Below are 56,036 nucleotides of genomic sequence, written 5' to 3'. Positions count from 1 at the left end.
GCGCCCGCGAGGCCCGTCTGACCGAGGTAGCGGTCAGCGCCATCGGGTTGCACGTCGAACAGTTCGAGCAGCCCCTCGACCGTCCACTCGGCCTGATCTGAATCAATCGACATGTCGTGCCTCTCGGGTTGAATTGCTATGCGTGTCTTGCGATGACGTTTTCGGCGAACTCGGCAAGGGTGGCCGGGGGTGCGAAGTCGGCGAACCAGACGTAGAAGCGCTCGACGCCTTGAGCCGACAGGGCGGCGAAGTGCTCGACGAGTTCGGCGGCGTTGCCGCAGACCAGCCCACTGCCCAGGTGGCCGAACCGACGGGTGCTGACGGCGGTGACCTCGTCACGGTTTGCGTCCGCGGCTATGAAGCCGACCATCTGCTGGACGGACACGCGGACCTCGCCCACCGTCGGTAGCAGGTCGGGCAGTCGATCGAGTTGATGCGATGGCACGTTCCACCAGTCGGCGTACCTGCGCACCAGGTCCATCGTCTTCTTCCCGGTTCCCCCCAGTACCAAGGGAATTCGCTGCTGCGGCCGTGGCTCCTGGATCACCCCTTCGGGGTCTGCCTCACCCCAGTACTGGCGGATCAGCCCGAGCGTGCGGTCCAACCGCGCGACCCGGGCCGGTGGGTCGTCTCCGTCGGCCAGGCCGAATCGATCGAACTCCTGCGGCCAGGAGCCCCAGCCGAGACCGAGCTCGAAGCGGTTCCCCGAGGCCGCCGCCAGCGTGGTGGCTTCCTTGGCGAGCACGGCAGGTTGCCTGAACGCGTCACACAGCACCAGGTGCCCGATTCGCAGCCGGTCGGTGTGTGCGGCGACCCAGGTGGCAACGGTCATCGCCTCCCAGATGCCTTGGTGCGCTGCGCCGGGCGGCTCGAGGTGATCGATGAGTGCGATGCCGTCGAAGCCAGCGCTTTCGGCCGCGCGCGCACGCTCGACGATGTCGGGAATCTCCAGCCGCACCTGGGGCAGGAACAGGAACCATTCGGTCATCGGTGCGTCACCTTAGCGGCAAGCGCACCGCTGCTTCTACTGAACCGGTAACGTCATTCTCGTGGCGAAGGCGAGTGACCGGCCGTCAGCAGACTCCGTGGACACGGGCCCGGTCGACGAGGAAACGCGGGCGAATCGGTTCATGCGCTCAGCGCTGTCCATCCTCGGCGAGACCGGTCGGACGGATTTCACGGTGCTCGAGGTGGTCGAGCGCTCCAAGACCTCGCTCCGGTCGTTCTACCAGCACTTTTCCACCAAGGATGAACTACTCCTGGCACTGGTCGACAGGATCATGGCCGAGTCAACGCTCCGCTGGCGGACCGAGACCGACGCGCTGCCTGCCGCGGAGGCGTTGCGCCTGCTGATCGCCAAGATCAGCGCGCCGGCGGCGTCCACCACGCAGGACAGCATCAACCGCGGCCTCACGTTCTACAACGACCACCTCGCCGAGGCGATGCCGCGCGAGTACGCCAGGGTACTTTCACCGGTGAACGTGCTGATCAAGGACATCGTCGTGCGAGGGATCGCCGAAGGCGCGTTCGATGCCCGCGTCGACGTCGACCCGACCTCCACGCTGATCATGCAGACGGCGCTCGGCGCGATGCGGCTGCGCGTGCTCGGCGCCGAACTCAACGACGCTCCACTCGAGGGTCACCACATCTACGAGTTCTGCATGCGGACGCTCACGCGCTGACCTGGCGCTTTGAACTGCCCACTGCTCCCGACGAGGCAGGGTGTGGGCCGTCTCGCCGACGTGGTTCACTCCCCGTCACCAAAGTGGTAACGTCATTACCACTTCTGACATATGAGACTTCTAGGAGACGGATATGCCCTCGCGCAACCTGTCCTATCCCGTGTTCGACGCGGACAACCACTTCTACGAGCCCAAGGAAGCGCTGACGCAGTTCCTGCCGGATCACCGCAAGGGCGTCATCGACTACATCGACGTCCGCGGCCGCACCAAGATCATGGTTCGCAACCAGGTCAGCGACTACATCCCCAACCCGACGTTCGAAGTGGTGGCCCGCCCCGGCGCGCAGGAGGACTACTTCCGCAACGGCAGCGGCGGCAAGACCTACCGCGAGGTGATGGGCAAGCCGATGAAGGCCATCCCCGCCTTTCGCAACCCCGCGGCGCGCCTCGAGGTCCTCGACGGACTGGGGCTTGACTACACGCTGATGTTCCCAACGCTCGCCTCACTGGTCGAGGAGCGCTTGAAGGACGATCCGGATCTCATCCTCGACATCGTCCACGGCCTGAACCAGTGGATGTACGAGACGTGGCAGTTCAACTACGAGGACCGCATCTTCTCCACTCCAGTCATCAATCTGGGCAATGTCGACCGCGCCCTGGAAGAACTCGAATGGTGCCTGGAGCGCGGCGCGAAGACCGTGCTGGTGCGGCCTGCTCCAGTGCCGGGGTACCGCGGCAGTCGCTCGCTGGGCCTGCCCGAGTTCGACCCGTTCTGGGACGCTTGCGTCAAGGCGGGCATCCCGGTTTCGATGCATGCGTCGGACAGCGGATACTCCTCGTACCTCAACGACTGGGAGCCGGGCGACGAGTTCAAGCCGTTCGCCCCAACGTCGTTCCGAATGGTCGCGATGGGCAAGCGACCCATCGAGGACACCATGGCCGCACTGGTGTGTCACGGCGCGCTGACCCGCAACCCGGATCTGCGCATCCTGTCGGTGGAGAACGGCGCATCCTGGGTGCCCTACCTCTTCTACCAGTTCAAGGACGTATTCAAGAAGATGCCGGACGCGTTTCCCGAGGACCCGATCCAGGCGTTCAAGCGTTGCGTCTACGTCGCACCGTTCTGGGAGGACGACTTCAAGCAGATGGGCGACCTGGTCGGCATCGACCACGTCATCTTCGGGTCGGACTGGCCGCACCCGGAGGGCCTGGCCGATCCGATCAACCTGGTCGGGGACCTCGAGGCCCACGGACTTGACGAAGACGGCGTCCGAAAGGTCATGGGCGGAAACATGATCGACCTCTTCAAGGTGCCCAACAAGATCGTTCACAAGCCCGACGTGCCCGCCCTCGTCCTGGCCTGATCGCCATCCCTAGCAGCGGAGCCCATCGCGCATGACGGAAGTTGCATCCCCCGAGAGGTTGCTCTTCGCCTCGACCGCTCGTGCCTTCCTTGACAAGGAAGCCTCGCTCAGTCGGGTGCGCGAGTTGCACGCTGGCGGAACGTCCTTCGAGGTGGACTGGTGGCAGCGCGCCGCCGAGCTCGGCTGGGCCAGCATGCTGGTGCCGGAGGATCTCGGCGGCGGCAGCATCTCCGGAGACGGCGTCGGTGACCTCGCCCTGGTGGCCGAGCAGATCGGCCGGACCGTGGCGCCGGGGCCATTGCACCCGGTGAACACGGTGCTCGCCGGACTGGTGGACGCCGACAATGCCGAAACCCATTGCGCCATCATCGAATCGCTGGTCTCAGGTGAAGTCGTCGCATCGTGGGCTGTCTACGAACCCGGTCGAGCCTGGGTGCCAGGGGCGCCCACGGTAACCGCGACGCCGACCGACTCGGGATTCCGCATCAACGGTGTCAAGGACCGCGTCGAGGCGGGGTCCGAGAGTGCCCTGTTCCTCGTCGTCGCCGAGTCCGACGGGGCGGTGCGGCAATTCCTGGTGCCCGCGAATGCGGCCGGGGTATCGGTCGAGCCGCAGAAGTCGCTCGACCTCGTGAAGCGTTACGCCCGAGTCACCTTCGACGACGTCGAGGTCGGCCAGGACGCCGCGGTCGGGTCCGCCGGCCAGACGCCCGCGCTGATCGCACGGCAGAGTCAAATCGCTCAGGTGCTGCAGTGCGCCGAGGTCGTCGGCATCCTCGATGCAGTATTCGAGTTCACCGTCCAGTGGGCGCTGGACCGGTATTCCTTCGGCCGCCCGCTGGCGTCCTACCAGGCGCTCAAGCACAAGTACGCGGACATGAAGATCTGGCTGGAGGCCTCCCGCGCCACCGCCCGTGCCGCGATCGCTGCGGTCGGTGCGCGCGCCGACGACGCCGACATGGCGGTCAGCGTCGCCAAGAGTTACATCGGTGAGCACGCTCCCGGCATGTTGCAAGTGTGCGTACAGATGCACGGCGGCATCGGCGTGACGTGGGAGCACGACCTGCATCTGTATCTACGCCGAGTCACGTTGTACCGCTCGATGTTCGGCACCCCCGAGGACCACAACCTGCGCGTCTTCGCCATCACCGAAGCACTCGCCGAGCAGCTGGGGACCGCATCGTGACCGAGACCATTGCAGCGACGACGGCGACGTCCGAGTCCGTCGCTGAGTTCGCGGAGCGGGCCCGGATCTGGCTCGCCGACAACATGCCTCGCGTCGACCCGACCAACCTGCCCGGCTGTGACCGGGGCGAGGACGCTCCGTGGGCGCGCGCACGGGAGCTCCAGAAGAAGCTCTACGAGGGCGGATTCGCCGGCATCTGCTTCCCAAGGGAGTACGGCGGGTTGGGGCTGCCGATCGCCTACCAGCGGGCATTCGACACCGTGTCGCGCGACTACGAGCTGCCGCTCATCCTCAACACGCCGACGTTCACGATCTGCGCCGCGACGATCCTCGACACGGGCACCGAGGCGCAGAAGCGCGACCGGATCTCCGCTGCGATCCGCGGTGACGAGATCCTGGTTCAGCTGCTGTCCGAGCCGAGTGGCGGATCCGACCTTGCCGGCGTCATCACCCGCGCCGACCGCCGTGGCGACAAGTGGATCGTCAACGGCGCCAAGACCTGGAGCACCAGCGCCTTCGCCGCCGACTACGGTCTGCTGCTCGCCCGCACCAATTGGGACGTGCCGAAGCACGAGGGGCTGACCATGTTCCTGGTGCCGATCAAGAGCCCTGGCATCACGATGCGCCGGATCATGCAGGTGGACGGCGGCAACGAATTCTGCGAAGAGTTCGTCGACGACCTCGAGTTGTCCGACGACGCGGTCGTCGGCGCCGTCAACGACGGCTGGGCAGTCGCGTCGCGGCAGATGTTCCACGAACGTCGAGCCGTTGGTGGCGGTTCCGAATTCTCCAGCGGGATCGGCGCGGAGGGCGCAACGGACCAGCCCGTCGACTATGTCGCGTTGCTCGAGGCGACTGGCCAGACCGACAACGAACGCGTCCGCGAGCAGGCAGGCCGCGCGCTGGTGCGCCGCGCGATCCAAGAGCAACTTATCGATCACGTCTACCACGGTGTTCTCGACGGATCACTGCCTCCCGCGGCAGGGTCGATCATCCGCATCACGCACGCCGAGACCGTCCAGTTCGAAATCGACACGGCACTAGCCATCGCAGGGCCTGCCGGCGTCGTCGACGATGGCAGCGGACTGTTCTGGTTCGGCGATCGCTACCCGTCGCGGCAAGCCGCGTCCCTCGGTGGAGGCACCACCGAGATCGCTCGCAACATCATCGGCGAACGAATCCTGGGCTTCCCCCGCGAGCACGCGCCCGACCGTGGCGTGCCGTTCAACCAAGTGAAGCGTAAGCGCGACTAGCGGTTTGGGCTCAGCCGTCGGCCCTCACCGGCTGCTGGACGATCTCGCCACGGGCCCGGCCGCGCAGCCGGGACTCGATGCGCGTCAGGACGTCGTAGTAGTGCGTTGGCGCCAATCGCGCGAGAGCGTCGAACAGGTGAGCGTCGGGCCCGATCAGGATGCGCGCCTTGCCGCGTTCCACTCCGCGGTGAATGACTTCGGCAGCCTTGGCGGGCTCGGTCATCGTGATCGCGGCGAACTCCTCGACCATCTGTTCGTGGCTGCGGCCCTGCCCCGCCGGATCGTGACGGAACCGGGCGTTGCGCACGATGTTGGTGTTGATGCCACCGGGGTGCACGTTGATGGCCCTGACGCCGGTGCCGCGCAACTCCTGGCGCAGTGAGTCGGTGAACCCGCGGACCGCGAACTTGGCCGCGCAGTACGCGCTCTGAGTCGGCATGCCCACCAGACCGAACACGCTCGAGGTGTTCACGATGGCGCCGAAATCCTGTTCGACCAGGATGGGTAGGAATGCTCTGGTTCCGTTGACGACGCCATGGAAGTTGATGTCCCACAGCCATTCGTCGTCCTCGACGACGGTGTCGAGGACCGTCGACGACACGGCGACACCGGCATTGTTGAACACGGCGCCAAGCGGTGCCGGCGCCCAATCCCTCACCTCCTCGGCGAAGGCCAGCTGATCCTGTGCGTCGCGGACGTCGAGCACCCTGGTCAGGGTCGGACCGCCCAGGGTCGCTTCGGTCTCCTTCAGCGCTCGCTCGTCGACGTCGGCGATGGCGACCGGGCAGCTGTGAGACGAAAGCCGTTGCGCCAGAGCACGGCCGATGCCGGACGCGGCACCAGTGATGACCACGGTGTTGCCACTGATGACGTGCGCGGCGGACTTGCTCATCGAAGTTCCTTCTTTCCCACGGTGGAGTTGTCGAGATGGTCGTTGATCAGGTGGTGCAGGCGACCCCACGCGCCGGCTGCCAAGTCGTGGCCCATGCCTGCGATCGTTTCACGTCGCGCGCCGGGGATCGCCCTGGCGGTAGCGGCGCCCCCGGTCGGATGCACCATCCGGTCACGGTCGCCGTGGATGACGAGCGTCGGAACGTCGATCTGCCGGAGTTCGGCGGTGCGGTCGCCCGATGCGAAGATGGCTGCCAACTGGCGCGTCACACCGGCAGACGTGGGGTCACGGTCCCAGGCGATGCCCGCCTTGTCGCGCACCCACTCCTCGTCGAAGGGGAACCCGTGTGATCCGATGTGTCGGAACATCTTCGCCGCTGCGTCGCATGCCTCGGCTCGGTTGCGGGCCGGCCGCGCGATGGCCATGCGCCACCACGTCGAAGGGGCGGGACGGCCGATGCGTGACGCGCCTGTGTTCGACATGATCGAGGTCAGGGTTCGTACCCGTCCGGGGTGGTGGGCCGCGACGGTCTGGGCGATCATGCCACCCATCGAGACGCCGATGAAGTGCGCGTCACGGTAGCCGAGGGCATCCAGCAGTCCGACGGTGTCGCGCGCCATGTCGCCGAGGTGGTACTGCCGTGCGTCACTGCCGCCGTGCAGGATGGCCCACGGCTTCGGTGCCGGGAAGTCGGCGTGCGTCGACCGGCCCACGTCACGATTGTCGAATCGGATGACCCGGTAGCCGTGTTCCGCGATGCCCGCGGCGAATTCCGAAGGCCAGGTGTGCTTCTGCTGACCTAGGCCGGCGATCAGCACGACCGGCGGGTCGCCCGGATCGCCGAATCCGTCGTGACACAACTCGATCCCACGACCAACGTCGACGATGGCTTCGCCCGTCACGCCGAGACCTGCGCGGCCTCGGCGCTGACCGCATCGGCGATCCGCGGCGCACGGCGGTAGACGACCGCCAACCCGCCACGGCCAGGCGCGGTCGCTACACCGCGGGAGTGCGCAGCTTCTCCTGCGGCATAGGTGGAGCGGAACTCGAACTCGCGCAACAGGGTTCGCAATGTCACCGCCATCTCCATGTTGGCGAAGGCGGCCCCGATGCAGCGCCGGATGCCGCCACCGTAGGGAATCCAGGCATGGTTGTCGGGCGGGTTGCCCACGAACCGGTCCGGATCGAACACCGCGGGATCGGCGAAGTTCCGCTCCGCGGCATGGGCCAGGCCGATGCTCACCATGACGACGTGACGTTCCGGAATGACCCACTCCCCCAGCCTGATTCGAGTCTTGGTCAGCCGCGCGGTCGCATTGATGACGGGCCGGGTGCGCTGCACCTCGAAGATGGTGGCCTGCAGGAGCTCCGAACCGCCTGCGTCGACCTCGTCGGCGAGTCGGCTGAGCAGCCGAGGGTGGCGCCGCAATCGTTCGACCGCCCAGGCCAGGGTGGTCGCGGTGGTCTCGTGACCCGCCGCAAGCAGCGTGAGCAGTTCGTCGGCGACGTGGTCGTCGGAGATCGGCGACCCGTCGTCGTACCGCGCGCGCAGCAGCAGAGCCAGAACGTCGCTGCGCTCTTCGAACCCTGGATCCGTGCGGGCGTCGGCGATGAGTCCCGAGATGATCGCGTCATAGCGTCGGCGCAGCTTCGCCGCCCGGCCTGCCGGACTCCACGGGCCGAGGTCACGCCGCACGGTCGGTGGCAGCACCGCGAGTCGCGACGACTTCAGCACCATTGCGGGCAGCAGTTCGCGCAACTCCTCGAGTGCCGCACCGTCGGCCCCGAAGACCGCCCGCAGAATGGCGTTGAGCGTGATCCGCATCATCGACGGCATGGTGGCGAACTCCTCACCCTCCTGCCACGTCGCGATCTCCCGCAGTACCTCTTCTTCGACGATTTGCTCGTAGCCCTGCATCCGCTTGCCATGGAACGGCGGCACCAACAGCTTTCGGCGCTGCCGATGCGCCGTGCCGTCGAGGCTGAAGGTCGAACCGGGGCCGAGCACGTCGCCGAGAGTGCCCGCGCGGGCGATGAGGTCGGTGTTCATCGTGAAGAGCTCCTTGACCAGCGCGGGATCGCTGATCACCACGGCTTCGCCGAAGATCGGCAGGTTGAGCGTGAACTCGGAGCCGTAGCGCCGTCCCACGGTGGCAACGGCCTTCTCGCGGTTGATCAGGAACGCCAGCCCCTGTAGTGCCTTGGGGATCGGCGGCGCCGGAGGCAGTCGCACCGGATCTGTCGTGGCCACGCCCATGTCCCACCTCCAGTTCGGTACGGAAATGTACCGGCTCGACGGTACGCCTTGGTACCGGACGGCACAAGCCCCTTTCCACACGTGTTGAATAGAGCCTGGCGGGTCCGAGCCGGCCGAGCGGCCAAGCCGCGGTCAGAACAGCGTCGGCTGCGGTTCCACCGCGACGGGCGGCGGCGCCGATGCCACCCGAAACGAGCGGTGATCACCCGTCAACCCGTACTTGGCGATCATCGGCGTCGCCCGCTCGCGCAACTCGTCGCGATAGCTCGCCGGTAGATACGCCCCCCGCCCGTATAGCTGCTGGTACTGGCCAACCAACTCCGGACGCGACCGCGCCAGCCACGCCATGAACCAGCCGCGCGTCGCACCGCGCAGGTGTAGTGCGAACACCGTCGCGCTGGTGGCGCCCGAGGCCGCGATCTGTCCAAGCAACGCGTCGAGGTGCTCGGTCGAATCGGTCAGCATCGGCAGCACCGGGGCAACCATCACGTGACAATCGAGTCCGGCGGCGCGGATCGCCCGGATCAAGTCCAGCCGCGCACGGGGCGTCGGCGTGCCGGGCTCCACGTCCGCGTGCAGGCCGGGATCACCCACCGCCAGGGACACCGCAACGCTGACGTCGACGGTCCGAGCGGCATCGACGATTAGTGCCAGGTCACGCCGCAGCAGCGTGCCCTTGGTGAGGATCGAGAACGGCGTGCCCGAATCAGCAAGTGCGGCAATGATTCCCGGCATCAGGGCGTAGCGCCCCTCGGCCCGCTGGTAGGGATCGGTGTTCGTGCCGAGCGCAACCGTCTCGCGCGTCCACGACCTCCGCGACAGCTCCCTGCGCAACACCTCGGCGACGTTGGTCTTCACCACGACCTGGGTGTCGAAGTCCTCGCCGCTGTCGAAGTCCAGATATTCATGCGTTGGCCTGGCGAAGCAGTACCGACAGGCGTGACTGCAACCGCGATAGGCATTGACGGTGAACCGGAACGGCAGGTTGGTGGCGTTGGGCACCTTGTTGAGGGCTGATTTGCACAACAGTTCATGGAACGTCATGCCCTCGAACTGCGGCGTCCGGACCGATCGCACAAATCCGAGGCGCTGCAGACCGGGCAGAGACCCGTCGTCGACACCGATGCCCTGGCCGTCCCATCGCATGATTTATGCGAACATATGTTCGAATGAAAGTCAATCCACGAGTTTTGACGATTTTTGGTGGGATGAGCAGCGGTTTGTGCAGTAGACTTTGCGGCGGGTGTAAGACACATCCGTTCCTGATGAAAGAAGTAAAACGGTATGGCACAGGGAACTGTGAAATGGTTCAACAGCGAAAAGGGCTTCGGCTTCATCGCCCCCGACGACGGCTCCCCGGATGTCTTCGTCCACTACTCTGAGATCCAAGGCGGCGGCTACCGCTCGCTGGAAGAGGCTCAGCGAGTTCAGTTCGACGTCGGACAAGGTGCGAAGGGCCCACAGGCCACCGGAGTTACCGCGATCTAAGAACTTCACGTTCTAAGGGCTGGCAAGGGAAACCTTGCCAGCCCTTAGTTCGTTGTAGGAGCGGTTTAGCGGCTCGTCACCACTGCCCGAGCTGACACTGCAGGTTGTACGGGGCGTCCTGCTGCACGGCCACCTGACCATCAACGGTGATGTCGCAGTGCGGATTCGGCGCGGCACGGCCACCGTGCGTGGTGCTGCTGACCGTCAGGATCGCCCACTGCGGATCCGCGAGCGTGGTTTCGAACACCCAGGGCTGACCCGCCCCCAGAGTGATCTGTTCCTTCTTCAGGTAGGCGTAGGAGTCGGCGTTGTACGCCTCCTTGCTCGCGGGCTGCGTCACCAGGTAGTAGAGATCGAAGTCCGCATCGCCCGCCGAGGTAAGCGTGTATCGGACCTGGTGCCCGGCTGGCTCGGCGTTCGCCATGGCCGGGCTCACCAGCCCTGCGCCTGCCACCAACGCCGCCACTCCGAGGGCTGCCCCAATCTTGTTCGTTCCTGTTCGCATGACCGTCACATCGCCCGACGGTACCGGATCGTTACGGCGTGCCCCATCGGTCTCCAACGCCGTCGGTCAGAGCTCCAGGAGTACCGTCACCGGACCGTCGTTCACGAGTTCGACGGCCATGTCAGCGCCGAAGACCCCCGTCTCGACATGTGCTCCGAGGTGCCGCAGCGCATCTCCGAAGGCCGTCAGAACCGGTTCGGCGACGGCTCGGGGCGCCGCCGCATTCCACGACGGCCTTCGGCCCTTCACGGTGTTGGCGTAGAGCGTGAACTGACTGACCACCAGGATCGGAGCGTGGGCGTCGGCGGCGGAACGCTCGTGGTCGAGAATCCGCAGTCGCCACATCTTCTCGGCCATCCGGCGGGCGACATCCGCGTCGTCGTCGTGAGTGACGCCGACCAGGGCCAGGAGCCCCTGCCCGGCGGGCGCAATCTCGCCGACCACCGCACCATCCACCAGGACGCGGGCCGAGGTCACCCGTTGCACCAGAACCCGCACGCCCGCCGATGTTGCCATGTGCGTCGGCCGTAGTGGCACACTCCTGGCATGACGGCGCCCGTGGAACCGCGCATCGTCGCAGAGATCGGTGGCCTGGTGATTGCCGAACGTGGGCCGCTCGTCGTCATCGTCGATCGCGGCACAGGGCCGCTGGCGACCGGCGCGTTCGTCCTTGGGGTGCTGGCGTTGGTCTTCGGCGGTTTCGGCGCGGTGAGCCTGATGATCCCGGCGAGCGTGCCCTGGTGCCTCGGCGCCATCTTCCTGGTCGTCGGCATCGCCTTCGCCGGCTTCGCAGTGGCCGCTCTCAGCCGGATCCGCCGGGCGAGGACGCGGCCGCTGAGCGGCTACCGGCCCGTTGCGGTGTTCGACCGTGCCCGTCGGGTGTACGCCGATGCCGATGGCGTCGTGGTGGCGCCGCTCGATCACGTCCGATTCCAGAATCGCATGCAGCTCGCCTCGAGCTCCCCCTCGCTGGTAGCGGTGACTCCAGGCGGTAGCCGGATCATCAAGCGCGGCAACCCGTTCAACGGCGGGATCGGCAATCTGGACGACATCCTGACCGCCGTGGTGTTCAGCCAGCCACGCTGAGCGCTCGCTCGAGCTGTAGGCGTCAGGCCAAGCGGGAGACGATCTCGGCCACGACGGCGTCGGCACCAACGTCGACTTGCTCCCCCGTGCCGAGTTCCTTGACGCCGACGGTTCCCGCCTCGATGTCGCGGTCACCCGCCACCAGCGCGAGCCGCGCGCCCGAACGATCGGCGGCGCGCATCGCGCCCTTGAGTCCACGGTCGCCGTAGGCCAAGTCCACGCGGACACCACAGGCCCGCAGCTCCTTCGCGAGCGTGGCCAGCACCCGCTTGGCCGCGCTCCCGAGTGGCACGCAGTACACGTCGACGCGCGAGGTCTCCCCGACCGACTTGCCCTCGGCCGCAAGTGCCAGCACCGTGCGGTCGACGCCGAGACCGAAGCCGATGCCCGAGAGGTCCTGCCCACCGAGTTGCTTCATCAGACCGTCGTAGCGGCCACCGCCGCCGATGCCCGACTGCGCGCCGAGCCCGTCGTGCACGAACTCGAACGTCGTCTTGGTGTAGTAGTCCAACCCGCGCACCATTCTCGGGTTGATGACGTACGGGACGCCCAACGCGTCCAAATGGGCCCTTACGGTGTCGAAGTGCTGCTGGGCGACGTCGGAGAGGTGATCCAGCATCAGCGGCGCCGCAGCCGTCATCTCGCGCACGTGGGGGCGCTTGTCGTCGAGCACCCGTAGCGGGTTGATTTCGGCGCGACGACGGGTGTCCTCATCAAGGTCGAGGCCAAACAGGAACTCCTGCAACAACTCCCGGTATTGCGGGCGACACGTCTCGTCACCAAGGGAGGTCAGCTCGAGCCGAAACCCTTCGAGCCCGAGCGATCGGAATCCGGCGTCGGCGATGGCGATGACCTCGGCGTCCAGCGCGGGATCGTCCACCCCGATCGCCTCGACGCCGACCTGTTGCAGCTGGCGATACCGTCCCGCCTGCGGCCGCTCGTAGCGGAAGAACGGGCCGGAGTAGCGCAGCTTCACCGGCAACTGTCCGCGGTCGAGGCCGTGTTCGATGACGGCGCGCATCACGCCCGCCGTGCCCTCGGGCCGCAGTGTCACCGACCGCTCGCCGCGGTCGGCGAAGGTGTACATCTCCTTGCTGACCACGTCCGTCGACTCGCCCACACCGCGCGCGAACAACGCGGTGTCCTCGAAGATCGGCAGTTCGACATGGCCGTAGCCGGCGCGGCGAGCAGCGTCGAGCAGTCCGTCACGGACCGCGACGAACTGCGCGGAGTCCGGAGGCAGGTAATCCGGAATGCCCTTGGGCGCCTGAAACTCACTCAACTGTCGAGTCCTTCGAGGAAAGGGTTGGTGCGGCGTTCGGCGCCGATCGTGGACTTCGGGCCATGGCCAGGTAGTACCACGGTGTCGTCATCGAGCACCAACAGTTTTGACACGATCGAGGTGAGCAGGTCGCGGCCGCTGCCGCCATACAGGTCGGTTCGGCCGATCGACTGCTTGAACAGGGTATCCCCGGTGAAGGCCAACTCGGACGGGCCAGAGGCCACCCGGAAGACGACCGACCCGGTGGTATGCCCCGGAGTGTGATCGACGGTGACGGTGAAGCCACCCAGTTCGATCTTGTCGCCGTCGCGGTCGAGTTCGACGACCTGGCGGGGTTCACGGAACATCGTCGACATGGCCAACTGGGCCAGCCGGGGTCCGAACCCCTTGATGGGATCGGTCAGCATGACCCGGTCCTCGGGATGAATGAACGCCGGGCAACCGTAGGTGTCGGCTACCTTCTGGGCCGACCAGATGTGATCGATGTGCCCGTGGGTCAGTAGGACGGCCGCCGGGGTCAGTCGGTTCTCGTCGAGGATCCGACGCAATGGTCCCATCGCCCGTTGGCCAGGGTCGACGATGATGGCGTCGGCGCCCTGCTTGGCCGCCAGCACATAGCAGTTGCATTGCAACATCCCTGCCGGAAACCCCGTGATGAACACGTCGACCAGTTTCCCATCCATCGCATCTCCACCCTATTCAAGGGTCGCGGCACCTCTTCTCAGACATTGCTGGCACACTCGTTGCCGATCACGAATACGAGGAGGACCACGCGGTGCCGACCAACGAACAGCGGCGAGCGACAGCCAAGCGCAAACTGGAGCGGCAGCTGGAACGCCGCGCCGTCCAGGAACGCAGGCGTCGTCTCTTCACCATCATCGGTTCCGCCGCGGGCGTGCTGCTGGTCATCGGCGCCGTCGTCGCGACCGTCATTCTGACCTCGAAGAGTCCCGACACCAACGCGTCGGCCGATACCACCACCTCGACGACCGGCGCGGCACCGACGCAGCCGCCGCCGGGCGGTGCCGCCCTTCCCCCGTTCGTCGCCCCAGCCAACTTGGGCGCCGACTGCGAATACCCGGCGACACCGGGCGAACCCGCCAGCAAGAAGAACAACCCGCCCCATACGGGCAAGGTGCCGACCGAGCCTGCCGAAATCAGCGCCAGCCTGACCACCTCGCAGGGAAACATCGGGCTGCAGCTCGACAACGCCAAGGCGCCGTGCACGGTGAACAGCTTCGCCAGCCTGGCGCAGCAGGGTTACTTCAATGACACTCCCTGCCACCGGCTGACGACGTCACCTGGCCTTTCGGTCCTGCAGTGCGGCGACCCGACCGGCAAGGGCACCGGCGGACCCGGCTACGGCTTCGTCAACGAGTACCCGACCAACCAGTACCAGCCCGACGACCCAGCCCTGCAGTCCCCGGTGGTGTACCCGCGGGGAACGTTGGCCATGGCCAACACGGGAGCGGCCGGATCCAACGGCAGCCAGTTCTTCCTCGTCTTCAAGGATTCGCAGCTGCCGCCGAACTACACCGCGTTCGGCACGATCGACGCGACGGGTCTGGCCACCCTCGACAAGATCGCCGCGGGCGGCGTCGTGCCGGGTGATCGCGGATCAGACGACGGCGCACCGAAGACGTCCGTGCAAATCAAGTCACTCCAGCTGGACTGACGCCGGACCGGGCTGCCGCCGTGACCATCCCGCCTCCCCCGCCGTACGGGGAGTACCCGCCGACACCGCCCGGCCCGGCACCCGGCCCTGGGGGCTACTCGCCGTACTACCCGCCCTACCCGCAGCCGCCGAATACCAACGGCCTGGCGATCGCATCGCTGATTTGCGCATTTCTGTTCTTCCCGCTGGGCATCGTGTTCGGCCACATGTCGCTGTCGCAGATCAGGAAGAACAACGAGGGCGGTCACGGCCTCGCCATCGCCGGGCTGGTGATCAGCTACGTGGTCGCGGTGCTGACCGTGGTGGCCGTCGTCGCCACCGTCGTCTTCGCCAGTTTCCTGGTCCGCATCGCCGAGGACTTCAGCCGGGACCACCCTGGCTCGACCGCCACGGGCCAGCCGCTGCCGAATCAGCCGCTGCCGCCCTTCAAGCCGTCGGCCACCCTCGGCGCAAACTGTCAGTACCCAGCCACGACGGAACCGACCAGCAAGCCGGTCAAGCCGCCGCGGACGGGTCGCGTTCCCACCACGCCCGAGACGGTTGAGGCCACGATCGTCACCAACGACGGCGCGGTCGGCGTCAGCCTCGACAACGGTAAGTCGCCATGCACGGTCAACAACTTCGTCAGCCTGGCTCAGCAGGGTTTCTTCGACAAGACTCCGTGCCACCGGCTCACCACGTCGAGCGCTCTCGGTGTGCTGCAGTGTGGTGACCCGAGTGGTGACGGCACTGGCGGGCCCGGGTATCGATTCCCGAACGAGTACCCGACGAATCAATACCGCCTCGCCGATCCGGCGGTGATGACGCCGGTGGTGTACCCGCGGGGCACCCTCGCGATGGCGAACGCCGGACAGGGCACCAACGGCAGCCAATTCTTCTTGGTCTACAAGGACTCTCAGTTGCCGCCGACGTACACGGTGTTCGGCACGATCGACGCAACGGGCCTGGCCGTCGTCGACAAGATTGCCGCAGGCGGCGTCCAGGACGGCAGCGAGGACGGCAAGCCGGCGACTACCGTCACGATCGAGTCGGTCCGCCTCGACTAGGAATGGATGCGCGGTTGGCCGCGCCGACGATCGCACCCATGAGGCCAGGCACGGCCGCGTCGACCTCGTCGACCCGTAGGCGCTGGTGGGTGTGTCCGTCGATGACCAGCCGCTCCGTGAGGCCCACTTCGCGCAGGACCTTGAAGTGGTGGGCCGCCGTCGACTTGTTGATGCCGTCGTAGAGCAGGGCGCACGGCATCGGCGCTCGGGTGTTCATCAGGCGGCGGATCATCTCGAGGCGGACCGGGTCGGCCAGCGCAACCAGCAACTGCTGCACGCCTGCGACGGGGTTGGTCGGAAAGGCTGGGTCGGGTCCCTGCTCGCCAACCGGCGACGGCGTCACGGTCGTGTCCTCCGTCACCGGCGGTTTGATGTTCATCGAACCGAGCGTACCCTCGAACGGGTTCGATGTCGGTCTAACTCAGTCGGCTAGGGGGGTTCGTGGCAGTGGTCGCAGCAGAACCGCGCGCCGACGAGGCGCAGCGCGGTGCCTACTCCCTGCTGCTGGTCCTGAGCGGCGTGGCCTTGGGCGTATCCGGTCTCCCCGCACCGCTTTACGGCATGTACGAGGAGCAGTGGCACCTCTCACCGCTGGCCACCACGCTGGTCTTCGCCGTCTACGCCGTCGCCGCGCTCGGCGCGGTCCTGGTCTCGGGCAAGGTCTCCGACGTCGTCGGACGCAAACCAGTGCTGCTCGGTGCCCTGGTCGCGATGATCGTCGGGCTCGGCGTGTTCCTGATCGCCGACAACATGGCGATGTTGATGCTCGCGAGGATCATCCACGGTGCCGCCGTCGGCTCGATCGTGGTGGCGGGCGCGGCGGCGCTGCTGGATCTACGCCCCAACCACGGAGTCCGCTCCGGTCAGCTCAGCGGGGTGAGCTTCAACATCGGGATGACGGTCGCGATCGTCGGCTCTGCGCTGCTGGCGCAGTACGCGCCGCATCCGATGCGCACGCCCTACGCGATCGTCGCGGTGATCTGCGCCATCCTCGGCGTCGGCGTCCTCGCCCTTCGGGAACCGCACCAGTCGCGGACCTCCGGGCCCATCCGGATCGCCAGGCCAGCCGTACCCGCCGAGATCCGTGGCGACTTCTGGTTCGCGGCACTCGGCGTGACGGCGTCGTGGTCGGTGCTTGGCGTGCTGCTCTCGCTCTACCCGTCGCTGGCGGCCCAACAGACGCACGTCCACAACCTGGTATTCGGCGGCGCCGTCGTTGGGACGACGGCGTTCTCGGCGGCAATCGCCCAGCTGCTCTCGACCAGGGTTCCCGCCCGCCGGTCCGCGATCGTCGGCGACGTCGGGATGGCGATCGCGCTCGTCCTCACCGTGCCGGTATTGGCAACGCACAGTTGGCCTTTGGTACTCTCTGCGGCGGCAGTGCTCGGCGCGGCGTTCGGTCTCGGCTTCGGCGGCTCGCTGCGACACCTTTCGCACGTCGTTCCGTCCAACCGACGGGGCGAGACGATGTCGGCCTTCTACTTGATCGCCTACACGGCCATGGCGGTGCCGACCATCGTGGCGGGCTGGGCGGCCACCCGCTGGCCGCTGGATGAGGTGTTCCCCTGGTTCGCCTATGCGGTGGCGCTCGCGTGCCTGATCGCGGCGGCCGTCGGGGCGATCACCACACGGAATCGCGGAGAGGGAAGTCAGGCTGCGGACGTCACCCGATAGACGTCGTAGACGCCCTCGACGTTGCGCACCACATTGAGCACGTGGCCGAGGTGCTTGGGGTCGCCCATCTCGAAGGTGAAGCGGCTGATCGCCACCCGGTCGTTCGAGGTCGCGACCGACGCCGAGAGGATGTTGACCTTCTCGTCGGCGAGCACCCGTGTCACGTCGGACAGCAGTCGGTGGCGGTCGAGTGCCTCCACCTGAATCGCGACCAGGAACACCGACGACGGGGACGGTGCCCACTTGACGTCGATGATGCGTTCCGATTGTTGTTGCAACGACGTCGCATTGGTGCAGTCGGTGCGATGCACGCTGACGCCGCCGCCGCGCGTGACGAAACCCATGATGTTGTCGCCTGGCACCGGAGTACAGCACTTCGCCAGCTTGGACAGCACGCCGGGCGCGCCGGGGACGGCCACGCCGACGTCGTCGCTGGTGCGCTGGCGCACCGGCATGGTCGCGGGTGTCGACCGCTCGGCGATCTCGTCCTCGGCCTCGTCGTCGCCACCGAGTTGGGCGAGCAGCCGCTGCACGACGTGACGTGCCGAGACGTGGCCCTCGCCGACGGCGGTGTAGAGCGACGACACGTCGACGTAGCGCAGCTCGCGGGCCAGCGCGGCCATCGACTCGCCGTTCATCAAGCGCTGCAACGGAAGACCACCGCGACGAACCTCGCGGGCGATCGAGTCCTTGCCCGATTCGAGCGCTTCTTCACGCCGTTCCTTGGCGAACCACTGCCGAATCTTGGCCTTGGCCCGCGGCGACACGACGAACGTCTGCCAATCCCGAGACGGGCCCGCGTTCATCGCCTTGGACGTGAAGACCTCGACCACTTCGCCGTTCTCGAGCTTGCGTTCCAGCGCCACCAGACGTCCGTTGACGCGGGCACCGATGCAGCGATGGCCGACCTCGGTGTGCACCGCGTACGCGAAGTCCACCGGGGTCGAACCGGTCGGCAGCGTGACGACGTCGCCCTTGGGTGTGAAGACGAAGATCTCCTGCACCGCAAGGTCGTACCGCAACGATTCGAGGAATTCGCCGGGGTCCGCAGCTTCCCGCTGCCAGTCGAGGAGCTGACGCATCCACGCCATGTCGTCGATCTCGGCGGCGGCATTGTTGGCCGGAATTCCGTTGCGTCCCTTGGCTTCCTTGTAACGCCAGTGCGCCGCGATGCCGTACTCGGCGGTCCGGTGCATGTCGCGAGTGCGGATCTGCACTTCCAGCGGCTTACCCTCTGGGCCGACGACGGTCGTGTGCAGCGACTGGTACACACCGTATCTCGGCTGGGCGATGTAGTCCTTGAACCGGCCCGCCATCGGCTGCCACAGCGAGTGCACCGCACCGACGGCCGCGTAACAGTCCCGGATCTCGTCGCACAGGATCCGGACGCCGACGAGGTCGTGGATCTCGTCGAAGTCACGGCCCTTGACGATCATCTTCTGATAGATCGACCAGTAGTGCTTCGGCCTACCCTCGACGGTCGCATTGATCTTCGAGGTGGTGACGGTGTTGGCAATCTCGGCGCGCACCTTGGCCAGGTAGGTATCCCGCGACGGTGCGCGGTCGGCCACCAGCCGCACGATCTCCTCGTACTTCTTCGGATGCAGGATCGCAAACGACAGGTCCTCGAGCTCCCACTTGACGGTCGCCATGCCCAGCCGGTGGGCAAGTGGAGCAATGACTTCCAGCGTTTCGCGGGCCTTGCGCGCCTGCTTCTCGGGGGGCAGGAAGCGCATGGTGCGCATGTTGTGCAGCCGGTCGGCCACCTTGATGACCAGCACCCGGGGATCGCGCGCCATCGCGATGATCATCTTGCGGATGGTCTCGCCCTCGGCGGCGCTGCCGAGGACCACCTTGTCGAGCTTGGTGACCCCGTCCACCAGGTGGCCGACCTCGACGCCGAAATCGGAGGTCAGCGCTTCCAAGGTGTAGCCGGTGTCCTCCACCGTGTCGTGCAACAGCGCGGCGACGAGCGTCGTGGTGTCCATGCCGAGTTCGGCGAGGATGTTGGCCACCGCCAGCGGATGGGTGATGTAGGGATCGCCCGACCGACGCAACTGGTCGGCGTGCCGCAGCTCGGCCACCTCGTAGGCGCGCTGCAGGAGCGCCAGGTCGGCCTTCGGGTAGACCTCCCTGTGCACTGCCACCAGCGGTTCGAGGACCGGGTTCACCGCACTGCGCTGCGACGTCATCCGCCGGGCAAGTCGGGCTCGCACCCGTCGCGACGCGCTCGACGACGTCTTGTTGTTCTCGGGTGCGACCGCGTCGGGCGCGATGATGGGCATCGGCTGCGTTTGGGTCAACGCATGATCGTCCGCCACGGTGCTCACCTCCTGCCCCACGCCGGTACTCGTCGAGGATATCCCTGCTAGGTCACGTACAGGCTGGTGACCGCAAGGTCTGGCAGCTTTGCCCGGCCGCCGAGAGCGGCCAGTTCCAGCACGACCGCGGTGCCCGTGATCGTCGCGCCGGCCGTCCGCAGCAGCTTGGCGGCCGCGGCCAACGTGCCTCCGGTGGCCAGAACGTCGTCGATCAGCAGAACGCGCAAGCCCGCCAGTTCCATCCCGTCGGCCGGAATCTCCAGCGTCGCAGCGCCGTATTCCAGGTCGTAGGTCTCGCTGTGCACCGGGGGCGGCAGTTTGCCTCCCTTGCGCACCGCGAGCACACCCGTGCCGAGCCGGGTCGCGACGGCCGCTCCCAGCAGAAAGCCGCGGGCATCGATACCGGCCACCAGGTCCACGTCATCGGCGACCGCGGCGAGCGCGTCGGTCACGACCGCGAGACCCCGCGCGTCGGCGAGCACCGGAGTGAGGTCCTTGAACTGGATGCCGGGTTCCGGGAAGTCCGGCACCTCGCGCATCAACGATTCGATCACCGCAGCCACGTCGGTGATCTGACCCGGGTCGCTCATCGGGCCAGCGTCCAACGGTCCATGTTCCACCCTGCACCCCATCGCGTCGGATTGCCGTTGACGGCCGTCATCTTCGTCGATACGAGCAGAGTTCGCTGCTGACGGTAGAGCGGAAGGGTGGGCATGTCGCCCCACAGTACGGGTGCACCCTGACCCAACAGACGGGCGAGCTCCTTCGGATCCGACGTGACGGCCAGCGCGCCGATGACACCGTCGACCTGCTCGTTGGCATAGCCGGACAGGTTGTTGCCGTTGCCGCTGTACAGATCGTAGGCGTCCATCGCCGACGATCCCGTCGACCCACTGCCTGCCGCACCGCCCGTGCTTGCGAGGAGTACGTCGATCTGATTGTCGCGCAAGGCTTGTGGGCCGACCGTATCCGCCGCCGCGTCCTGAACGGTGATGCCCGCAGGCGCACACGCCCTGGCGATGGCGCCGACGGTGGCGGCCAGCCGCGCGTTGGGGCTCTGATAACCGATGCGGACGACCAAGGGCGCACCACCGATGGCGTCCCGCGCGGCCGCCGGGTTGGATGTGCCGTACTGGCCACGTTCTGCCGCACTCTCGGCGGCGGTGATCGAATCCTCCGCGGTCGGGTTCAGCCGACTGTTCGCGATCGGCACCTCCGCGTTCTGCGCGATCTGATCCCGCGGCGTGCACAGCGCCACCGCACGTCGCGCCGCCGGATCCAGCAGCGGCCCGCTCGGCGCGAAGATGAGTTGCTCGATGCCTGCCGACGGGCTGTCGGACCGCACGTAGTCGTCGGAGTGGGTCAGCGATCCCGACGAGCCTGCGGCGATGTCGACGACGTCGTAGTCACCCGCATTCAGGCGCTCCTGCACGTCGGCGCCACGCGGCCACACGGTGATCCTTTCGGTGACGGGCTTGGTTCCCCACCACTTGTCATTGGCCACCAGCACGACGGCGCCGTCGTTACTCACCGAGCTCAGCTTGTACGGCCCCGACGACGGGAAGCGCTTCAGATCCAGATCGGGGGTGAGGTTCCAGGTGGTGTTCCACAGTTGCGCGATGCGCCCGATCGTGGGCAGATCACCGGCCTGAAGGGCCGCGGTGACCGCGCCATCCCCCGCGCCGAGTTCGTCGGCAATGACGTGCGACGGCATCATCGTCGTCGCGGCGAACAACTGGCCGAAGTCGACGAACCCACGATCCTGGGCGAACGACACCCTGGCCTTCTTCTGCCCCGGTGCACAGTCGACGCCTGCCACGTCACCGTAGCCAGCCCGGCTCGCGGCATCGAACCCCGGGAATCGACCGGACTGCGCCGCCCACGCCAGCACCATGTCGTCACAGGTGACCGGTTTCCCATCCGAATACACGGCGTCGTCGCTGATGACGTAGTCCAACACCAGCGGCGCGCGACCGACCACGGAGATGGTGCCGAAGTCGCGGTCTCCGACGATCTGCCCTTCCGGGCCGTGGTAGTTGAAGCCCGTCAACACGCGTGCGAACGCCTGCGGACCTGCCGACGAGGCGCCGACCACGGTCGTGGTGTTGTAGGTGACCAACGTCCCGTCGACGGCGTAGTTGATCTCGCCGGCGGGTCCGTCCGCGCACGCGGACACACCGAGAATGCCGACCAGGGAAGCCACTGCCGCCAGGATTGCGGCCCCGCGGGGGCGGGCAATCATCGAGGCTTACCGCCTGGTGTTCCGCTTACCCGACGGCCTACCGGTGGGACGGCTCGGCTTCGCACCCACTATCGGCTTGTCCGGAGCCGGAGTGGCCGCGACCGATACCTTCTCTGGTTCGGCAGCGGTCGCCGAGTCCGTCGTAGAGCTCGAGGCCTTCGCCGACGAACCCTTGCGCCGGTTGTTGACGCGACGGGTGTGGGTCCGCACCAGCTCGGTGCGCTCCCGCATGGCCACCAGCAGTGGCGTGGCGAAGAAGATCGACGAGTACGTACCGACGATGACGCCGACGAGTTGCACGATGGCGAGATCCTGCAGTGTGCCGACACCGAGCAGCCAGACGGCGACCACGATCAACGCGAGGATCGGCAGCACCGAGATCAGGCTGGTGTTGATGGATCGCATGAAGGTCTGGTTGATCGCCAGGTTGGCCTGTTCGGCGAACGTCCTTCGGGTGGTGTGCTCGAACCCGTGGACGTTCTCCTCGACCTTGTCGAACACGATGACCGTGTCGTACAGCGAGAAGCCCAGAATCGTCAACAGACCGATCACCGTGGCAGGCGTGACCTCGAACCCGACGAGTGAGTACACCCCAGCGGTGGTGACGAGGTCGAACACCAGCGCAGCCAGGGCGGCGACCGCCATGTACCGCTCATACCGCACCGCGATGTACGCGGCGACGAGCACCAGGAACACCGCCAGCGCGATGAGCGCCTTCTGGGTGATCTGGCCGCCCCACGTCTCCGACACCTTCGAGTCGCTGATCGCGGCCTTGGCCGGCTGACCGTCGGACCCCTTGGGCTGGAAGGCGTCGAACAAACCCGTCCGGAGCTTCTCGATGTCGGGTTCGCTCAGCGTCTCGGCACGGATCTGGATCGTCGCCGAACCGCCGTTGCCGACCTGCACGACGGATTCCGGCGCCTTCCCGAGGGTCTTGCTGAAGACGTCCTCCGCCTGCTGCGTCGTTACCTGACCCTGGGCTCCGGCGGCCGGCAGCGACACCTTGGTGCCACCCTCGAAGTCGATGCCGAAGGTGAAGCCGCGCAGGATGATGCTGATGAGCGCGATCGCGAAGATCGCGGCGCTGATGCCGAACCACAGCTTGCGCTTGCCGACGACGTCGAACGCGCCGGTGCCCGTGTAAAGGCGGACGAAGAAGCCGTGCCGGGGCGCCGCGGAGACGGCGGTACCCAGTTCCTCGGCAGCCGACGCATCGTCGAGCTCGAGTGCCTGAGCCTCGTCCGACACGTCATCGACGTCGTCATTGGACTGGTGCTTGGCCATGTCGCTAACTCCCTCCCGCTGATGTGGCGGCGGCCCGGCGTTCGCGCGCAATCTGCTGCACCGCACCGAGACCGTTGAATGCCGGCTTGGACAACATCGTCGACTTGGACGACAGGTACACCAGCGGCCACGTCACCAGGAACACCACGACCACGTCGAGGATGGTGGTCAAGCCCAAGGTGAACGCGAAGCCCTTCACCTGCCCGATGGCCAGGACGTACAGCACCGCGGCGGATAGGAAGCTCACCGCGTTGCCTGACAGGATCGTCTTGCGCGCCCGTGCCCAACCTCGCGGCACCGCGGACCGGAAGGACCGTCCCTCCCGGATCTCGTCCTTGATGCGCTCGAAGAACACCACGAACGAGTCTGCGGTGGTGCCGATGCCGATGATCAGACCGGCGATGCCCGCCAGGTCGAGGGTGTAACCGATGTATCTGCCGAGCAGCACCAGGATCGCGAAGACCATCGCACCCGAGGCCACCAGCGACAGCGCCGTCAGGAGGCCGAGCACGCGATAGTAGAGCAGCGAGTACACCAGAACCAGCGCCAAACCGATCCCGCCCGCGATCAGGCCTGCCCTAAGCGACGTCAAACCCAGTGTGGCAGAAACCGTTTCAGCTTCCGAGGATTCGAACGACAAAGGCAGCGAGCCGTACTTCAGCACGTTGGCGAGTTCACGGGCCGAGTCCTGGGTGAACTGACCGGTGACCTGCGTGCGGCCGCCGGGAATCGCCTCGTTGATCTGGGGGGCACTCACCACCTGCGAGTCGAGGGTGAAGGCCGTCTGCGTGCCCACGTTGGCGGCGGTGAAGTTCGCCCAGATGTCGGCGCCCTCGCTCTTGAACTGCAGGTCGACGACGTACTCGCCGCGCTGCTGATCGAGACCCGAAGACGCACTTTCGATCTGCTCACCGCTGATGATCGACTTGTCGAGCAGATACACCTGCTTGTGGTCCTGCGAACAGGTGACCAGTGGCAGGTTCGGATCGTCGTTGCCCGCCAGCACGTCCTCGTCGTTGCAGCGGGTGGCCTGGAACTGCAAGGCCAAGATCTGGATCTGCTGATCGGCACTCTGGCGGAGCGCCTTCTCGTCGGAGATGCGCTGCGCCAGATCGGCCCGCGGGTTGGGCGGACCGGGGGCGGGGGCCGGTGCGGGACCAGGCGCGGGCGCTGGGGTCGGCGCGGGCGTCGGGGTCGGTGCCGGCTCCTCGGGATAGGGCCGCGGCTGCGGAGCAGGCGCTTCGGGAGCTGGACTCCCGGCAGCGGGCGGCGCAGGAGGCAGCGGCATCCCGGGGGGCGCACCAGGTGATCCGGGCACTCCGGGTACGCCTGGCATTCCGCCAGGGGCGCCGGGAACTCCGGGTGGCGCGCCGGCGGGCCCCTGCCCCGGAGGAGGCTGCGGGGCACCTGCCGGGATGGAGTGAATCACGGGCCGGATGTAGAGCCGTGCCGTCTGTCCGAGGTTGCGCGCCTCGTTGCCGTCATTGCCGGGCACCGTGATGACGAGGTTGTCGCCGTCGACCACGACCTCCGAGCCCGAGACGCCGAGCCCGTCGACTCGGGAGCTGATGATCTCCTGCGCCTGAGCCAGGGATTCACGGGTGGGAGGTGAGCCGTCCGGGGTGCGGGCGGTGAGGGTGACCCGGGTGCCACCCTGCAAGTCGATGCCCAGCTTGGGCTTGGCTTGCTTGTCTCCGGTCAAGAACACCAGCAGGTAGGCGCCGATGAGTAGAACCAGAAAAAGCGTCAGGTAGCGGTAGGGATGCACCGGCGCCGAAGGCGATGCCACGTTCTTGGTTCTCCTCAGATCGGTACGTCAACCCGCAAAGAGTACGGGGTTGCGCTGTGTGCCCCGCCGTCAGTCTTTGGTGAGCCGGTCCGGGTCGGCCTTGACCTCGGTCCCGGTGCTCGGAGAGTCGAGTTCCTGCGCCGTCGAAGCCTCGTCGGCGTCGTCCTCGTATTCGTCGTCGTCGAGGTCCTCATCGTCGGACACGACTTCCTTGACGGCCACCTTGAGCATGGTGACGACGACGCCAGGTGCCAGCTCGACGTCGACCTTCGAGTCAGCGACGTCGGTGATGGTGCCGAAGAGGCCCGCGGTCGTCATGATCTCGTCGCCGACGGCCAGTGAGTCGTGCAGATTGATCGTCGCCTGCATGGCCTTCTTCTGACGCCGAGACGCGAAGAACATGAACGCGCCCATGATCACGAGCAGGGGTACGAAGATGGCGAGATCCATGGCAACTCTGACTTTCGTATCGTTATTTCGGTGATGACGCCCCGGGCCGGATGCGGTCGCTCGGGGGTCTCGTCTCCGGACCAGTGTGCCATCACTGCGGCTGATCGCCGACCGGCCCCACCTCGAAGTCAAGGCCGTTAGCATCACTAATCGCTTGGTAGGCCACGGGCCCGTGGGCGTCGCCCCGGCCCGCAACGACGACCGCGACCGAAAGCGTAGGGGATCTGGCTGCGCAGGTTCGTAATCCGCCGTCTTGCCGCCTCAAGCCGACGTTTCCGTTCGCCTCGCCTGCCGCGGCGACTAGGCTCTGACGGGACGTTCCGGCGCCCTCTTCCCCGCTTCCTCTCCTCTTCCACGGCCAACCCTTCGCAGGAGTCACGACGTGAGCACCATCGAACAAAGCCGCCATCTCGCCACCGCGATCCCCGGCCCCAAGTCCTCGGCGCTGATCGCCCGCAAGACAGGCGCAGTCGCACGCGGCGTCGGCAACACCATGCAGGTCTACGCGGCGCGCGCAGGCGGCGGCATCGTCGAGGACGTCGACGGCAACCGACTCATCGACCTAGGCTCCGGCATCGCGGTCACCACGATCGGCAACGCCTCGCCCCGTGTCGTCGAGGCGGTCTCGGCGCAGGTGGCCGAGTTCACCCATACCTGCTTCATGGTGACCCCGTATGAGGGCTACGTCGCGGTCTGCGAGCACCTGAACCGCCTCACTCCGATCAAGGGTGAGACCCGGTCGGCCCTGTTCAACTCGGGGTCCGAGGCCGTCGAGAACGCCATCAAGATTGCCCGCACCTTCACCCGCAAGCAGGCGGTCGTCGCGTTCGACCACGCGTACCACGGTCGCACCAACCTCACGATGGCCCTGACCGCCAAGTCGATGCCCTACAAGCACGGTTTCGGACCGTTCGCGCCCGAGGTCTACCGCGCACCGATGTCCTATCCGTTCCGCGACGCGGAATTCGGAAAGGAACTCGCCACCGACGGTGAGCTGGCCGCCAAGCGGGCGCTGAGCGTGATCGACAAGCAGGTGGGCGCCGACAACCTGGCCGCCGTGATCATCGAACCGGTCCAGGGTGAGGGCGGGTTCATCGTTCCCGCCGAGGGCTTCCTTCCGACTCTGCTCGATTGGTGCCGCAAGAACGGCGTGGTCTTCATCGCCGACGAAGTGCAGTCCGGGTTCGCCCGCACGGGTGCGATGTTCGCGTGTGAGCACGACGGCATCGATCCCGACCTCATCGTCACCGCCAAGGGCATCGCCGACGGGTTGCCATTGGCCGGAGTGACGGGCCGCGCCGAGATCATGGACGCGCCCCACGTCGGCGGGCTGGGCGGAACCTACGGCGGAAACCCGATCGCGTGCGCGGCGGCTCTGGCGACCATCGAAACCATCGAGGCCGACGGCATGGTGGCCCGCGCTCGCGAGATCGAGTCGTTCATGAAGGAGCGGCTTGGCCGACTTCAGGCCGACGACGACCGCATTGGCGACGTCCGCGGCCGCGGTGCCATGATCGCGGTCGAGTTGGTCAAGTCCGGCACCACCGAACCCGATGCCGACCTGACGAAGGCGCTGTGCGCGGGCGCACACGCCGCGGGCGTAATCGTGTTGTCCTGCGGCACCTTTGGCAACGTGCTCCGGTTCCTCCCCCCGCTGACCATCAGCGACGAACTCCTCGAAGAGGGCCTCGACGTTCTCGCCCTGGTCCTCAAGGATCTCTAGCGGTGGTGAACCGCTAGCGACTCACGGGGGTGCGGGTGTCGCGACGGCTGCGCAGTGGGTTGCGCCACGTCCGCCGCGGGCGCTCCTCCTCCAACGTCTGCTGATCCGCCGGTTGCTCGTGGGCCGGCCCGGTGCCGGGTTCGGCCACCACACCGGTCCGACCCTCGACCACGTCGCCGTCGCGTTGGGTCGTCACCGTGCGCTGGGCATAGTCGACGTCGCGCACGCTACGCACCGACAGGCGGCCGAGTGCCATCGCGCCGAAGAAGAGGATCACCGCACCAAGGCCATAGAAGTAGGTGAGCTCTAGCCACGCCGCCTTCGTATCGGTGCCCGCAACGGGGCGACCGATCTCGCCGATGGTCAGCGTCGTGGCCATCACGCGACCCACGACGAACCATGCACCCGCGATGACGCTGAGCCATCCGCCGAGCATCCCCGTCGCCCGATTGCGAGAGCGCACTAGAAGAAGTCCCCCGATGATCGCGACGACCCCCGGCAGGACCTCCAGCCAACCCCTCGTTGCACTCCAGTTCGAGCCCTGATCCGGGTTGTACGCGAAGTCGAACATCGGCCCGAGGAACGGGACCAATGCACCCCACGCGCCCAGCAGAATCACCAGGAACCCACTCGCCGCGCCGCGACTGCGCGAAATGCGCATCCGGCCGCCGCCACCGCGTTCATCCGAAACGACTCGAGTCATCGAAAGCCTCCTCATTCGCTCGACGCATACCCAGGATCGGGATGGCCCTAACGCCGCACCGCTGGAAATCCCGCGCGAATCCCGTCGGCAGCTACTCGACGTTGGCGATGCTCAAGGACGTAGCTCCGGCCAAGGAGCCACTGCAAATATTCGATGTAGGCGATCCGCTTGGCAATGTCAGATCATCGCCAGCTGCTCGGACAGCAACGCTTACGGTTCGATCTCCTCGCCCGAACCGACGACCGCGATCGAAGGCTTGACAGGGAGTGCACCGCCGAACCCGACCCTGCCAGCAATACGTCGAAGGAACTCGTGCCGACCCCGAGCAAACTGTTTGAGGTTCTTGTACGATCCGACCCAAGGGGAGTTTCGTCACGCGCCAGATCACGCTCTGGCGGCATTGGCACACGAACGGCAAGGGCAAACGCGCAAAGTGGAGTGGATTCGCCGTTGGTGGCGACAGCCCGATCACTATCAATGGCTGTCTGCGTACCTTGCCGTCCGCAACCTTCAGCGTTTCACCAGATACATGATGGCGGCCATCGTCGTCGCTCTGGGTTTGGTGCCGGTGCTGATGCTGTTCACTCCCGCCGGCCCGCACGGGCCGGCGGGACGCGCATTGTCGGTGGTGATCGCGGCTCTTTGCGCGGTCATGGCGCTGCTGTGGCTGATCAAATGGCCAACGCGCGATCAGTCGGCCACCTTCGTCGTCGTCGCCAATCTCTCGATCACCACCTCCTGCCTCGTCGACGCGTCGCCAAGCATGGGCATTCAGGGCTGTACCGCCTTCGCAGCCCTCGCCGGCTACGTGGCGTTGTTCCACACCAGCCGGTACTTGGCGGTCACGCTGGCAACTGCCATGGGCACCGCGCTGGTGTGTGCCGTGGCGATCGCCGCCGGTGACCTCGCGCTGGCGGTGAGCAATTTGCTGATCCTCGTCGTCGGCATTCTCGCGGTGCCGTTCTGCGTGCAGGTGCTGGTTCACACCCTGGGAATCGATGCGTTGAAGTCGGACATCGATCCCCTGACGGATCTGCCCAACCGGCGGGCGTTCCAACGATCCGTGCGCATCCTGGCCGCCGAGTCGAGTCGGGACAGCACCGCCCACCTGTCGGTCGTGATGGTCGATCTCGACGACTTCAAGCGGATCAACGACACCGCTGGACACGCGGCTGGCGATCAGACGCTGGTCGCGGTCGGCTCGATCCTTCGCCACATCCGCCGAGGCGACTCCGTCGTCGCGCGAGTCGGCGGCGAAGAGTTCGTGGTCGCACTCTCCGGTGACCGCAGGGACGCCATCGGATTGGCCGAGCGAATCCGACGCGACATCGCCCAGGCTCCGTCGCGGGTGACCGCCAGCATCGGCGTGGCGAGCGCATCGCTCTTTCGAGTGGTCGGTCGCGAAATCCCCAACCACGTCGACTCGTTGGTCGAGTCTGCGGACCGGGCGATGTATCGGGCGAAGCGTTCGGGCGGCGATCGCGTGTACGTGGTCGGGCGCCCCAGTGAGAGCTACGTCGAGAAGCCGATCGCAAGCAACACCACGGCCACCAACGGGAAGACGCCCTGGACCACGGCGGATCGCGCCTTGTCCGGGGCCGAGGCCAAGAGCACCGCGGCAGCAGCCAGCATGGATCCGACTCCGGCGAAGAGCAAGGCGGCGCCGACGCGGGTGCCGCCCGAGATCGTGAACGCGATACCGACCGCCGTCACCACCGCCAAGAACAGGTTGTAGAAGCCCTGGTTGAACGCCATGAGCTTGGTGGTCTCGGCTTCCTCGGGTGTGGTGCCGAACGTCGCGCGGGTCCGCGCAGACGTCCACTGGAACGACTCGAGTATCCAGATGTAGACGTGCAGAACGGCAGCCAGCGCCGCGAAGATCACACCGGCAGTAGTCATTTCGCGTTTCCCATTCCGTCAGCTACTCGAACAGATCCTGTTGCCCCAGGCCCGTCACACCGGGGGGCGGCGTCATGCCCAGATGTGTCCATGCCTGGCCAGTGGCCACCCGGCCACGCGGGGTGCGGGCGATCATGCCAGCCCGCACCAGGAAAGGTTCGCACACCTCTTCGACGGTCGTTGCCTCTTCGCCAACGGCCACCGCGAGCGTCGACACCCCGACGGGACCACCGCCGAAACTGCGGGTCAGTGCCAAGAGCACGGCGCGGTCGAGGCGGTCCAGCCCAAGCTCGTCGACGTCGTAGACCGCCAATGCGGCCTTTGCGATGTCGCGCGTGATGACGCCGTCCGCGCGCACCTCGGCGTAGTCGCGGACCCGACGCAGCAGCCGGTTGGCGATGCGTGGCGTTCCACGCGAGCGCCGCGCGATCTCGGTGGCGGCATCCGCTCCGACCTCGATGCCAAGAATTCCCGCCGAGCGGGCCAGGACCCGTTCCAGTTCGGCGGGTTCGTAGAAGTCCATGTGGGCGGTGAACCCGAAGCGGTCGCGGAGCGGGCCCGTCAGGGCACCCGACCTGGTGGTTGCGCCGACCAGGGTGAACGGCGCGACCTCCAGCGGAATCGACGTCGCCCCAGGGCCCTTTCCCACCACGACGTCCACGCGGAAGTCCTCCATGGCGAGGTACAGCATCTCCTCGGCAGGTCTGGCGATCCGGTGGATCTCGTCGATGAACAAAACGTCGTGCTCGACCAAGTTGGACAGCATGGCGGCAAGGTCGCCGGCACGTTCGAGGGCCGGCCCCGAGGTGAGGCGTAGCGAGGTTCCGAGTTCGGCGGCGATGATCATGGCCAGCGAGGTCTTGCCGAGGCCAGGGGGGCCGGACAGCAGAATGTGATCCGGGGTACCTCCGCGATTCTTGGCGCCCTCGAGGACCAGCTGAAGCTGTTCGCGCACCCGCGGTTGGCCGATGAACTCCTTGAGCGTGCGGGGTCGCAGGCTGGCGTCGACATCGCCCTCACCCACCGTCAGTGCGGCCGACACCTCGCGATCGGTGGTGTCTTCGTGTTCGTCCTCGTCGAAGCGGCCCACGTCCTACTTCTTCCCGAGCATCGACAGGGCCGCCCGCAACGCACTCGACGTCGTCGCCACCGTGTCCCCCGTGTCCTCCGCGAGTACCTTGTCGGTGGCCTCCTCGGCCTGCTTGACCGCAAAACCAAGTCCCACTAGGGCTTCCACGACCAGACCGCGAACGGCGTGCCCACCGGCTTCGATCTTGCCGCCGGCCGACACGACGGTCCCGATCTTGTCCCTCAGTTCCAGCACCATGCGCTCGGCCCCACGCTTGCCGATGCCGGGCACGCGGGTGAGCGCGGTGAGATCGCCGTCCGCCAGCGCCTGCCGAAGGGTCTGGGCGTCGTACACGGCGAGGGTGGCCAGCCCGATCTTCGGGCCGACGCCGGAGACGGAGAGCAGGGTCATGAAGAGGTCGCGCGATTCGGCATCGGCGAACCCGTACAGCGTCATCGAGTCTTCGCGGACGATCATCGCGGTGATGAGCCTGGCCTCGGTGCCGCGTCGCAGCGTGGCCAACGTCGTCGGCGTGGTCAAGACCTTGTAGCCGACGCCCGCCGCCTCGATGACGGCGTGATCGAGGGCTATGTCGAGGACCTCACCGCGGACCGACGCGATCATGTGGCCGCCTTCAGCTTGGCCTTGTACTTGCGGCGCTGCTCGGCGGCCATCGCCTCGGCTTCGGCCATCCGGGCGATCATCGGGGCCCGCCAGCAGTGACAGATCGCCAGCGCCAACGCGTCCGCTGCGTCGGCGGGTGTCGGTTTGGTCTGTAGCCCAAGGATTCTGGTGACCATCTCGGTGACCTGGGCCTTGTCGGCGCGTCCGTTGCCCGTGACGGCCGCCTTCACCTCGCTGGGCGTGTGGAAGTGCACGTCGATGTCGCGTCTGGCGGCGGCGAGGGCGATGACACCACCTGCCTGCGCGGTACCCATCGCCGTGTTCGCGTTCTGATTGGCGAACACCCGCTCGATCGCAAGAACGTCCGGGCAGTGGGTGTCCAACCAGTGCTCGACCGTGTCGCTGATGGTCAACAGCCGCTTGTGCAGCGGCTGATCCGACGGAGTGCGGACGACGTCGACGTCCAGCGCGATCACCTGACGACCGTGGCCGCTCTCGATGACGGACAATCCGCATCGCGTCAGCCCAGGGTCGACGCCCATCACCCGCACTGCGACTTCCTCACCACGAAAGCTCCCGACTCCCGAACAACTGTTCGATACCTTAGTCGGCCACGGCGACGCCGTCGGGTAGGGACACGCCTTGGGTCAGCCACGCGTCGCGATAACTTGGAAGGGTGACCGTTCTCGACTCTCCCATTCCGCGCTTCCATCTCGCGATTCCCGTCGACGATCTCGATGCCGCACGCCACTTCTACGGCACCGTCCTGAATCTTCCCAAGGGCCGCAGCGCGGATTCGTGGGTCGACTGGGATCTGCAAGGGCATCAGCTCGTCACCCACCTCGCCCCCGGCGGCTCGGCACGCTCCCACAACCCCGTCGACGGCCACGACGTGCCGGTGCCGCATTTCGGCCTGCTGCTGTCGGTCGCCGAGTTCCACCGACTCGCCGAGCGACTGCGCGCCAACCGCACCGAGTTCGTCATCGACCCGTACCTGCGCTTCGAAGGGCAGGCTGGTGAACAGTGGACGATGTTCCTGCGGGATCCCGCGGGAAATGCCTTGGAGTTCAAGGCCTTCGCCGACGACTCGCAGGTCTTCGCGGCGGAAGGGAACCAATGATGCGCGTCGTCGTCGCAGGCGGACACGGGAAGATCGCCCTCATCCTGGAGAGGCTGCTCGCCGATCGCGGCGATTCGGTGGCAGGCCTGATCCGCAACCCGGGGCAGAGTGACGATCTTCGGCGCGCCGGTGCCGAGCCCGTCGTCCTCGATCTGGAGAACGCAGGAGTCGACGAGCTCACCGATCTCCTGCGCGGTGCGGACGCGGTGGTCTTTGCGGCGGGCGCGGGCCCTGGCAGCGGGATCGACAGGAAGTCGACGGTCGACCGGGATGCCGCCATTCTCTTGGCCGATGCCGCCGAGGCTGCGGGAGTGCGCCGTTACCTGATGGTCTCCGCCATTGGTGCCGACGACCGGCCGCTCGACGAGGCGGGCGACCCCGTCTTCGCCGCATATCTGGCAGCCAAGGCGGCGGCCGACGACGCGGTGCGGTCCAGGGGTGGTCTGGATTCGACGATCGTGCGGCCGGGCTTGCTGACCGACGAAGTGGGCACGGGTCTGGTGCGCGTCGCCGAGTCGACTGGGCGCGGGAGCATTCCGCGCACCGACGTGGCGGCGATGCTGGCCGCACTGCTCGATGCACCGGCGACCGCCGGTGTCACGTTCGAGCTGATCTCCGGCGAGACGCCCATCACGGATGCGGTGTCCGCGCTGGGGAGTTGAGCCGCTCAGTCCTCGTCGAGTTGAGCCGCGACCTCGTCGGAGATTTCGACGTTGGTCCAGACGTCCTGCACGTCATCGCTGTCTTCGAGCGCGTCGACGAGCTTGAGCAGCTTGCGCGCACCCTCGACGTCCACGGGCACCGACACCGACGGTTGGAAGGCGGCCTCGGCCGACTCGTAGTCGATGCCCGCGTCCTGCAGCGCCGTGCGGACGGCCACCAGGTCGGTGGGTTCGGACACGACCTCGAAGCTGTCACCAAGGTCGTTGACGTCCTCCGCCCCGGCCTCGAGCACCGCGGTGAGCACGTCGTCCTCGGAAAGACCGTTCTTCTCCAGCGTGACCACACCCTTGCGGGTGAACAGGTAGGACACCGAGCCAGGATCGGCCATGTTGCCGCCGTTGCGCGTCATCGCGATGCGCACCTCGCTGGCCGCGCGGTTGCGATTGTCGGTGAGGCACTCGATCAGCACTGCGATGCCGTTGGGCCCGTAGCCCTCATAGGTGATGGGCTGCCAGTCGGCGCCGCCCGCCTCTTCGCCGCCTCCGCGCTTGCGGGCGCGTTCGATGTTGTCGTTGGGTACCGAGGTCTTCTTGGCCTTCTGGATGGCGTCGTACAACGTCGGATTTCCCGACGGGTCACCGCCGCCGGTCCTGGCCGCCACTTCGATGTTCTTGATCAGCCGCGCGAATTCCTTGCCGCGGCGCGCGTCTTTGACGGCCTTCTGATGCTTGGTGGTGGCCCACTTGGAATGGCCGCTCATTGAATAGAACCTCTTTCTTGCCTGAACTGCGCTTGACGAGTCTACGTGGCGGTTGGTCCAACCCGAGGTCACCCTCGACCAACCCCCCGCGATCTCGGCGCGTTGGGCCGCGGTGAGCGCGGCTGAACGCGCCCAAACCGCTAGAGGGAGTCGACGAACAGGTGGTGCACGCGACGGTCGCCGGTCATCTCGGGGTGGAACGCCGTCGCCAACGTCCGGCCCTGCCGCACCGCGACCGGATGTCCGGCGGCACGCGCCAACACCTCGACCGACGGGCCAACGCGCTCGACCCACGGCGCCCGGATGAACACGGCATGCATGGGTCCGTCGAGCCCCTCGAACGCGAGATCACCTTCGAACGAGTCGACCTGCCTGCCAAAGGCATTGCGCCGCACGGTCATGTCGATCGCCCCGAGCGGCAGTGCTTCGCGGCCAGGCACGCCGGCGTCGGCGATCTCGGTCGCCAGCAGGATCATCCCCGCACACGACCCGTAGGCGGGCATCCCATCGGCCAGCCGCGCGCGCAGCGGCTCCAACAGTTCGAATTCGCGCAGCAGCTTGCTCATCGTCGTCGACTCGCCACCGGGAATCACCAGGGCGTCGACGGAGTCCAATTCGGCACGCCGACGGACGGTGACGGCCTCGGCACCGGCTTCCGCCAACGCCGCCAGATGCTCTCGGGTATCTCCTTGCAGCGCAAGGACACCGACGCGCGCCGTCACGTGGTGGGCGGTGTGAAGTCGCGGTTGTATCGGGTCAGCCCCTCCTGCATGACCGACGCGACCATTTCGCCGTACCGATTGAAGAGCTTGCCCTCGGTCAGTGACCGCCCCCCGCACGCCGATGGCGAGGACTGGTCATACAGCAGCCACTCATCGGCGCGGAACGGGCGCATGAACCACATGGCGTGATCCAGCGACGCCACCATCAGGTGCTTGCGCTCGTCGGGGTGATTGACTTGCGCCGACCCCAGCAGCGTCAGGTCGCTCAGGTAGGCCAGTGCGCAGATGTGCAGCACGGGATCGTCGGGCAGCGGATCCTTGTGGCGGAACCACACCTGTTGCTGCGCCGCCTTGCCCGGCAGGATCGCCACCTTGTCACGCGGGACGATGCGGACGTCCCATTCCGCGAACTGGGCGAACCCGGCTTCGTCGAAGGCACCGCCGGAGCGAAAGCCGGGCAGGTCGTCGGGCGGGGGCGCCGCGGGCATGGCGTCCTGATGTTCGATGCCGCTCTGATCGGTCTGGAACGACGCCGACATGGAGAAGATCGTCTCGCCGTGCTGTACCGCATTCACCCGCCGCGTCGCGAACGAGCCGCCGTCCCGCAACCGCTCCACCAGGTAGACCGTCGGCGTCCTGGCATCGCCTGGCCGCAGGAAGTAGCCGTGCAACGAGTGCACCTGGTACTTCGGGTCCACCGTGCGGACCGCAGAGACCAGTGACTGGCCTGCCACGTGGCCGCCGAAGGTGCGCTGCAGAAAACCCGATTCGGGGCTGAACACACCACCGCGGTAGATGTTGACCTCGAGCTGCTCGAGACCGAGGATCTCTTCGATCGACACTGAGGAGCTACCAGCCGCGTTCCGCGAGCCGGTGAGGCTGCGCGATGTCCTCCACGTTGATGCCGACCATCGCCTCGCCAAGTCCCCGCGACACCTTCGCCAGCACGTCGGGGTCGTCATAGAAGGAGGTGGCCTTCACGATCGCGGCCGCCCGAGCGGCCGGATCACCCGACTTGAAGATGCCGGAGCCGACGAAGACACCCTCGGCGCCCAGCTGCATCATCATCGCGGCGTCGGCCGGGGTGGCGATGCCGCCAGCGGTGAACAACGTCACGGGCAACTTGCCGGCCCGCGCCACCTCGACGACCAACTCGTAGGGTGCCTGCAGTTCCTTTGCCGCGACGAACAACTCGTCGGACGACAGCGAGGTCAACCGACGGATCTCGCCGCCGATCTTGCGCATGTGGGTGGTGGCGTTCGAGACGTCACCGGTGCCAGCCTCGCCCTTGGAGCGGATCATCGCCGCACCCTCGGTCAGCCGTCGCAGTGCCTCACCGAGGTTGGTCGCACCGCAGACGAACGGCACGGTGAACTTCCACTTGTCGATGTGGTTGGCGTAGTCGGCGGGCGTGAGCACCTCGGACTCGTCGACGTAGTCGACGCCAAGGCTCTGCAGAATCTGCGCCTCAACGAAGTGGCCGATGCGCGCCTTGGCCATCACCGGGATGGTGACCGCCGAGATGATGCCCTCGATCATGTCGGGGTCGCTCATCCGCGACACTCCGCCCTGCGCGCGGATATCGGCTGGCACGCGCTCGAGTGCCATCACCGCAACGGCCCCGGCGCCCTCGGCAATGCGCGCCTGCTCGGGTGTGACGACGTCCATGATGACGCCGCCCTTGAGCATTTCGGCCATGCCGCGCTTGACGCGCGCGGTGCCAGTCTGCGAAATTTCGGCAGAACTCACGGCTATCTCCTCCAAATCAGTACTGAAACAGTCTAGTGGCCGGGCCAAATCGATTCGATCCGCAGCTCGTCCAACGGGCTATCTGATCGACTGCAGCTCCCGTGCCGGCCCTGCTGATCCAGAGGCGACCAGCGCGTTGGCCTCGTCGAGCAGTTCGCCGAGTTGCAGTGGGTACACCGTCTCGCCGCCATCCACCAGCGCCGCGATCGTCGCGCCGTCGCACCACCGGTGCCCGTGGATGGTGCGGTTCTCCAGCGGGGTGAAGCCCGCCGTCGACGGTTCGAACCGCGCGGTCCGGTAGACGAAGAACATCTCCTCGCTGCGGATCACCGAGCCGTTGAAGTCGAAGACGGCCTCGCGCTTCCACACCGGCCCCACCAGGTCGGCCGGACTGACGCGCAGACCCGTCTCCTCCGCGAGTTCGCGAACTGCCGCATCGGGAAGGGCCTCGCCCGGCTCGACCGCGCCACCCACGGTGAACCACCAGCGCGGCGCGGTGTCGCTCGCCGGATCGGAGCCGCAGAACAGCAGCACGAATCCCAGCTCGTCGAGCAGGACGACGCGGGCCGACGTGCGTTTGTACAGCTGCGGGCCGACGGAGCGTTGCGCTGCCCGCTCGGCAATCTCGAAATAGCTTGGCATGACGGCAGTTCCGCCGAGGTGCAACCATCGCACCAAGGGTCGTTCGCGCAGCGCGAGGGTGTCGCGCACGGCGTCGTTGTGGAAGCGCCGTCCCAGCAGCACACGTGCCTCTGCGTCAGCCATCTCGGCCACCAATGCCACCGGCAGCGACGCGGGATCGACCCCAGCGAGCGCCGTGGACAACTCGTTCTCGGCTGCCTCGCGCGAAGTGCGTGGCGCGCGCTCGGCGGCATCGGCCAGCGCAGCCAGCTGCCTGCCCGCAGCGCCGTTGCCATAGGCGTCGGTGGCGACGGCGCGGGCGACGACCGCGCGGCGGGCCAGGATCCCGTCGAGGGCCTGCCACGAGAGGTCGTACCGGACGTGCAGGCGGTCCAGTCGATGGGCCGTCTGGAACGCCCAGATGCCGCCGACGAACAGGGCCACCGCCAGAAGGGCCAGCGCGACGACGACGACCCAGGTGATCACGCCATCTCCCCTGCCGCTTGTCTGTCGTCGGTCTTCTTGCTCGCGCGGGCCGCCTTCTTGGCCTTGACCGCTGGCTTTCGGGTTCCGGCGGACTCCCGGGTGCCCGCCGTGCCTGCGACCCGAACCTTGGCGCCCGCGCCCGCGACCGTCTCGTAGACGCGGAGGATGTCTCGCGCCACCACCGACCAGTCGTATCTACGCACCGCGGTGGCCGCGGCGTCGACGTAACGCTGGCGGGCGACGTCGTCGGCGAGCACCTCGATGAGGGCTGCGGCCAGCGCGTCGGAGTCGTCGACCGGCACCAGCCGACCCGCGGTGCCGTCTTCGAGAACCCGCCGGAAGGCATCGAGGTCACTCGCCACCGCGGCCGTCCCCGCCGCCATGGCCTCCACGAGGACGATGCCGAAACTCTCCCCTCCCGTGTTGGGGGCGCAGTACACGTCGGCACTCGCCATCGCCGATGCCTTGTCGGCGTCGTCGACCAGGCCGAGGAACCGAAGGTGGCCGGCCAGTTCGCCGGCTTCGGACGCCAGCTCCTCCTCGTCACCTCGCCCGACGACCAGGATCTCGACGTCGGGGAACGCGTCGACGAGGGCGGGCAGCGCACCGAGGAGCACGGCCATGCCCTTGCGGGGTTCGTCGAATCGACCGAGGAACAACACCGTCCGGCCGGGCCGAGGGTAACCGTCGAACGTGGGCGCCGACGCGAACGAGTCGACGTCGAGGCCGTTGGGGATCTCGACGGCATCGGACCCGAGGGCCTCCATCTGCCACCGCCTTGCGAGGTCGGACACCGCGATCCGGCCGACGATCTTCTCATGCCAGGGCCGCAGAATGCCCTGAAAGACGCTGAGCGTCAACGACTTCGTGGTGGACGTGTGGAACGTCGCGACGATCGGCCCCTCCGCGATCATCAGCGCCAGCATCGACAGGCTCGGCGCGTTCGGCTCGTGGATGTGCAGCACGTCGAATTCACCTTCGAGCAACCACTTCTTGACCTTGCGATGGGTGGCGGGGCCGAACCGCAGCCGCGCGACGGAGCCGTTGTAGGGAATGGGCACCGCCTTGCCGCCGGATACCACGTAATCGGGCAGTTGGGCCTCGGGAGACGAGGGTGCCAGGACGCTGACCTGATGACCGTAGCCGCGCATCACCTCGGCGAGCTGCAGAACGTGCGCCTGCACGCCGCCAGGTACGTCGAACGAGTAGGGGCACACCATCCCGATCCGCACGTTGGCTACCCGCCGCCGGTGATCTTGGCTCGGCGGGCCTCCGAAAGGTCGGCGATCCACTGCGGCTGCAGCATGTGCCAGTCGGCGGGATGGGCGGCGATGTTGATCTCGAACTGGTCGGCCAACGCCTGGGTGATCACGTTGACGTCACCCGACGAGAGGTCCAACGGTGCTCCCACCGCGGTCACCGCGACATCGGGCTCGTAGTACGAGTGGATCGGCAGCAGCGCACAGCCCGTCGACAACGCCAACTTGGCCGGGCCTGCAGGCAGCATCGTCGGCTCGCCGAAGAGGTTCACCTTGACCCCCGACTTGGTCAGGTCGCGGTCGGACATCAGACAGACCAGGCCATTTCCGCGAAGCCGCTCGGCAAGGATCTCGAAGGGCGGCCGGGGACCACCGGTCAGGGGTAGCACCTCGAAGCCCAGGCTCTCGCGATAGTCGAGGAACCGTTTGTACAACGACTCCGGCTTGAGACGTTCGGCCACCGTGGCGAACCGACCGTAGGTGTTGGTGAGCCACACCCCTGACAAGTCCCAGTTGCCGCTGTGCGGCAATGACAGGATCGCGCCGCGGCCCGCTTCGAGCGCCGCCGCCACGTGTTCGCCTCCGATGGACGCCTCGTCGAGCTGACGGGCCAGCACCTGGTGATCCATCGACGGCAACCGGAATGCCTCCCGCCAATAGCGTGCGTAGGAGCCCAGCGAAGCACGAATCATGCTGCCAGGCACCTTGGCAGGGGCGACGCCGAGCACCCGCGCGAGATTCTTGCGCAGCTGCTCCGGGCCACCGCCGCGCGACGCGTACAGCGCGCCGGCCTCGAAGGCGTTGCGGGCGGCGAACTCCGGCATCGCGCGCACCACCCGCCACCCCGCGGCGTAGCCGAGGTCGGACAGCTGGCCACCGAGGGGAACTCGAAACCCTCCCAACTTCGGCAGACCCGCTGTCGGCGTGCTCACGGCTCGCTCGCTTGCTCTTCGGAATCGTTGGGCGGTTGTGGCTTGGTGTCGATCGGTGCGGCGGCGCCCGGCGACGTTCGGACCGAGTGCAGCCGCTGCCCGAGCGTGATGAGGCTGGTCACTGCGAGCACCCACATCGCGACGGCCAACAGCCACGGCACGTGCAGGAACGACACCCCGGAGAGGCCCGCGCCGAGCAGGACGATGATCAGCCGTTCCGGCCGTTCGATGAACCCTCCATCGCCCTTGAGGCCGTTGGCCTCGGCTCTGGCCTTGACGTAGGAGATGACCTGCGAGGTGACCAGCGAGATCATGGTCGCCACCGTCAGCGAGGCGCTGTGTATCCCGAAGGTGGCCCACCACAGCAGGCCGCAGAAGATCGCGCCGTCACCGATGCGGTCGCACGTAGCGTCGAGCACGCCACCGAACGGGGTGCTGAAACCTCGTTCGCGGGCCATCGCCCCGTCGAGCATGTCTGCGAGGACGAAGACGAAGACGGCGAAGGCACCCCACCAGAGTTGTCCGATCGGGAACAGCGTGAGCGCTGCGATGACCGTTCCCGCGGTCCCGATGATGGTGATGCTGTCGGGGGTCAGTCCCATGCGCAGCGACGCCTTCGCCACCGGACGGCTCAGCTTGGCGTACGCCGCCCTGGTCAGCAGGTAGAAGTCGCTCACTTCTGCGCCGCCCACTCGGTTGCCAGCAGCCGGCGGGTGTCACGCAGCAGCTGGGGGATGATCTTCGAGTCGCCGATGATGGTGATGAAGTTGGCGTCGCCACCCCATCGCGGCACGACGTGCAGATGCAGGTGCTCGGCCAGGCTGCCTCCAGCGGAGTGCCCGAGATTGAGCCCGACGTTGAAGCCGTGCGGCCGGGAGATGGCCTTCATCACGCGAATCGCCTTCTGCGCGAAGGCCATCAGTTCGGCGCTCTCGGCTTCGGTGAGATCTTCGAGCTCCGAGACCCTGCGGTACGGGACCACCATCAGGTGTCCGGGGTTGTAGGGGTATAGGTTCAGCACGGCATAGACGAGTTCGCCACGCGCGACCACCAGACCGTCCTCGTCCGACATCGTCGGAATGTCGCTGAACGGTTCCGACGACGTTGCGGATCCGCCGTCGGGCACCTTGGCCTCGGCGATGTAGTTCATCCGGTGCGGCGTCCACAGCCGCTGCAGATGATCGGGATCGCCGACGCCACGGTCGGTGATGGTGCGCTCGGGATCCACTGTCACACCGTGACCAGTTCGGCTGTGGGAGCGGCATTCTCGCGTCGGGCGATCCAGTCCGCGATGACGTCGACGGCGACGTCGCGCGGCACACCATTGATCTGGGTGCGGTCACCGAACCGGAAGCTCACCGCACCGGCTTCCACGTCACGCTCACCCGCGAGCAGCATGAACGGCACCTTCTGGTTGGTCTGGTTGACGATCTTCTTCGCCATCCGGTCGTCGCTGGCGTCGACCTCGACCCGGACGCCCCGCGCCTTCAGTTGTGCGGCAACGTCTTCCAGATACGGCACGAACGCATCCGCGACCGGGATACCAACCACCTGTACCGGCGCCAGCCAGGCTGGGAACGCACCCGCGTAATGCTCCGTGAGAACACCGAAGAACCGCTCGATGGAGCCGAACAGGGCGCGATGGATCAACACCGGTCGCTGGCGGGTGCCGTCGGCCGCGGTGTACTCCAGCTCGAAGCGATCTGGCATGTTGAAGTCCAACTGGATCGTGGACATCTGCCAGGTCCGCCCCAGCGCATCCTTGACCTGCACCGAGATCTTCGGGCCGTAGAACGCCGCACCGCCCGGATCGGGCACCAGGTCCAGCCCCGACGCCTCGGCGACCTCGCGCAGCGTTTCGGTGGCCTCTTCCCACAGCTCGTCCGAGCCGACGGACTTGTCAGGATCCCTGGTGGACAGCTCCAGGTAGAAGTCGTCCAGCCCGTAGTCGGCCAGCAGTTCCAGCACGAAGCGCAGCAACGAGGTCAGCTCGTCGCGCAACTGCTCGCGGGTGGCGTAGATGTGGGCGTCGTCTTGGGTCATGCCGCGCACCCGGGTCAAGCCGTGCACCACGCCAGACTTCTCGTAGCGGTACACCGAGCCGAACTCGAAGAGCCGCAAGGGAAGTTCGCGATATGACCGCCCACGCGCCCGGTAGATCAGGTGGTGCATCGGGCAGTTCATCGGCTTGAGGTAGTAGTTCTGCCCCGGTTTGCGCAGGGTGCCGTCGTCGTCGTACTCCGCATCGATGTGCATCGGCGGGAACATTCCGTCGGCGTACCACTCGAGGTGGCCGGACGTGATGTAGAGATTCTCCTTGGTGATGTGCGGGGTGTTGACGAACTCGTAGCCCGCCTGTTCGTGTTTGCGTCGCGAATAGTCCTCGAGTTCACGCCGGATGATGCCGCCCTTGGGGTGGAAGACGGGCAGTCCGGAGCCGAGCTCGTCGGGAAAGCTGAAGAGGTCCAGTTCGACGCCGAGCTTGCGGTGGTCGCGGAGCTGCGCCTGCTCGATCAGCTCGAGATGCGCGTCGAGCGCCTCCTGCGATTCCCATGCGGTGCCGTAGATGCGCTGCAGGCTGGCGTTGGCCTGGTTGCCACGCCAGTAGGCGGCCGAACTGCGGGTCAGCTTGAACGCGGGGATGTACCTTGTGGTCGGAATGTGCGGACCCCGGCACAGGTCGCCCCAAATCCGTTCGCGGGTGCGCGGATTCAGGTTGTCGTAGGCCGTCAGCTCGTCACCGCCGACCTCCATCACGTCCGGGTCGCCGGACTTGTCGTCGACGAGTTCCAGCTTGTACGGCTCGTCGGCGAGGTCTTCGCGCGCCTGGTCCTTCGACTCGTAGACGCGGCGGTCGAACAACTGGCCGTCCTTGACGATCTGGCGCATGCGCTTCTCCAGCGCGGCCAGGTCCTCTGGGGTGAAGGCGCGTGGCACGTCGAAGTCGTAGTAGAAGCCGTCGGTGATGGGTGGGCCGATGCCCAGCTTCGCCTCGGGGAACAAGCCCTGCACCGCCTGGGCGAGCACGTGTGCCGCCGAGTGGCGGATCACGCTGCGGCCGTCTTCGGTGTCGGCGGCGATGGGCGTCACCTCGACGTCGGCGGCGGGCGTCCACGACAGGTCCCTGAGGCGACCGTCGGCGTCGCGCACGACGACGATCGCGTCGGGCGCTCCGCGGCTGGGGAGCCCGGCGTCACGAACCGCCGCGCCCGCCGTGGTCCCGGCAGCGACCCGGATCGGGGCTACCGGGGCAATGCTGGCGACGGCGGTCATCGGTGGATCTCCTCATCGGGGGGTGGGTGGGCGAACGATCCGGGGGGTGGGTGAGTTGAACGCGACCATGGTATCGGGGTGGGCGGTCATGACCCCAGGCCGATGGGGCTGTTCAACCAAGGTTCCTCGACGCCGACCAAGCCTGCGGCGAAGCTGAGCGCTCCAAACAGCCACAGCGTCCCGGCCACGACCGCCGCGGTAAGGGCGAAACCGAGGATCTTCACCCACAGGCCTTGGCGCTTGAACCAGTCCATCAACCGGTCGTAGCGCTCCCTGGTGTACTTGAGCAGCCGGTGCGCCCACTCGAACTCCGTCGCCAGAATCGCGAGGCCGACGAAGACGATCGCCCAACCAGGCCCCGGGTACGGAATCGCGAGGATTCCGAGACCCAGCACCACCAGGCCGACGACTCCGACCACCAGGCGGTACGCGAGGTCATATGTCGGCCGCTCGCGAAGTCGGTCCCGCCACCGTGCCCAGCGCCGCTTCGCGACGCCCAGCTTGCTCACGGCTGCCCCGGCAGCAATTTCAGGAACAGGGCCTCCGCCTCGCACAGCACGTCTTCACCATCCAAGAGGCGACCCGTGACGAAGATCTTGCGCCCCTCGATCCGGTCGATTCCCGCATCCACTTGCAGCTCCTTCTCCACTAGGGCGATCTTGCGGTAGTTGACGTGCAAAAAGGCGGTTCGCTGCCGAGGACTCCTGCCGAGCTTGAAGGCGGTGAAGCCCAGCAGCGAGTCGAACAGCAGCGCCAACGCGCCGCCGTGGACCGCGCCGTTGCGGCCGAGGTGGAATCGGCGGAAGCGTGCAGTCCCGCCGACCCTGCCCTCTGCGGTGACCGCCAGGTTCACGGGAACCTGCATGATGTTGCCTCTGTTGGGAAGGTCCATCCGTCGACCCGACGGCGAGTGCCATTCGTCGGCGTCATGGGGTGCCAGCAGGCGATTCACGTCTTCGATGAGGTCCGCCGCTTGGGTCACGACGTCATCGGGGGCGTCGGCGCCGCGGGTCAGGTCCTGCAGGGTTCGGACGGCTTCGACGAACCGCCCGTAGTCGGGCCCGCCGTTGGTCGTCGGCACCGGCGGGTTGAATCCGCCGCCGGTCAGCGGTTCTACGGGATCGGTGGCCACCAGCTCACCGTATTGCGTGGGCGGTCGGGCGGCTCTGCCCGCACCCGTCAGCCCCCGGAGGTCAACGCCTCGAACTCCGCATCGGAGAGCGTGACTTCGGCGGCGGAGACGTTCTCGTCGAGATGCGCGACGCGGGACGTACCGGGGATCGGCACCATCACCGGTGACCGCTTGAGCAGCCAGGCCACTGCCAGCTGCGAGGGCTTGATGCGGTGCTCGGAGGCGATGCGCTGCAGCGGACCGCCATCGGCGACCAACGGCCCCGAGCCAAGTGGCGCCCACGGGATGAACGCGATGCCCTGCTGTTCGCAGGCCTCGAGTAGCGGTTCTGCCGTGCGCTCGGCCATGTTGTACCGGTTCTGAACGGACACGATCGAGGCGACCTTCTGCGCGGCGGTGAGCTGTTCGACGGTGATCTCGGAAAGCCCGATGTGGCGGATCTTGCCTTCCTTCTGCAGCGCGGCGAGCTCGCCGATCTGGTCCTCGGCCGGAAACTTCGAGTCGATGCGGTGCAACTGGAAGAGGTCGATGCGGTCGGTGCCAAGCCTTCGCAGGCTCATCTCGACCTCCTGCCGCAGGTATGCCGGGAAGCCGAGCGGTGTCCACTGGTCCTCCCCCGTTCGCAGGAGTCCGGCCTTGGTCGCGATGACGAGGCTGTCCCGATACGGGTGCAGCGCTTCGCGGATCAATTCCTCGGCCACGTACGGCCCGTAGGAATTCGCGGTGTCGAAGAAGTCGATGCCGAGTTCGACGGCACGGCGCAGGACGCGAACGGCCTCGGCTCGGTCGTCGGGCGGGCCCCAGATGCCGTTGCCCGTCAAGCGCATGGTCCCGAATCCGAGCCGGGTGACGGTGAGGTCGCCGCCGATGGCGAACGTTCCAGAGGCTTGAGCAACAGGTTGCGTGGTCACGTTTCGAACCTACGCCGACGGTGGCATGGTGAGCGGGTGAGATTGAACGACCTCGCCGGGCTCCCGTACACCTACCCCGAGATCGGGGCGACGGCCGGGCCACCTCCGCTGGGCTATCACCACCTGCATGCCTCAGCGGTCATCGGCCACGGGCGGGCCCGATTCGAGGAGGCGGCCGCCGAAGGGATGCGGTGGGGCATGCTCCGCGGTGCCGGCTTGCACGTAGATGCGACGACGGAGGTGGCGGCCGTCGGATCGGAGGTGATCGTGGGACTCGGTCCGCTGCGGGCACCGTGTCGGGTGGTCTACGTGGTGGACGAACCCAATCGCCGTGGCTTCGCCTATGGCACCCTGCCCGGACACGCCGAAACCGGTGAGGAGTTCTTCGCCGTTCGATACGACCCGACCGGCGACGTGGTTCACGCCGAGGTCAGCGCGTTCTCGCGCCACGACACGTGGTGGAGCAAGCTGGCGGGTCCGTTCACGTCCCTGGCGCAGCGCATGGTCACCAAGCGCTACCTGCGCGCGCTGTAGCGCTCAACCCACCGTTCTCCGCAGCCAGTCCAGAACCGGTGGCGCCACGTCCTGCAGCGCCGACTCGGCGATGATCCAGTGCGGCTTGCCAGGATGGTTCTGGTGCTCGGCGCCGTAGCGCTTGGCGATTCGCCGTGAAATCCACGGCGCGACGTTTTCGTCCGAGCCGCCGCTGACGCACAGCACCGGGCAGGTCACGGAGCTCGCCTTCACCCTGGTCGGCGCGGTACCCATCGAGATTTGGCGGAACACCCGTCCGGAATCTTGAACCAGTCGCGGGATCAGCATCTCTCGCTCGGCGGTCGGCAGCGTACTGAGCGGAACCGCGCGCATCGTCCTGGCAGACGGTAGGAATGGCCGTCCCGCAATGATTTTCGGCATGATCGGGACCAGATGCGGAAGCGGCCGCAGCCGTGGCCACGACACTCCCGGCGGAACCGAGGCCAGTAATACCGCCGCCAAGGGATTCCGCACCGCTGCGATCTTCTGGGCCAGCAGCCCGCCCATGCTGTGGCCCATCACGATCGCGGCCTCGCCGATGCCGTCATAGGCGTCGAGCGCGACGGTGAAGCATTCCTCGATGCCGGTGCGAGCCAGGACGCCGACGTCGGTGGGCTCGCGGCCGGGCAGCGTCGGGGCGTGCACGGAGTGGCCCTCGGCTTCCAGGAAGCCCCTCCAGGGTTCCAGAAGCGATGGCTTTCCGAATACGCCGTGCAGGAACAGGATTGGCGGTCGAACTCGGGTCGGCAGGTCGTTTTCCATGACGACGAGTGTGCCGTGCTCTTGGCAAGGAATCGATTACCTCGGGAGTAGTCACCCAGCACCGCGCTGGCCGCCGTGTACATACCACCCAGACCAAACTGATAAGTTTGGACTGATGATCTCAGATCGCGATCGCGCCGCCCGCGCGCTCTTCGTCAGCCTTGGCCTGGTGCGACGCAGGCTGCGTGCGTCGGGCTCTCCTGGGGAACTGACGTTTCCCGAGGTCGCTGCGCTGGCCCGGTTGGAACGCACCGGGCCCGCGACGTCTGCCGAGCTCGCGCGCGTCGAGCAGATCAGCCCTCAGTCGATGGGCGCCACGCTCGCGAGGCTCGAGGAGCGTGGCTTGGTCAGGCGAAGCACGGACCCCGCGGACGGACGTCGGGTGGTGCTGTCGGTGACCGCCACCGGGAAGCAGACGGTGAACAGGCGGCGTGACGCCAGGGTCAAGCAGCTCGCCGCCGCTCTCGACGGGTTCACCGAAGGCGAGCTGCAGCAACTCCTGGCCGCGGCGCCCCTGATTGAGCGATTGGCCGACGGCCTCTAGATGACGAATGCGTCGACGATCGCTCCCACCACGACCGACCGGTACAAGTGGGTGGTTCTCACCAACACCACCGCTGCGGTGTTCATGTCGGCACTGGACGGATCGATCGTCATCATCTCGCTGCCTGCGATCTTCCGCGGCATTGATCTCGACCCGCTGGCACCGTCGAACATCGGCTACCTCCTGTGGATGATCATGGGCTACCGCCTCGTCCAGTCCGTGCTGGTCGTGTCGCTCGGCCGGCTCGGTGACATGTTCGGCCGCGTCCGCATCTACAACTCGGGTTTCAGCGTCTTCACCTTCGCGTCGATCATGTTGTCGTTCGATCCCTTCAGCGGAGGGCAGGCAGCCTCTTGGCTGATCGGATGGCGGGTGCTCCAGGCCGCGGGTGGCTCGATGCTGACGGCCAACTCGGCGGCCATCCTGACCGACGCCTTTCCGCCCGAGCGCCGAGGTTTCGCCTTGGGCTTCAACCAGGTAGCCGCGCTCGGTGGTCAGTTCATCGGCCTGGTGGCAGGCGGGCTGCTCGCGGCATGGGACTGGCGCGCGGTGTTCTGGGTGAACGTTCCGGTCGGAATCTTCGGGACCGTGTGGGCGTACCGAAAGCTGCGCGAACCCGCGGGCGGGCGTCGTCCCGGGAAGATCGACTGGTGGGGAAACGCGACGTTCGCCATCGGGCTCAGCGCGATTCTGGTGGCGATCACCCTCGGACTGCAGCCGCATGCCGGCCATCCCACCGGGTGGCAGAACCCGATTGTGCAATTCGTCCTCGCCGCCGGGATTCTGTTGCTGATCGCCTTCGTCGTCGTCGAATCGCGAGTGGCCGAGCCGATGGTGCAGCTGGGACTGTTCCGGATCCGGGCATTCGCCGCGGGCAACGCGGCCACGCTGGCCGCGTCGCTGGCTCAGGGCGGGATGCAGTTCATGCTCATCATCTGGCTACAGGGCATCTGGCTGCCGCTCCACGGTTACGACTACGCCGACACCCCGCTGTGGGCTGGCATCTTCCTTCTGCCGTTGACCGCGGGCTTCCTAGTGTCCGGCCCGCTTTCGGGCTCGTTGTCCGACCGTTTCGGAACGCGCGGCATCGCGACGTCGGGCATGGTGCTGTTCGGCGCGACGTTCATCGGCCTTCTCATGTTGCCCATCGACTTTCCGTATTGGGCGTTCGCGCTTCTGATCGCGGCCAACGGCATTGGCAGCGGCATGTTCTCGGCGCCCAACACCTCCGCGATCATGAGCAGCGTTCCGCCCGAGCAGCGCGGCGTCGCCTCCGGCATGCGGGCCACGTTCCAGAACTCGGGAACGGCGCTGTCGATCGGGGTGTTCTTCTCGCTGATGGTCGCGGGCCTATCGACCCGGTTACCCGCGGCGATGTCGAACGGTCTTGTCCAGCAGGGTATTCCACCCAACGTTGCGCATGACATCGGTGCGCTGCCACCGGTCGCCACCCTGTTCTCGGCGATCCTCGGCGTCAACCCGTTGGAGCATCTGCTGGCACCGACCGGTGCGCTCGGGGCGCTTCCCGCAGCGAACCAGCAGACGATCACCGGCCGCGAGTTCTTCCCCCACCTGATTGCCGCCCCGTTCGAGCACGGCCTGGCCGTGGTGTTCGTCGCGTCGGCGATCTTGGCCGCGCTTGCCGCGCTCGCGTCGTTGCTCCGTGGACCGCGCCAGTGAACGCACGCTAGCGTTGCCCTCGATCCACTTGGGGAGCCGATCGGGAGGCCAGACATGTTGGTGCACCACCTCAACTGTGGGACGATGGATTCGCCGGGCACCCCGATCGTCTGCCACGTCCTTCTGGTGGAGTCCGACGCCGGGTTGGTGCTCGTCGACTCGGGATTCGGCCTGCTGGACTGCGCGGATCCGCGCCGGATCGGCCCGTCACGGCGCGTACTGAGGCCTCGCTTCGTCATCGAGGAGACGGCCGCACGTCAGGTGGAGGCGCTCGGTTTTCACCGTCAGGACGTCCGTCACATCATCACCACGCACTTCGACATCGATCACATCGGTGGTCTCGCCGACTTCCCCGATGCCCAGGTTCACGTCACCGCAGCCGAAGCCCTCGGCGCGATGAGGCCGCCGACCCGCATGGAGAAGTTTCGCTTCCAGCCCGCGCAGTGGGCGCACGGTCCCAAGATCGTCGAGCACGAACCCGATGGCGAGAAGTGGCGTGGCTTCGCCGCCGCGAAGGAACTCGACGCGATCGCCCCCGGCATCGTCCTGGTCTCGCTGCCAGGGCACTCCCGTGGGCACGCGTGCGTCGCTGTCGACGCCGGCCATCGCTGGGTACTGCACTGTGGCGACGCCTTCTACTACGAGGGGACGCTCGACGGTCGGTCTCCAGTCCCGTTGGCACTCAGGCTGTCCGAGACGATGGTCGCCTTCGACCGAAAAGCGATGCACGACAACCATTCCCGGCTCGCTGAGCTATATGCGCGTCGGGACCCCGAGCTGCTGATCGTCTCGGCGCACGACCCGAAGCTGCTGGCGAACGCGATCGCCACCGACGTGTAGCCCTCAGGTGCCGACGAGTAGGTCACTGGTGCCGCCTCGTCAGCCGTTGCACCTGGCCGTATGCGTCGATGGGGCTCTGCAGGGACAACCCGCCGTCGGCGAAGAGCGTCTGGCCGGTCACCCACGACAGGTCGAGCAGGCTGGTGATGACCTCTGCGACGTCGTCGGCCTCGCCGAGACGCCCGAGGGCGGTCCGCTCGCTCAGCCCCTCGACCCAGCCGGGCAACTGTTCGGGCTTGGCCAGCATCGGTGTCCTTGTGACACCGGGCCCGACGGCGTTGACCCGGATTCCGTGCCCGCCCCACTCGGCGGCCGCCACCCGGATGAGCATGTCGATCCCCGCCTTGGAGACGCAATACGCCCCCATGTCGCGGTCGGCGAGGGTGCCACTGATGCTCGAGACCGCGACGATGGAACCGCCGATGCCCGCGTCGATCATCGCTTGCGCGCCCGCCCGAATGGCGAGCCAGGTGCCGGTGAGGTTGACGTCGAGAACGCGTCGCCAGCGCTCGGGGGTCTGCTCCAACAGCAGCCCGGACGCGCCAACTCCCGCACAGGTCACGAAGCGCTCGGGCGTACCTGCCGATGAAACCGTCTGCAGCATCGCGGTCGTCACCGAGTCGGGTTCGCTGATGTCACAGGCGATGTCGCCGCCGACCAGGTCCCAAACCAGCACCTGCTGGCCAGCTCTTCGGAGACGATCGACCACGGCACTGCCGATCCCGGATGCTCCCCCGACGACGACGGTGCTCACTCGGGCGCTCCAATCAACTCGACGCGGACCCCGTCGGGGGCCGTGATGACCGCCATCGCGACGGTCTTGCCCTTCGGTGCAGGCATCGTGATGCGGCGGACCCCTTCGGCGAAGCCGAGTTCCGCCAGGGTGGCCAGGGTGGCGTCGACGTCACGTTCCAGCGACAGGAGGAAGAATCCCGGTCGGGGTTCTTGGTCTGAGCCGGACGGCGTGCCGTCGACCCCGTCGAAGGAGACGAGTTCGACGATGCCCGAGTCGGGATGTTCCGGGTCACCGAGGAAGACCGATCGGAGGACGTCGGTGGCCGCGCCGAACAACGTCGGCCAGTCACCGCTGAACGTGTGGTCCAGCATCTCGACGAGGCCGATGCCGTCACGCCAGAAGCGCAGCGAGAGGTCGACGTCGGACGTCACGATCGCCGAATGGTGAACTCCGCGCCTCATTGCAGGACCTCCCGGTGGTCATCGACCCACGAGGTCACCTGGTAGTCGTCGAGACGGACGTCGTGGAGCCGCTGCGCGAACGTCTTTCCGCTGTAGGGAAATTGGGTGACGACCTTCCCATTGGGGTGTCGGTAGTAGTTGTTGCAGTTGGCCAGCCAGACGGTGCCATCCATCGCCGATTGGATCTCGGCGTTGTAGCCGTCGTGCACGTCGCGTCTGACTTCGACCGTGTCGAGTCCGCATTGACTCATGGCGTCGAGAAGTCCGCCGACGTACCGCGTCTGCGCCTCGAGGATGTAAATGATCGACGTCACCCCGTTGGTGTTCGGCCCGTACAGGGTGAACAGGTTGGGATAGCCCGGAATCACGGTGCCCAGATACGCCTCGGCGCCATGACGCCAATCGTCGTGCAGCCGCGCACCCGCTCGACCGTGCACGTCGAGACTGCCGAGGTAGCTCGCGGCCTTGAAACCCGTGCCGTACACGACGGTGTCGACGACGTGCTCGGCGCCGTCGGCCGTACGCAGACCGCGTTCGGTGAATTCGACGATCGGCGAGGTCTCCAGCGTCACGTTCTGACGGGTGAACGTCGGAAACCAGGTTCGGGACAACAGCGGGCGCTTGCAGCCGACCGGGTAGGAGGGGGTGAGTTTGGCACGGAGTTCGTGATCGGCGATCTTGCGGCGGAGGTACTCACGCGCTCGGTCCGTGGCCTCCGTGGTCTGCTGACCGTCCTCGGCGAAGTTGATCAGCTCGTACTGGTCAAAGGCGGCATCGCGGATCTTGCGCGCTTCCAGGGGATCTCGCTCGAAGATCTCCTGCTGCTCAGGGGTGAACGGTTCGTCGAACCGTGGCGACACCCAGATCGGGGTCCGTTGGAAGACGGTGAGATGTTCGGCTTCGGCGGCGATCTCCGGCACGTATTGGATCGCGCTGGCCCCGGTCCCGATCGACGCGACGCGTTCGCCGGCAATGGATTTGGAGTGGTCCCACTCCGAGGAGTGGAAGGCGCGTCCGCGGAAGCGGTCGACGCAGGGGATGTCAGGAACGTTCGGCACGTCGAGCATGCCGACGGCGCTGACGACGACGTCGAACTGGACGGTCGCACCGCGTTCGGTGCGGATGCTCCACCGCCGATCGGCGTCCGACCATTCGAGCGACGTCACCCGGGTATTCGCGATCAGATGGTCGTCCAGCCCACACTCGGATGCCACTCGCTCGAGATAGGCCAGGATCTCGGGTTGATTCGCGTACGTCTTGCTCCACCGGGGATTGAGCGCGAACGAGAATGAGTAGAAGTGCGAAGGCACGTCGCACGCCGCTCCCGGGTAGGTGTTCTTGCGCCATGTCCCGCCGAAGCCGTCCGCCCCTTCGAAGATGGTGAAGTCGTAGCCGTCCTCAGCCAGTTTGACTCCCATTGCGATGCCACCGGGGCCGCCGCCGATCACCGCCACCGTCGGCTTCCTCGGTCGGCTCACCGATTTCCCGAACCCGCTGCGAACGTCGTCATGTCGGTGCCGTTGGCGTACGCCGCCATCCAGGTGTCCGCCCAATCGGGAAGCGGCTGATGGCCGGGATCGTGATTCGGCGCCTGCGACAACGCCAACCGCCACACCATCTTCGCCAGATCGCCCGTGGGCACCGAGCTGAACAGCGTCGGGCAGCCGGCGCGGCGAGCCCGGCGGCGGCCACCCCCTGGCCCGCGGTACTTGAATTCGTCGACGAGCAGCGCGATGGACATCAGGTCTTGCGCCGAGGCACCACGGTCGGCGAAGGGCACGACTTCGTCGATGGTTCTTGCGATCTCGGCCGCGACGTCACCGATGTGCCGAAACGTGTCACGAACCCTCTTGACGCGATACCAGGGATCGGGGTTGAGATGCCGATACAGGATGAGCCCCGAACTCCGATGCTCGATCTCCTCGACGAAATGCCATGTCATCAACGAGGCAACCCGTTGGTCCGACCCCGCGAACAGCGAATCCCGGTTGTCGAGCACGACTTTGAACAACGGCGTGAAGGTCGCTTCGAGATTGGCGATGTAAGCGGCGTGGAACTCGACGGGATGCTCGTCGATGAGCTTGTCGAACGCACGGGTGGCGTCCTCGTACGCGCGCTCCAAGCCGGGGTAGCGCGCCACCAGAGCCGTCATGTGCTTACGGTGCGCCGCCGCGTGCTGCCCCTCCTGGCGCAGGAACGCGTCCGCCTCGGCAGCGATCTCCGGTGTTTCGTCGAACCTGTCCTGCGCCTGCCGCAACGCCTTGATGAGGTAGCGCTCGAATGGCACGGCGATGAACGTGAAGACGTTGCAGAAGATGCCGAAGTTCGGGTTGTTGGGCTGCCACATGAAGGGCACGGTGTCGTCGAAATCCCAACGAATCTTGCGTACCACCAGGTCCGTCATCGGTCGCCTTCGTCCATCCCAATGTTCTCGGTGTTGATTGGGAACCGGGTCACTGCGTACGATCAGTGTGACATTTTGGTGCATCCGTGTAAAGCAGATGAGGGGGCGTCACCATGACGGCCGAGGCCGAGCAGTCGCTGCGGAGGCGCATCCTCGACGCCACCCTCGTCGTGGTGTCGCGCACCGGGCGCAAGAAGCTTCAGTTGCTCGAGGTGGCCGCCGAGGCCCGGGTGTCACGACCGACGGTGTATCGGTACTTCGGGTCCAAGGAAGGCCTACTCGAAGCGTTTGCCCTCTACGAACAGGACAACTTCAATGCCGGGGTCGCGGCTGCCACCGCAGGCCTTCGGGGTCCGGATCGGGTCGATGCGGCGCTGCAGTTCATCGTTGACCACCAGTTCTCGCATTCACTCGCCGTACTGGTCGACATGGAACCCGAGTATTCGTTGGCGCAGATGAAGCGCGTGCTGCCAATCATGCAGGAAGGCATGCGCCACATCATGACTGGCGAGAACCCCGAGGTCGCGGCCGCGGCCGTGGTGCGCATCGCAGTCTGTCACTACCTGGTCAGGGGCCACGACCGAACCAGCTTCCTCGCCGAGCTGCGCCACGCCGCCGGCTTGGCCCCCTACCCGCGGCGAGGTGCAGCGCCGCGGCCCTCAATCGGCAAGCCAGGCAACGATCTTCGACCCGATGACGCCTGGGCGCTCCAGATGAAGGAAGTGCCCAACACCGTCGACTAGTTCGAACACCGATCCCGGTGCGGTCAGGTGGTCGGCGACGTCGCCGAGCAATTCCGCACCGATGGCGCCGTCCTGGGATCCGTGCAGGTAGTAGGTCGGCACCGGCGGTTTCTCGAACGTGGCCATCGCGTCCTCGACGGCGGCGTGGTCGACGAACTGCGGATTGAACGCGGCGCGATACGGACCGAGCACGCCGCCGATGGTGCGCTCATCGACGTACTCTCGCAACACCGAAATATCTTGTTCTGGTTCATATCCTGGTGACCAATCGGCCCAAAGCCCTTCCCAGAATCCTGGCTCAAGGAATGCGGATTCAGCAAGGCCGACCTGCTGGCTGAACCAGATGTAGAACGATCGCTTGAGCTGCCGGTAGCCGAACAGACCCGAACCAAGCGCGGCGGTCGGCGGCACCGCGAGCGCGACGAACCGACGAAAGGCGGTCGGGTCGCTGACCACCGCACCGTACCCGGCGTTGGCTCCCCAGTCGTGACCGACCAAAACCGCGCGGTCATCGCCGCCGAACGAATTCCGAACGTCAAGAACGTGGCGGACGTAGGTGCCGACGCTGACCGGACCCGACGCCGCCGTTCGGTAACCGGGCAGCCACGTAGCCACCACCCGGTAGCCGGCGTCGGCGAGGACGGGACCCAGGTGTCGCCAGGTGTGCGGGGTGTCCGGAAACCCGTGCACGAGCACCGCCAGCGGCCTCGAGGTGTCGTCGACGTCCCCGAACGTCGGATCGTGCATCGTCACCCGCCCGACGATACGTTCCGGCGAGCCCGCGGTACTCGTTTTCATTTACATACCTGTCGCCGCGTGTAACTCAGGCGATTGCGCCGGAGTCCTTGAGCTGCTCGATGCGGTCCCAGTCGATGCCGACCTCCATCAGCACCACCTCGGTGTGCTCCGATGCCTGCGGGGCGCGCGTCGTCTGCAACGGTTCGTGATTGAACTGAACCGGGCCCCGAACGACCTTGAACGGTGCGCCTCCGTCGGCGGCCTCCACCTCGACGATCATGTCGTTGGCGATGGCCTGCTCGTCAGAACCGAGGTCGACGAGGCTCTGGAAGGGTGCCCACTGGCCCTTCATGGTCTTGAGGTGCTCGCGCCAATACGCGAAGGGCTTGCTGCGGATCGCCTGCCTGACCAACTCGGCAGCGGCGTCCGCGTTCTCGATGAGGGGCATGACGTCCCGGAAACGCGGGTCATCAGCTGCCTCGGCAAGGCCGAGATGCTCGAAGGCGTCCCGAATGTAGCCGGTCGGACTGACGATGCACAGATTGATGGTGCCGCCGTCGGATGTCTCGTAGTTGCCAAGAAACGGATTCACCGACGGACCAGCGGAATTCGGCATCACCGACCGCATCGTCTCACCCGTCTCCATGCCCTGAGTGACGCTCGCGCCGGCCGCCCACCACGCGGTGCTCAACAGTGACACGTCGATTTCGGCCGTCTCCCCGGTGCGTTCGCGATGGAAGAGGGCGGCCGAGATCCCGCCTGCTATGTTCATCCCGCCGATCGAGTCTCCGAAGGCCGGGATGCCCTGCGGGAGCGCCCCGCCGAGTTCCGCTGGCGTCAGGGCATGGCCGACACCGCTTCTCGTCCAGAACGCGGTGCCATCGAAACCGCCGACGTCACGCTCGACACCTTTGTCGCCGTAGGCGCTTCCGCGGGCATAGATGATGTTCGGGTTCGCCGCCCTGATGTGCTCGACGTCGAACTTGTGCCGCTGCCGAACCCCTGGCATGAAGTTGGTCAGGAACACGTCGGAGGTCTTGGCGATCTCGTAGAGAACCTCCTGGCCTTCCGCCGTGGACACGTCGATGCCGACGCTGCGCTTCCCCCGATTCGGATGTTCGATCAACGGGTGGCGGTTCGGGTCGAGCTGGAGACCACCCATGTTGATGAACCCACGCTGGGTGTCACCGCGAACGGGATGCTCGACCTTGATCACGTCGGCTCCCCAGTCCGCGAGGATTGCCCCCGCAGCCGGGACGAACGTGAACTGAGCCACTTCGAGGACGCGGACGCCCTCCATCACTTTGATCACGTCGGCCTCTCCTCGATCCGTCGCTCGTGCGACCGCCCATTCCTGAAGGTCTTACCGTATCGGCCATGGTAGGTCGCCCATCGTCGGCGACACACCTTTGATGGCGCAAACGATGACCAAGGGCACGCTCGAGGCGGTACGGTGTAAATCGCTAACTTAGT

Annotated in this window: 58 protein-coding genes and 2 pseudogenes (1 of these 60 running past the window's edge); 18 read left to right on the top strand and 42 right to left on the bottom strand. The window is 66.7% G+C overall.

Going from position 1 to position 56,036, the window contains the following annotated elements; genetic code table 11:
- Positions 1 to 113 carry the start of an acyl-CoA thioesterase gene (locus tag QOD90_RS29285; RefSeq protein WP_526355707.1) on the bottom strand. The gene continues 769 nt to the left of window position 1, outside the view, so only the first 113 of its 882 coding nucleotides appear in the window; its start codon is at positions 111 to 113; its stop codon lies off the left edge, out of view.
- Between the two features lie 23 nt (positions 114 to 136).
- Positions 137 to 988, bottom strand: coding sequence for an LLM class flavin-dependent oxidoreductase (locus tag QOD90_RS29280; protein WP_526355705.1), 852 nt, complete (start codon positions 986 to 988; stop codon positions 137 to 139).
- 61 nt (positions 989 to 1,049) lie between these two features.
- On the opposite strand from QOD90_RS29280, the gene QOD90_RS29275 reads away from it, so the two are divergent.
- From QOD90_RS29275 to QOD90_RS29260, 4 genes are all read left to right on the top strand, one after another.
- Positions 1,050 to 1,682, top strand: a complete 633-nt coding sequence (locus QOD90_RS29275) for a TetR/AcrR family transcriptional regulator (RefSeq protein WP_526355703.1) — start codon at positions 1,050 to 1,052, stop codon at positions 1,680 to 1,682.
- Positions 1,683 to 1,815: 133 nt separating this feature from the next.
- The gene (locus tag QOD90_RS29270; protein WP_526355701.1) at positions 1,816 to 3,045 is read left to right on the top strand and encodes an amidohydrolase family protein; all 1,230 of its coding nucleotides are present in this window, start codon (positions 1,816 to 1,818) and stop codon (positions 3,043 to 3,045) included.
- A 31-nt stretch (positions 3,046 to 3,076) separates the two neighbouring features.
- The gene (locus tag QOD90_RS29265) at positions 3,077 to 4,231 is read left to right on the top strand and encodes an acyl-CoA dehydrogenase family protein (protein WP_526355699.1); all 1,155 of its coding nucleotides are present in this window, start codon (positions 3,077 to 3,079) and stop codon (positions 4,229 to 4,231) included.
- Entirely contained in the window at positions 4,228 to 5,484 is a 1,257-nt protein-coding gene (locus QOD90_RS29260) for an acyl-CoA dehydrogenase family protein (protein WP_526355697.1), read from the top strand. Before QOD90_RS29265 ends, QOD90_RS29260 begins: the two co-directional genes overlap by 4 nt.
- Positions 5,485 to 5,494: 10 nt before the next feature.
- On the opposite strand, the gene QOD90_RS29255 is transcribed toward QOD90_RS29260, so the two are convergent.
- The 4 genes from QOD90_RS29255 to QOD90_RS29240 all read right to left on the bottom strand — a co-directional run bounded on the left by QOD90_RS29255 (position 5,495) and on the right by QOD90_RS29240 (position 9,779).
- The gene (locus QOD90_RS29255; protein WP_526355695.1) at positions 5,495 to 6,376 is read right to left on the bottom strand and encodes an SDR family NAD(P)-dependent oxidoreductase; all 882 of its coding nucleotides are present in this window, start codon (positions 6,374 to 6,376) and stop codon (positions 5,495 to 5,497) included.
- Positions 6,373 to 7,278, bottom strand: coding sequence for an alpha/beta fold hydrolase (locus QOD90_RS29250; RefSeq protein WP_526355693.1), 906 nt, complete (start codon positions 7,276 to 7,278; stop codon positions 6,373 to 6,375). The genes QOD90_RS29255 and QOD90_RS29250 overlap by 4 nt, the downstream gene beginning before the upstream one ends.
- Positions 7,275 to 8,633, bottom strand: a complete 1,359-nt coding sequence (locus QOD90_RS29245) for a cytochrome P450 (RefSeq protein ID WP_526355691.1) — start codon at positions 8,631 to 8,633, stop codon at positions 7,275 to 7,277. Before QOD90_RS29245 ends, QOD90_RS29250 begins: the two co-directional genes overlap by 4 nt.
- A gap of 132 nt (positions 8,634 to 8,765) precedes the next feature.
- Positions 8,766 to 9,779, bottom strand: coding sequence for an Rv2578c family radical SAM protein (locus QOD90_RS29240; protein ID WP_526355689.1), 1,014 nt, complete (start codon positions 9,777 to 9,779; stop codon positions 8,766 to 8,768).
- 138 nt (positions 9,780 to 9,917) lie between these two features.
- On the opposite strand from QOD90_RS29240, the gene QOD90_RS29235 reads away from it, so the two are divergent.
- Positions 9,918 to 10,121 (top strand): cold-shock protein, encoded by a 204-nt coding sequence (locus QOD90_RS29235; RefSeq protein WP_056548397.1) that lies wholly within the window; start codon positions 9,918 to 9,920, stop codon positions 10,119 to 10,121.
- A gap of 76 nt (positions 10,122 to 10,197) precedes the next feature.
- Here the strand turns inward: QOD90_RS29235 and QOD90_RS29230 are convergent, their stop codons facing one another.
- Together QOD90_RS29230 and dtd are read right to left on the bottom strand one after the other, a co-directional pair.
- Positions 10,198 to 10,626 carry an Rv2576c family protein gene (locus QOD90_RS29230; RefSeq protein ID WP_526355687.1) on the bottom strand — a complete coding sequence of 143 codons (429 nt, stop codon included), beginning with the start codon at positions 10,624 to 10,626 and terminating at the stop codon, positions 10,198 to 10,200.
- Between the two features lie 66 nt (positions 10,627 to 10,692).
- Entirely contained in the window at positions 10,693 to 11,124 is a 432-nt protein-coding gene (dtd, locus tag QOD90_RS29225) for a D-aminoacyl-tRNA deacylase (protein WP_526355725.1), read from the bottom strand.
- Positions 11,125 to 11,172: 48 nt separating this feature from the next.
- Here dtd and QOD90_RS29220 point away from each other — a divergent pair, with 48 nt between their 5' ends.
- On the top strand, positions 11,173 to 11,712 hold the full coding sequence (locus QOD90_RS29220; protein ID WP_526355685.1) for a hypothetical protein: 540 nt from the start codon (positions 11,173 to 11,175) through the stop codon (positions 11,710 to 11,712).
- A gap of 22 nt (positions 11,713 to 11,734) precedes the next feature.
- Here QOD90_RS29220 and hisS read toward each other — a convergent pair whose 3' ends face one another.
- Positions 11,735 to 12,994 carry a histidine--tRNA ligase gene (gene hisS, locus QOD90_RS29215; protein ID WP_526355683.1) on the bottom strand — a complete coding sequence of 420 codons (1,260 nt, stop codon included), beginning with the start codon at positions 12,992 to 12,994 and terminating at the stop codon, positions 11,735 to 11,737.
- Positions 12,991 to 13,656, bottom strand: coding sequence for an MBL fold metallo-hydrolase (locus QOD90_RS29210; RefSeq protein ID WP_526355723.1), 666 nt, complete (start codon positions 13,654 to 13,656; stop codon positions 12,991 to 12,993). Before QOD90_RS29210 ends, hisS begins: the two co-directional genes overlap by 4 nt.
- 113 nt (positions 13,657 to 13,769) lie before the next feature.
- Between QOD90_RS29210 and QOD90_RS29205 the strand changes: the two genes are divergently transcribed.
- Both QOD90_RS29205 and QOD90_RS29200 read left to right on the top strand, forming a co-directional pair.
- A complete protein-coding gene (locus tag QOD90_RS29205) occupies positions 13,770 to 14,669 on the top strand; it encodes a peptidylprolyl isomerase (RefSeq protein WP_526355681.1) in 900 nt (299 codons plus the stop codon).
- A 26-nt stretch (positions 14,670 to 14,695) separates the two neighbouring features.
- Positions 14,696 to 15,715 (top strand): peptidylprolyl isomerase, encoded by a 1,020-nt coding sequence (locus QOD90_RS29200; RefSeq protein ID WP_526355721.1) that lies wholly within the window; start codon positions 14,696 to 14,698, stop codon positions 15,713 to 15,715.
- Here QOD90_RS29200 and QOD90_RS29195 read toward each other — a convergent pair.
- A complete protein-coding gene (locus QOD90_RS29195; RefSeq protein WP_526355679.1) occupies positions 15,687 to 16,094 on the bottom strand; it encodes an ArsR/SmtB family transcription factor in 408 nt (135 codons plus the stop codon). The two genes, QOD90_RS29200 and QOD90_RS29195, sit on opposite strands and share 29 nt — an antisense overlap.
- A gap of 68 nt (positions 16,095 to 16,162) precedes the next feature.
- On the opposite strand from QOD90_RS29195, the gene QOD90_RS29190 reads away from it, so the two are divergent.
- A complete protein-coding gene (locus QOD90_RS29190; RefSeq protein WP_526355719.1) occupies positions 16,163 to 17,389 on the top strand; it encodes an MFS transporter in 1,227 nt (408 codons plus the stop codon).
- Here QOD90_RS29190 and QOD90_RS29185 read toward each other — a convergent pair.
- The 6 genes from QOD90_RS29185 to yajC form a co-directional block, all read right to left on the bottom strand.
- Positions 17,365 to 19,674 carry a RelA/SpoT family protein gene (locus QOD90_RS29185; RefSeq protein WP_526355717.1) on the bottom strand — a complete coding sequence of 770 codons (2,310 nt, stop codon included), beginning with the start codon at positions 19,672 to 19,674 and terminating at the stop codon, positions 17,365 to 17,367. The genes QOD90_RS29190 and QOD90_RS29185 overlap by 25 nt on opposite strands.
- A gap of 83 nt (positions 19,675 to 19,757) precedes the next feature.
- Positions 19,758 to 20,282, bottom strand: a complete 525-nt coding sequence (locus QOD90_RS29180) for an adenine phosphoribosyltransferase (RefSeq protein ID WP_526355715.1) — start codon at positions 20,280 to 20,282, stop codon at positions 19,758 to 19,760.
- Positions 20,283 to 20,296: 14 nt separating this feature from the next.
- Positions 20,297 to 21,952, bottom strand: a complete 1,656-nt coding sequence (locus tag QOD90_RS29175) for an ABC transporter substrate-binding protein (RefSeq protein ID WP_526355677.1) — start codon at positions 21,950 to 21,952, stop codon at positions 20,297 to 20,299.
- Positions 21,953 to 21,958: 6 nt separating this feature from the next.
- On the bottom strand, positions 21,959 to 23,236 hold the full coding sequence (secF, locus tag QOD90_RS29170; protein ID WP_526355675.1) for a protein translocase subunit SecF: 1,278 nt from the start codon (positions 23,234 to 23,236) through the stop codon (positions 21,959 to 21,961).
- Positions 23,237 to 23,240: 4 nt separating this feature from the next.
- Positions 23,241 to 25,025 (bottom strand): protein translocase subunit SecD, encoded by a 1,785-nt coding sequence (gene secD / locus QOD90_RS29165; protein ID WP_526355673.1) that lies wholly within the window; start codon positions 25,023 to 25,025, stop codon positions 23,241 to 23,243.
- Between the two features lie 69 nt (positions 25,026 to 25,094).
- Entirely contained in the window at positions 25,095 to 25,475 is a 381-nt protein-coding gene (gene yajC, locus QOD90_RS29160; RefSeq protein ID WP_526355671.1) for a preprotein translocase subunit YajC, read from the bottom strand.
- 382 nt (positions 25,476 to 25,857) lie between these two features.
- Here yajC and gabT point away from each other — a divergent pair, with 382 nt between their 5' ends.
- Complete coding sequence (gene gabT / locus QOD90_RS29155; RefSeq protein ID WP_526355669.1) at positions 25,858 to 27,198, top strand: 4-aminobutyrate--2-oxoglutarate transaminase; 1,341 nt, start codon at positions 25,858 to 25,860, stop codon at positions 27,196 to 27,198.
- A gap of 13 nt (positions 27,199 to 27,211) precedes the next feature.
- On the opposite strand, the gene QOD90_RS29150 is transcribed toward gabT, so the two are convergent.
- Positions 27,212 to 27,901 (bottom strand): hypothetical protein, encoded by a 690-nt coding sequence (locus tag QOD90_RS29150; RefSeq protein WP_526355667.1) that lies wholly within the window; start codon positions 27,899 to 27,901, stop codon positions 27,212 to 27,214.
- Between QOD90_RS29150 and QOD90_RS29145 the strand changes: the two are divergent.
- Positions 27,852 to 29,381, top strand: a pseudogene (locus tag QOD90_RS29145) (GGDEF domain-containing protein); the annotation flags it as partial. The gene QOD90_RS29150 and the pseudogene QOD90_RS29145 sit on opposite strands and share 50 nt — an antisense overlap.
- Before the next feature lie 32 nt (positions 29,382 to 29,413).
- On the opposite strand, the gene QOD90_RS29140 reads toward QOD90_RS29145, so the two are convergent.
- Genes QOD90_RS29140 through ruvC form a run of 4 tightly spaced genes read right to left on the bottom strand, consistent with a single transcriptional unit; the run spans position 29,414 to position 32,044 of the window.
- Complete coding sequence (locus QOD90_RS29140) at positions 29,414 to 29,800, bottom strand: DUF1304 domain-containing protein (RefSeq protein WP_526355665.1); 387 nt, start codon at positions 29,798 to 29,800, stop codon at positions 29,414 to 29,416.
- A gap of 22 nt (positions 29,801 to 29,822) precedes the next feature.
- A complete protein-coding gene (gene ruvB / locus QOD90_RS29135; RefSeq protein ID WP_526355663.1) occupies positions 29,823 to 30,890 on the bottom strand; it encodes a Holliday junction branch migration DNA helicase RuvB in 1,068 nt (355 codons plus the stop codon).
- 3 nt (positions 30,891 to 30,893) lie between these two features.
- Positions 30,894 to 31,493: a Holliday junction branch migration protein RuvA gene (ruvA, locus tag QOD90_RS29130; protein ID WP_526355661.1), complete on the bottom strand. Its 600-nt coding sequence runs from the start codon at positions 31,491 to 31,493 to the stop codon at positions 30,894 to 30,896.
- The gene (gene ruvC, locus QOD90_RS29125; protein WP_526355659.1) at positions 31,490 to 32,044 is read right to left on the bottom strand and encodes a crossover junction endodeoxyribonuclease RuvC; all 555 of its coding nucleotides are present in this window, start codon (positions 32,042 to 32,044) and stop codon (positions 31,490 to 31,492) included. Before ruvC ends, ruvA begins: the two co-directional genes overlap by 4 nt.
- Positions 32,045 to 32,169: 125 nt before the next feature.
- Here ruvC and QOD90_RS29120 point away from each other — a divergent pair, with 125 nt between their 5' ends.
- A complete protein-coding gene (locus QOD90_RS29120) occupies positions 32,170 to 32,613 on the top strand; it encodes a VOC family protein (protein ID WP_526355658.1) in 444 nt (147 codons plus the stop codon).
- Positions 32,613 to 33,275: an NAD(P)H-binding protein gene (locus tag QOD90_RS29115; protein WP_526355656.1), complete on the top strand. Its 663-nt coding sequence runs from the start codon at positions 32,613 to 32,615 to the stop codon at positions 33,273 to 33,275. The genes QOD90_RS29120 and QOD90_RS29115 overlap by 1 nt, the downstream gene beginning before the upstream one ends.
- A gap of 5 nt (positions 33,276 to 33,280) precedes the next feature.
- Here the strand turns inward: QOD90_RS29115 and QOD90_RS29110 are convergent, their stop codons facing one another.
- The 13 genes and pseudogenes from QOD90_RS29110 to QOD90_RS29050 all read right to left on the bottom strand — a co-directional run bounded on the left by QOD90_RS29110 (position 33,281) and on the right by QOD90_RS29050 (position 45,121).
- Positions 33,281 to 34,036 carry a YebC/PmpR family DNA-binding transcriptional regulator gene (locus QOD90_RS29110; protein ID WP_526355654.1) on the bottom strand — a complete coding sequence of 252 codons (756 nt, stop codon included), beginning with the start codon at positions 34,034 to 34,036 and terminating at the stop codon, positions 33,281 to 33,283.
- A gap of 140 nt (positions 34,037 to 34,176) precedes the next feature.
- Positions 34,177 to 34,758: a pyridoxal 5'-phosphate synthase glutaminase subunit PdxT gene (pdxT, locus tag QOD90_RS29105; protein WP_526355652.1), complete on the bottom strand. Its 582-nt coding sequence runs from the start codon at positions 34,756 to 34,758 to the stop codon at positions 34,177 to 34,179.
- The gene (tesB, locus tag QOD90_RS29100; protein WP_526355650.1) at positions 34,755 to 35,600 is read right to left on the bottom strand and encodes an acyl-CoA thioesterase II; all 846 of its coding nucleotides are present in this window, start codon (positions 35,598 to 35,600) and stop codon (positions 34,755 to 34,757) included. Before tesB ends, pdxT begins: the two co-directional genes overlap by 4 nt.
- A gap of 7 nt (positions 35,601 to 35,607) precedes the next feature.
- On the bottom strand, positions 35,608 to 36,507 hold the full coding sequence (gene pdxS / locus QOD90_RS29095) for a pyridoxal 5'-phosphate synthase lyase subunit PdxS (RefSeq protein WP_526355648.1): 900 nt from the start codon (positions 36,505 to 36,507) through the stop codon (positions 35,608 to 35,610).
- Between the two features lie 78 nt (positions 36,508 to 36,585).
- Positions 36,586 to 37,614 carry an NUDIX hydrolase gene (locus QOD90_RS29090; protein WP_526355646.1) on the bottom strand — a complete coding sequence of 343 codons (1,029 nt, stop codon included), beginning with the start codon at positions 37,612 to 37,614 and terminating at the stop codon, positions 36,586 to 36,588.
- Positions 37,615 to 37,727: 113 nt separating this feature from the next.
- Positions 37,728 to 38,846, bottom strand: a pseudogene (locus tag QOD90_RS29085) (glycosyltransferase family 4 protein); the annotation flags it as partial.
- 5 nt (positions 38,847 to 38,851) lie between these two features.
- Positions 38,852 to 39,805: a phosphatidylinositol mannoside acyltransferase gene (locus QOD90_RS29080; RefSeq protein ID WP_526355644.1), complete on the bottom strand. Its 954-nt coding sequence runs from the start codon at positions 39,803 to 39,805 to the stop codon at positions 38,852 to 38,854.
- Positions 39,802 to 40,482 carry a phosphatidylinositol phosphate synthase gene (gene pgsA, locus QOD90_RS29075; RefSeq protein WP_526355642.1) on the bottom strand — a complete coding sequence of 227 codons (681 nt, stop codon included), beginning with the start codon at positions 40,480 to 40,482 and terminating at the stop codon, positions 39,802 to 39,804. The genes QOD90_RS29080 and pgsA overlap by 4 nt, the downstream gene beginning before the upstream one ends.
- Positions 40,479 to 41,039 (bottom strand): ATP adenylyltransferase, encoded by a 561-nt coding sequence (locus tag QOD90_RS29070; protein WP_526355640.1) that lies wholly within the window; start codon positions 41,037 to 41,039, stop codon positions 40,479 to 40,481. The genes pgsA and QOD90_RS29070 overlap by 4 nt, the downstream gene beginning before the upstream one ends.
- Complete coding sequence (gene thrS, locus QOD90_RS29065) at positions 41,036 to 43,078, bottom strand: threonine--tRNA ligase (RefSeq protein ID WP_526355638.1); 2,043 nt, start codon at positions 43,076 to 43,078, stop codon at positions 41,036 to 41,038. The genes QOD90_RS29070 and thrS overlap by 4 nt, the downstream gene beginning before the upstream one ends.
- An 86-nt stretch (positions 43,079 to 43,164) precedes the next feature.
- Positions 43,165 to 43,587: a TIGR02611 family protein gene (locus tag QOD90_RS29060; protein ID WP_526355636.1), complete on the bottom strand. Its 423-nt coding sequence runs from the start codon at positions 43,585 to 43,587 to the stop codon at positions 43,165 to 43,167.
- Complete coding sequence (locus tag QOD90_RS29055) at positions 43,584 to 44,210, bottom strand: PaaI family thioesterase (protein WP_526355635.1); 627 nt, start codon at positions 44,208 to 44,210, stop codon at positions 43,584 to 43,586. Before QOD90_RS29055 ends, QOD90_RS29060 begins: the two co-directional genes overlap by 4 nt.
- 47 nt (positions 44,211 to 44,257) lie before the next feature.
- Entirely contained in the window at positions 44,258 to 45,121 is an 864-nt protein-coding gene (locus QOD90_RS29050; RefSeq protein WP_526355633.1) for an aldo/keto reductase, read from the bottom strand.
- Positions 45,122 to 45,157: 36 nt separating this feature from the next.
- On the opposite strand from QOD90_RS29050, the gene QOD90_RS29045 reads away from it, so the two are divergent.
- On the top strand, positions 45,158 to 45,655 hold the full coding sequence (locus tag QOD90_RS29045; RefSeq protein ID WP_526355631.1) for a DUF1990 domain-containing protein: 498 nt from the start codon (positions 45,158 to 45,160) through the stop codon (positions 45,653 to 45,655).
- Positions 45,656 to 45,658: 3 nt separating this feature from the next.
- On the opposite strand, the gene QOD90_RS29040 is transcribed toward QOD90_RS29045, so the two are convergent.
- Positions 45,659 to 46,417, bottom strand: coding sequence for an alpha/beta hydrolase (locus tag QOD90_RS29040; RefSeq protein WP_526355629.1), 759 nt, complete (start codon positions 46,415 to 46,417; stop codon positions 45,659 to 45,661).
- 115 nt (positions 46,418 to 46,532) lie between these two features.
- On the opposite strand from QOD90_RS29040, the gene QOD90_RS29035 reads away from it, so the two are divergent.
- The 3 genes from QOD90_RS29035 to QOD90_RS29025 are packed head-to-tail and all read left to right on the top strand — an operon-like array spanning position 46,533 to position 49,481.
- Positions 46,533 to 46,961, top strand: coding sequence for a MarR family winged helix-turn-helix transcriptional regulator (locus QOD90_RS29035; RefSeq protein WP_526355627.1), 429 nt, complete (start codon positions 46,533 to 46,535; stop codon positions 46,959 to 46,961).
- Positions 46,962 to 48,641, top strand: coding sequence for an MFS transporter (locus tag QOD90_RS29030; RefSeq protein WP_526355625.1), 1,680 nt, complete (start codon positions 46,962 to 46,964; stop codon positions 48,639 to 48,641).
- A 54-nt stretch (positions 48,642 to 48,695) separates the two neighbouring features.
- Positions 48,696 to 49,481: an MBL fold metallo-hydrolase gene (locus QOD90_RS29025; RefSeq protein WP_526355623.1), complete on the top strand. Its 786-nt coding sequence runs from the start codon at positions 48,696 to 48,698 to the stop codon at positions 49,479 to 49,481.
- Positions 49,482 to 49,503: 22 nt separating this feature from the next.
- Here the strand turns inward: QOD90_RS29025 and QOD90_RS29020 are convergent, their stop codons facing one another.
- Genes QOD90_RS29020 through QOD90_RS29005 form a run of 4 tightly spaced genes read right to left on the bottom strand, consistent with a single transcriptional unit; the run spans position 49,504 to position 53,082 of the window.
- Positions 49,504 to 50,235, bottom strand: coding sequence for an SDR family NAD(P)-dependent oxidoreductase (locus QOD90_RS29020; protein WP_526355621.1), 732 nt, complete (start codon positions 50,233 to 50,235; stop codon positions 49,504 to 49,506).
- Entirely contained in the window at positions 50,232 to 50,678 is a 447-nt protein-coding gene (locus QOD90_RS29015; RefSeq protein ID WP_526355619.1) for a VOC family protein, read from the bottom strand. The genes QOD90_RS29020 and QOD90_RS29015 overlap by 4 nt, the downstream gene beginning before the upstream one ends.
- The gene (locus QOD90_RS29010) at positions 50,675 to 52,156 is read right to left on the bottom strand and encodes a flavin-containing monooxygenase (protein ID WP_526355617.1); all 1,482 of its coding nucleotides are present in this window, start codon (positions 52,154 to 52,156) and stop codon (positions 50,675 to 50,677) included. The genes QOD90_RS29015 and QOD90_RS29010 overlap by 4 nt, the downstream gene beginning before the upstream one ends.
- Positions 52,153 to 53,082 (bottom strand): metal-dependent hydrolase, encoded by a 930-nt coding sequence (locus QOD90_RS29005; RefSeq protein ID WP_526355615.1) that lies wholly within the window; start codon positions 53,080 to 53,082, stop codon positions 52,153 to 52,155. The genes QOD90_RS29010 and QOD90_RS29005 overlap by 4 nt, the downstream gene beginning before the upstream one ends.
- Before the next feature lie 113 nt (positions 53,083 to 53,195).
- Between QOD90_RS29005 and QOD90_RS29000 the strand changes: the two genes are divergently transcribed.
- Complete coding sequence (locus QOD90_RS29000) at positions 53,196 to 53,825, top strand: TetR/AcrR family transcriptional regulator (RefSeq protein ID WP_526355613.1); 630 nt, start codon at positions 53,196 to 53,198, stop codon at positions 53,823 to 53,825.
- Here the strand turns inward: QOD90_RS29000 and QOD90_RS28995 are convergent.
- Positions 53,742 to 54,572, bottom strand: coding sequence for an alpha/beta fold hydrolase (locus QOD90_RS28995; protein ID WP_526355713.1), 831 nt, complete (start codon positions 54,570 to 54,572; stop codon positions 53,742 to 53,744). The two genes, QOD90_RS29000 and QOD90_RS28995, sit on opposite strands and share 84 nt — an antisense overlap.
- Positions 54,573 to 54,648: 76 nt before the next feature.
- Positions 54,649 to 55,863 (bottom strand): CaiB/BaiF CoA transferase family protein, encoded by a 1,215-nt coding sequence (locus QOD90_RS28990; RefSeq protein WP_526355711.1) that lies wholly within the window; start codon positions 55,861 to 55,863, stop codon positions 54,649 to 54,651.
- Positions 55,864 to 56,036: the final 173 nt, after the last annotated feature.

It is taken from the genome of Mycobacterium sp., from assembly GCF_032161845.1.
Classification (GTDB): Bacteria; Actinomycetota; Actinomycetes; order Mycobacteriales; family Mycobacteriaceae; genus Mycobacterium.
Note: the sequence above shows the minus strand (reverse complement) of the source record. Positions and strands in the feature narration are given on the sequence as shown.

What these genes read in the sequence shown, in the direction of transcription:
- QOD90_RS29280 (WP_526355705.1), bottom strand. Translation starts at nt 988, where the DNA reads ATGACCGAATGGTTCCTGTTCCTGCCCCAGGTGCGGCTGGAGATTCCC.
- QOD90_RS29270 (WP_526355701.1), top strand. Translation starts at nt 1,816, where the DNA reads ATGCCCTCGCGCAACCTGTCCTATCCCGTGTTCGACGCGGACAACCAC.
- QOD90_RS29265 (WP_526355699.1), top strand. Translation starts at nt 3,077, where the DNA reads ATGACGGAAGTTGCATCCCCCGAGAGGTTGCTCTTCGCCTCGACCGCT.
- QOD90_RS29255 (WP_526355695.1), bottom strand. Translation starts at nt 6,376, where the DNA reads ATGAGCAAGTCCGCCGCGCACGTCATCAGTGGCAACACCGTGGTCATC.
- QOD90_RS29245 (WP_526355691.1), bottom strand. Translation starts at nt 8,633, where the DNA reads ATGGGCGTGGCCACGACAGATCCGGTGCGACTGCCTCCGGCGCCGCCG.
- QOD90_RS29240 (WP_526355689.1), bottom strand. Translation starts at nt 9,779, where the DNA reads ATGCGATGGGACGGCCAGGGCATCGGTGTCGACGACGGGTCTCTGCCC.
- QOD90_RS29235 (WP_056548397.1), top strand. Translation starts at nt 9,918, where the DNA reads ATGGCACAGGGAACTGTGAAATGGTTCAACAGCGAAAAGGGCTTCGGC.
- QOD90_RS29230 (WP_526355687.1), bottom strand. Translation starts at nt 10,626, where the DNA reads ATGCGAACAGGAACGAACAAGATTGGGGCAGCCCTCGGAGTGGCGGCG.
- QOD90_RS29220 (WP_526355685.1), top strand. Translation starts at nt 11,173, where the DNA reads ATGACGGCGCCCGTGGAACCGCGCATCGTCGCAGAGATCGGTGGCCTG.
- QOD90_RS29195 (WP_526355679.1), bottom strand. Translation starts at nt 16,094, where the DNA reads ATGAACATCAAACCGCCGGTGACGGAGGACACGACCGTGACGCCGTCG.
- QOD90_RS29185 (WP_526355717.1), bottom strand. Translation starts at nt 19,674, where the DNA reads ATGCCCATCATCGCGCCCGACGCGGTCGCACCCGAGAACAACAAGACG.
- QOD90_RS29175 (WP_526355677.1), bottom strand. Translation starts at nt 21,952, where the DNA reads ATGATTGCCCGCCCCCGCGGGGCCGCAATCCTGGCGGCAGTGGCTTCC.
- secF (WP_526355675.1), bottom strand. Translation starts at nt 23,236, where the DNA reads ATGGCCAAGCACCAGTCCAATGACGACGTCGATGACGTGTCGGACGAG.
- yajC (WP_526355671.1), bottom strand. Translation starts at nt 25,475, where the DNA reads ATGGATCTCGCCATCTTCGTACCCCTGCTCGTGATCATGGGCGCGTTC.
- QOD90_RS29150 (WP_526355667.1), bottom strand. Translation starts at nt 27,901, where the DNA reads ATGACTCGAGTCGTTTCGGATGAACGCGGTGGCGGCGGCCGGATGCGC.
- QOD90_RS29140 (WP_526355665.1), bottom strand. Translation starts at nt 29,800, where the DNA reads ATGACTACTGCCGGTGTGATCTTCGCGGCGCTGGCTGCCGTTCTGCAC.
- ruvA (WP_526355661.1), bottom strand. Translation starts at nt 31,493, where the DNA reads ATGATCGCGTCGGTCCGCGGTGAGGTCCTCGACATAGCCCTCGATCAC.
- QOD90_RS29115 (WP_526355656.1), top strand. Translation starts at nt 32,613, where the DNA reads ATGCGCGTCGTCGTCGCAGGCGGACACGGGAAGATCGCCCTCATCCTG.
- QOD90_RS29110 (WP_526355654.1), bottom strand. Translation starts at nt 34,036, where the DNA reads ATGAGCGGCCATTCCAAGTGGGCCACCACCAAGCATCAGAAGGCCGTC.
- thrS (WP_526355638.1), bottom strand. Translation starts at nt 43,078, where the DNA reads ATGACCGCCGTCGCCAGCATTGCCCCGGTAGCCCCGATCCGGGTCGCT.
- QOD90_RS29040 (WP_526355629.1), bottom strand. Translation starts at nt 46,417, where the DNA reads ATGGAAAACGACCTGCCGACCCGAGTTCGACCGCCAATCCTGTTCCTG.
- QOD90_RS29035 (WP_526355627.1), top strand. Translation starts at nt 46,533, where the DNA reads ATGATCTCAGATCGCGATCGCGCCGCCCGCGCGCTCTTCGTCAGCCTT.
- QOD90_RS29030 (WP_526355625.1), top strand. Translation starts at nt 46,962, where the DNA reads ATGACGAATGCGTCGACGATCGCTCCCACCACGACCGACCGGTACAAG.
- QOD90_RS29025 (WP_526355623.1), top strand. Translation starts at nt 48,696, where the DNA reads ATGTTGGTGCACCACCTCAACTGTGGGACGATGGATTCGCCGGGCACC.
- QOD90_RS29015 (WP_526355619.1), bottom strand. Translation starts at nt 50,678, where the DNA reads ATGAGGCGCGGAGTTCACCATTCGGCGATCGTGACGTCCGACGTCGAC.
- QOD90_RS29005 (WP_526355615.1), bottom strand. Translation starts at nt 53,082, where the DNA reads ATGACGGACCTGGTGGTACGCAAGATTCGTTGGGATTTCGACGACACC.
- QOD90_RS29000 (WP_526355613.1), top strand. Translation starts at nt 53,196, where the DNA reads ATGACGGCCGAGGCCGAGCAGTCGCTGCGGAGGCGCATCCTCGACGCC.
- QOD90_RS28995 (WP_526355713.1), bottom strand. Translation starts at nt 54,572, where the DNA reads ATGCACGATCCGACGTTCGGGGACGTCGACGACACCTCGAGGCCGCTG.
- QOD90_RS28990 (WP_526355711.1), bottom strand. Translation starts at nt 55,863, where the DNA reads ATGGAGGGCGTCCGCGTCCTCGAAGTGGCTCAGTTCACGTTCGTCCCG.